Origin of the sequence: Streptomyces sp. NPDC058157 (assembly GCF_042884105.1) — a bacterium.
Classification (GTDB): Bacteria; Actinomycetota; Actinomycetes; order Streptomycetales; family Streptomycetaceae; genus Streptomyces.
In genome coordinates this window covers 1-47,400 of sequence record NZ_JBHVUQ010000049.1, presented here as the reverse complement: position 1 = coordinate 47,400, position 47,400 = coordinate 1, and the positions used below count along the sequence as shown (strand labels likewise).

Annotated in this window: 56 protein-coding genes and 5 pseudogenes; 30 read left to right on the top strand and 31 right to left on the bottom strand. The window is 70.5% G+C overall.

The annotated features are described in order from the left end of the window. Positions 1–89: 89 nt before the first annotated feature. Positions 90–1,465, top strand: a pseudogene (locus tag ACFVXK_RS15350) (ISL3 family transposase); the annotation flags it as partial. A gap of 11 nt (positions 1,466–1,476) precedes the next feature. Here ACFVXK_RS15350 and ACFVXK_RS15345 read toward each other — a convergent pair. Next, the gene (locus ACFVXK_RS15345; RefSeq protein ID WP_389612003.1) at positions 1,477–1,938 is read right to left on the bottom strand and encodes a hypothetical protein; all 462 of its coding nucleotides are present in this window, start codon (positions 1,936–1,938) and stop codon (positions 1,477–1,479) included. Positions 1,939–2,039: 101 nt separating this feature from the next. Here ACFVXK_RS15345 and ACFVXK_RS15340 point away from each other — a divergent pair, with 101 nt between their 5' ends. The 3 genes from ACFVXK_RS15340 to ACFVXK_RS15330 all read left to right on the top strand — a co-directional run bounded on the left by ACFVXK_RS15340 (position 2,040) and on the right by ACFVXK_RS15330 (position 3,936). Next, positions 2,040–2,816: a transposase gene (locus tag ACFVXK_RS15340; RefSeq protein ID WP_389612008.1), complete on the top strand. Its 777-nt coding sequence runs from the start codon at positions 2,040–2,042 to the stop codon at positions 2,814–2,816. Next, positions 2,809–3,615: an IS21-like element helper ATPase IstB gene (gene istB, locus ACFVXK_RS15335; protein WP_389612002.1), complete on the top strand. Its 807-nt coding sequence runs from the start codon at positions 2,809–2,811 to the stop codon at positions 3,613–3,615. The genes ACFVXK_RS15340 and istB overlap by 8 nt, the downstream gene beginning before the upstream one ends. A gap of 153 nt (positions 3,616–3,768) precedes the next feature. Further along, positions 3,769–3,936 (top strand): hypothetical protein, encoded by a 168-nt coding sequence (locus ACFVXK_RS15330; RefSeq protein ID WP_162684425.1) that lies wholly within the window; start codon positions 3,769–3,771, stop codon positions 3,934–3,936. A 44-nt stretch (positions 3,937–3,980) separates the two neighbouring features. Here the strand turns inward: ACFVXK_RS15330 and ACFVXK_RS15325 are convergent, their stop codons facing one another. Then, the gene (locus ACFVXK_RS15325) at positions 3,981–4,322 is read right to left on the bottom strand and encodes a hypothetical protein (RefSeq protein ID WP_389612001.1); all 342 of its coding nucleotides are present in this window, start codon (positions 4,320–4,322) and stop codon (positions 3,981–3,983) included. A 134-nt stretch (positions 4,323–4,456) separates the two neighbouring features. Here ACFVXK_RS15325 and ACFVXK_RS15320 point away from each other — a divergent pair. From ACFVXK_RS15320 to ACFVXK_RS15310, 3 genes and pseudogenes are all read left to right on the top strand, one after another. Continuing rightward, positions 4,457–4,603, top strand: a pseudogene (locus ACFVXK_RS15320) (DUF6354 family protein); the annotation flags it as partial. Positions 4,604–5,304: 701 nt separating this feature from the next. Then, positions 5,305–5,499 carry a hypothetical protein gene (locus ACFVXK_RS15315; RefSeq protein WP_389612000.1) on the top strand — a complete coding sequence of 65 codons (195 nt, stop codon included), beginning with the start codon at positions 5,305–5,307 and terminating at the stop codon, positions 5,497–5,499. A 352-nt stretch (positions 5,500–5,851) separates the two neighbouring features. Then, positions 5,852–6,006: pseudogene (locus ACFVXK_RS15310) on the top strand (AAA family ATPase); the annotation flags it as partial. A 35-nt stretch (positions 6,007–6,041) separates the two neighbouring features. Here ACFVXK_RS15310 and ACFVXK_RS15305 read toward each other — a convergent pair. The 5 genes from ACFVXK_RS15305 to ACFVXK_RS15285 all read right to left on the bottom strand — a co-directional run bounded on the left by ACFVXK_RS15305 (position 6,042) and on the right by ACFVXK_RS15285 (position 9,664). Further along, positions 6,042–6,509 carry a hypothetical protein gene (locus ACFVXK_RS15305; RefSeq protein WP_389611999.1) on the bottom strand — a complete coding sequence of 156 codons (468 nt, stop codon included), beginning with the start codon at positions 6,507–6,509 and terminating at the stop codon, positions 6,042–6,044. 206 nt (positions 6,510–6,715) lie between these two features. Beyond that, positions 6,716–7,570 carry a hypothetical protein gene (locus tag ACFVXK_RS15300; RefSeq protein WP_389611998.1) on the bottom strand — a complete coding sequence of 285 codons (855 nt, stop codon included), beginning with the start codon at positions 7,568–7,570 and terminating at the stop codon, positions 6,716–6,718. Between the two features lie 146 nt (positions 7,571–7,716). After that, positions 7,717–8,094: a hypothetical protein gene (locus ACFVXK_RS15295; protein WP_389611997.1), complete on the bottom strand. Its 378-nt coding sequence runs from the start codon at positions 8,092–8,094 to the stop codon at positions 7,717–7,719. Between the two features lie 359 nt (positions 8,095–8,453). Continuing rightward, positions 8,454–8,963, bottom strand: coding sequence for a hypothetical protein (locus ACFVXK_RS15290; protein ID WP_389611996.1), 510 nt, complete (start codon positions 8,961–8,963; stop codon positions 8,454–8,456). A 353-nt stretch (positions 8,964–9,316) separates the two neighbouring features. Continuing rightward, positions 9,317–9,664, bottom strand: a complete 348-nt coding sequence (locus tag ACFVXK_RS15285) for a hypothetical protein (RefSeq protein ID WP_389611995.1) — start codon at positions 9,662–9,664, stop codon at positions 9,317–9,319. A 60-nt stretch (positions 9,665–9,724) separates the two neighbouring features. Here ACFVXK_RS15285 and ACFVXK_RS15280 point away from each other — a divergent pair, with 60 nt between their 5' ends. From ACFVXK_RS15280 to ACFVXK_RS15255, 6 genes are all read left to right on the top strand, one after another. Next, positions 9,725–10,750, top strand: a complete 1,026-nt coding sequence (locus tag ACFVXK_RS15280; protein ID WP_389611994.1) for an alpha/beta hydrolase — start codon at positions 9,725–9,727, stop codon at positions 10,748–10,750. A gap of 321 nt (positions 10,751–11,071) precedes the next feature. Then, positions 11,072–11,137 (top strand): hypothetical protein, encoded by a 66-nt coding sequence (locus ACFVXK_RS15275; RefSeq protein WP_389612007.1) that lies wholly within the window; start codon positions 11,072–11,074, stop codon positions 11,135–11,137. 9 nt (positions 11,138–11,146) lie between these two features. Continuing rightward, on the top strand, positions 11,147–11,539 hold the full coding sequence (locus ACFVXK_RS15270; protein WP_389611993.1) for a hypothetical protein: 393 nt from the start codon (positions 11,147–11,149) through the stop codon (positions 11,537–11,539). Positions 11,540–12,023: 484 nt separating this feature from the next. Further along, positions 12,024–12,410 (top strand): DUF6207 family protein, encoded by a 387-nt coding sequence (locus ACFVXK_RS15265; RefSeq protein ID WP_389611992.1) that lies wholly within the window; start codon positions 12,024–12,026, stop codon positions 12,408–12,410. A gap of 33 nt (positions 12,411–12,443) precedes the next feature. Then, complete coding sequence (locus ACFVXK_RS15260) at positions 12,444–12,914, top strand: nuclear transport factor 2 family protein (protein ID WP_389611991.1); 471 nt, start codon at positions 12,444–12,446, stop codon at positions 12,912–12,914. A gap of 195 nt (positions 12,915–13,109) precedes the next feature. Beyond that, entirely contained in the window at positions 13,110–13,253 is a 144-nt protein-coding gene (locus ACFVXK_RS15255; protein WP_389611990.1) for a hypothetical protein, read from the top strand. Here the strand turns inward: ACFVXK_RS15255 and ACFVXK_RS15250 are convergent. Next, positions 13,246–14,007, bottom strand: a complete 762-nt coding sequence (locus tag ACFVXK_RS15250) for a hypothetical protein (RefSeq protein WP_389611989.1) — start codon at positions 14,005–14,007, stop codon at positions 13,246–13,248. The two genes, ACFVXK_RS15255 and ACFVXK_RS15250, sit on opposite strands and share 8 nt — an antisense overlap. A 558-nt stretch (positions 14,008–14,565) precedes the next feature. Here ACFVXK_RS15250 and ACFVXK_RS15245 point away from each other — a divergent pair. Next, positions 14,566–14,760 carry a hypothetical protein gene (locus ACFVXK_RS15245; protein WP_389611988.1) on the top strand — a complete coding sequence of 65 codons (195 nt, stop codon included), beginning with the start codon at positions 14,566–14,568 and terminating at the stop codon, positions 14,758–14,760. 425 nt (positions 14,761–15,185) lie between these two features. Here ACFVXK_RS15245 and ACFVXK_RS15240 read toward each other — a convergent pair. From ACFVXK_RS15240 to ACFVXK_RS15230, 3 genes and pseudogenes are all read right to left on the bottom strand, one after another. Continuing rightward, positions 15,186–15,306 (bottom strand): annotated as a pseudogene (locus ACFVXK_RS15240) (IS481 family transposase); the annotation flags it as partial. 111 nt (positions 15,307–15,417) lie between these two features. Then, positions 15,418–16,488 carry a hypothetical protein gene (locus ACFVXK_RS15235; RefSeq protein ID WP_389611987.1) on the bottom strand — a complete coding sequence of 357 codons (1,071 nt, stop codon included), beginning with the start codon at positions 16,486–16,488 and terminating at the stop codon, positions 15,418–15,420. A gap of 214 nt (positions 16,489–16,702) precedes the next feature. Further along, the gene (locus ACFVXK_RS15230) at positions 16,703–17,263 is read right to left on the bottom strand and encodes a DUF6817 domain-containing protein (protein ID WP_389611986.1); all 561 of its coding nucleotides are present in this window, start codon (positions 17,261–17,263) and stop codon (positions 16,703–16,705) included. A gap of 163 nt (positions 17,264–17,426) precedes the next feature. Between ACFVXK_RS15230 and ACFVXK_RS15225 the strand changes: the two genes are divergently transcribed. Beyond that, the gene (locus tag ACFVXK_RS15225) at positions 17,427–17,654 is read left to right on the top strand and encodes a hypothetical protein (protein WP_389611985.1); all 228 of its coding nucleotides are present in this window, start codon (positions 17,427–17,429) and stop codon (positions 17,652–17,654) included. Positions 17,655–17,705: 51 nt separating this feature from the next. Here ACFVXK_RS15225 and ACFVXK_RS15220 read toward each other — a convergent pair whose 3' ends face one another. From ACFVXK_RS15220 to ACFVXK_RS15210, 3 genes are all read right to left on the bottom strand, one after another. Then, on the bottom strand, positions 17,706–18,137 hold the full coding sequence (locus ACFVXK_RS15220) for an ester cyclase (protein ID WP_389611984.1): 432 nt from the start codon (positions 18,135–18,137) through the stop codon (positions 17,706–17,708). A 66-nt stretch (positions 18,138–18,203) separates the two neighbouring features. Beyond that, positions 18,204–18,863 carry an FAD-dependent oxidoreductase gene (locus ACFVXK_RS15215; RefSeq protein WP_389611983.1) on the bottom strand — a complete coding sequence of 220 codons (660 nt, stop codon included), beginning with the start codon at positions 18,861–18,863 and terminating at the stop codon, positions 18,204–18,206. After that, positions 18,860–19,261 carry an FAD-dependent oxidoreductase gene (locus ACFVXK_RS15210; protein WP_389611982.1) on the bottom strand — a complete coding sequence of 134 codons (402 nt, stop codon included), beginning with the start codon at positions 19,259–19,261 and terminating at the stop codon, positions 18,860–18,862. Before ACFVXK_RS15210 ends, ACFVXK_RS15215 begins: the two co-directional genes overlap by 4 nt. Before the next feature lie 96 nt (positions 19,262–19,357). Here ACFVXK_RS15210 and ACFVXK_RS15205 point away from each other — a divergent pair, with 96 nt between their 5' ends. Continuing rightward, entirely contained in the window at positions 19,358–19,780 is a 423-nt protein-coding gene (locus ACFVXK_RS15205; protein WP_389611981.1) for a hypothetical protein, read from the top strand. 106 nt (positions 19,781–19,886) lie between these two features. After that, positions 19,887–21,785 (top strand): SMI1/KNR4 family protein, encoded by a 1,899-nt coding sequence (locus tag ACFVXK_RS15200; protein ID WP_389611980.1) that lies wholly within the window; start codon positions 19,887–19,889, stop codon positions 21,783–21,785. Positions 21,786–22,196: 411 nt separating this feature from the next. On the opposite strand, the gene ACFVXK_RS15195 is transcribed toward ACFVXK_RS15200, so the two are convergent. The 5 genes and pseudogenes from ACFVXK_RS15195 to ACFVXK_RS15175 all read right to left on the bottom strand — a co-directional run bounded on the left by ACFVXK_RS15195 (position 22,197) and on the right by ACFVXK_RS15175 (position 25,062). Further along, on the bottom strand, positions 22,197–22,766 hold the full coding sequence (locus ACFVXK_RS15195) for a DM13 domain-containing protein (protein WP_389611979.1): 570 nt from the start codon (positions 22,764–22,766) through the stop codon (positions 22,197–22,199). 109 nt (positions 22,767–22,875) lie between these two features. Continuing rightward, positions 22,876–23,637, bottom strand: coding sequence for a metallophosphoesterase family protein (locus tag ACFVXK_RS15190; RefSeq protein WP_389611978.1), 762 nt, complete (start codon positions 23,635–23,637; stop codon positions 22,876–22,878). Between the two features lie 60 nt (positions 23,638–23,697). Further along, positions 23,698–24,477, bottom strand: coding sequence for a multicopper oxidase family protein (locus tag ACFVXK_RS15185; RefSeq protein ID WP_389611977.1), 780 nt, complete (start codon positions 24,475–24,477; stop codon positions 23,698–23,700). Continuing rightward, positions 24,459–24,808: pseudogene (locus tag ACFVXK_RS15180) on the bottom strand (multicopper oxidase domain-containing protein). The gene ACFVXK_RS15185 and the pseudogene ACFVXK_RS15180 overlap by 19 nt, the downstream one beginning before the upstream one ends. Continuing rightward, on the bottom strand, positions 24,691–25,062 hold the full coding sequence (locus ACFVXK_RS15175; protein WP_389611976.1) for a hypothetical protein: 372 nt from the start codon (positions 25,060–25,062) through the stop codon (positions 24,691–24,693). The pseudogene ACFVXK_RS15180 and the gene ACFVXK_RS15175 overlap by 118 nt, the downstream one beginning before the upstream one ends. Positions 25,063–25,287: 225 nt before the next feature. Between ACFVXK_RS15175 and ACFVXK_RS15170 the strand changes: the two genes are divergently transcribed. After that, positions 25,288–25,728 (top strand): DUF6086 family protein, encoded by a 441-nt coding sequence (locus tag ACFVXK_RS15170; RefSeq protein ID WP_389611975.1) that lies wholly within the window; start codon positions 25,288–25,290, stop codon positions 25,726–25,728. A 115-nt stretch (positions 25,729–25,843) separates the two neighbouring features. Here the strand turns inward: ACFVXK_RS15170 and ACFVXK_RS15165 are convergent, their stop codons facing one another. The 3 genes from ACFVXK_RS15165 to ACFVXK_RS15155 all read right to left on the bottom strand — a co-directional run bounded on the left by ACFVXK_RS15165 (position 25,844) and on the right by ACFVXK_RS15155 (position 28,069). Beyond that, complete coding sequence (locus tag ACFVXK_RS15165) at positions 25,844–26,416, bottom strand: YbaK/EbsC family protein (protein WP_389611974.1); 573 nt, start codon at positions 26,414–26,416, stop codon at positions 25,844–25,846. A 126-nt stretch (positions 26,417–26,542) separates the two neighbouring features. Beyond that, positions 26,543–27,397: an FtsX-like permease family protein gene (locus tag ACFVXK_RS15160; protein ID WP_389611973.1), complete on the bottom strand. Its 855-nt coding sequence runs from the start codon at positions 27,395–27,397 to the stop codon at positions 26,543–26,545. A gap of 141 nt (positions 27,398–27,538) precedes the next feature. After that, positions 27,539–28,069 (bottom strand): hypothetical protein, encoded by a 531-nt coding sequence (locus ACFVXK_RS15155; protein ID WP_389611972.1) that lies wholly within the window; start codon positions 28,067–28,069, stop codon positions 27,539–27,541. Positions 28,070–28,339: 270 nt separating this feature from the next. Here ACFVXK_RS15155 and ACFVXK_RS15150 point away from each other — a divergent pair, with 270 nt between their 5' ends. The 3 genes from ACFVXK_RS15150 to ACFVXK_RS15140 all read left to right on the top strand — a co-directional run bounded on the left by ACFVXK_RS15150 (position 28,340) and on the right by ACFVXK_RS15140 (position 30,680). Continuing rightward, positions 28,340–28,849 (top strand): hypothetical protein, encoded by a 510-nt coding sequence (locus ACFVXK_RS15150; RefSeq protein ID WP_389611971.1) that lies wholly within the window; start codon positions 28,340–28,342, stop codon positions 28,847–28,849. Further along, entirely contained in the window at positions 28,807–30,042 is a 1,236-nt protein-coding gene (locus ACFVXK_RS15145; RefSeq protein WP_389611970.1) for a hypothetical protein, read from the top strand. The genes ACFVXK_RS15150 and ACFVXK_RS15145 overlap by 43 nt, the downstream gene beginning before the upstream one ends. A gap of 98 nt (positions 30,043–30,140) precedes the next feature. Further along, positions 30,141–30,680 (top strand): NUDIX hydrolase, encoded by a 540-nt coding sequence (locus ACFVXK_RS15140; protein WP_389611969.1) that lies wholly within the window; start codon positions 30,141–30,143, stop codon positions 30,678–30,680. Between the two features lie 103 nt (positions 30,681–30,783). Here ACFVXK_RS15140 and ACFVXK_RS15135 read toward each other — a convergent pair whose 3' ends face one another. The 4 genes from ACFVXK_RS15135 to ACFVXK_RS15120 form a co-directional block, all read right to left on the bottom strand. Next, entirely contained in the window at positions 30,784–32,595 is a 1,812-nt protein-coding gene (locus ACFVXK_RS15135; protein ID WP_389611968.1) for a galactose oxidase-like domain-containing protein, read from the bottom strand. A gap of 103 nt (positions 32,596–32,698) precedes the next feature. Further along, positions 32,699–33,499, bottom strand: a complete 801-nt coding sequence (locus ACFVXK_RS15130) for a hypothetical protein (RefSeq protein WP_389611967.1) — start codon at positions 33,497–33,499, stop codon at positions 32,699–32,701. Positions 33,500–33,633: 134 nt separating this feature from the next. After that, complete coding sequence (locus ACFVXK_RS15125; RefSeq protein ID WP_389611966.1) at positions 33,634–34,968, bottom strand: peptidoglycan-binding protein; 1,335 nt, start codon at positions 34,966–34,968, stop codon at positions 33,634–33,636. A 99-nt stretch (positions 34,969–35,067) separates the two neighbouring features. Then, positions 35,068–35,859 carry a serine hydrolase domain-containing protein gene (locus ACFVXK_RS15120; protein ID WP_389612006.1) on the bottom strand — a complete coding sequence of 264 codons (792 nt, stop codon included), beginning with the start codon at positions 35,857–35,859 and terminating at the stop codon, positions 35,068–35,070. Between the two features lie 448 nt (positions 35,860–36,307). Between ACFVXK_RS15120 and ACFVXK_RS15115 the strand changes: the two genes are divergently transcribed. The 3 genes from ACFVXK_RS15115 (at position 36,308) to ACFVXK_RS15105 (ending at position 38,589) form a co-directional block, all read left to right on the top strand. Beyond that, entirely contained in the window at positions 36,308–36,715 is a 408-nt protein-coding gene (locus ACFVXK_RS15115) for a hypothetical protein (protein ID WP_389611965.1), read from the top strand. Positions 36,716–37,091: 376 nt separating this feature from the next. Beyond that, positions 37,092–37,715, top strand: coding sequence for a hypothetical protein (locus ACFVXK_RS15110; RefSeq protein ID WP_389611964.1), 624 nt, complete (start codon positions 37,092–37,094; stop codon positions 37,713–37,715). A gap of 94 nt (positions 37,716–37,809) precedes the next feature. Next, positions 37,810–38,589 carry an SDR family oxidoreductase gene (locus ACFVXK_RS15105; protein ID WP_389612005.1) on the top strand — a complete coding sequence of 260 codons (780 nt, stop codon included), beginning with the start codon at positions 37,810–37,812 and terminating at the stop codon, positions 38,587–38,589. Between the two features lie 82 nt (positions 38,590–38,671). Here ACFVXK_RS15105 and ACFVXK_RS15100 read toward each other — a convergent pair whose 3' ends face one another. Genes ACFVXK_RS15100 through ACFVXK_RS15090 form a run of 3 tightly spaced genes read right to left on the bottom strand, consistent with a single transcriptional unit; the run spans position 38,672 to position 40,869 of the window. Then, positions 38,672–39,238, bottom strand: coding sequence for a TetR/AcrR family transcriptional regulator (locus ACFVXK_RS15100; RefSeq protein WP_389611963.1), 567 nt, complete (start codon positions 39,236–39,238; stop codon positions 38,672–38,674). Between the two features lie 28 nt (positions 39,239–39,266). Next, entirely contained in the window at positions 39,267–40,670 is a 1,404-nt protein-coding gene (locus ACFVXK_RS15095; RefSeq protein ID WP_389611962.1) for an amidase, read from the bottom strand. After that, entirely contained in the window at positions 40,657–40,869 is a 213-nt protein-coding gene (locus tag ACFVXK_RS15090) for a hypothetical protein (RefSeq protein WP_389611961.1), read from the bottom strand. The genes ACFVXK_RS15095 and ACFVXK_RS15090 overlap by 14 nt, the downstream gene beginning before the upstream one ends. A gap of 245 nt (positions 40,870–41,114) precedes the next feature. Here ACFVXK_RS15090 and ACFVXK_RS15085 point away from each other — a divergent pair, with 245 nt between their 5' ends. Then, positions 41,115–42,041, top strand: coding sequence for an MBL fold metallo-hydrolase (locus ACFVXK_RS15085; protein WP_389611960.1), 927 nt, complete (start codon positions 41,115–41,117; stop codon positions 42,039–42,041). Between the two features lie 257 nt (positions 42,042–42,298). Further along, a complete protein-coding gene (locus tag ACFVXK_RS15080) occupies positions 42,299–43,027 on the top strand; it encodes an SDR family oxidoreductase (RefSeq protein WP_389611959.1) in 729 nt (242 codons plus the stop codon). Positions 43,028–43,337: 310 nt separating this feature from the next. On the opposite strand, the gene ACFVXK_RS15075 is transcribed toward ACFVXK_RS15080, so the two are convergent. Continuing rightward, positions 43,338–44,087, bottom strand: a complete 750-nt coding sequence (locus ACFVXK_RS15075; RefSeq protein WP_389611958.1) for a hypothetical protein — start codon at positions 44,085–44,087, stop codon at positions 43,338–43,340. A gap of 207 nt (positions 44,088–44,294) precedes the next feature. On the opposite strand from ACFVXK_RS15075, the gene ACFVXK_RS15070 reads away from it, so the two are divergent. Then, entirely contained in the window at positions 44,295–44,870 is a 576-nt protein-coding gene (locus tag ACFVXK_RS15070) for a hypothetical protein (protein WP_389611957.1), read from the top strand. A gap of 22 nt (positions 44,871–44,892) precedes the next feature. On the opposite strand, the gene ACFVXK_RS15065 is transcribed toward ACFVXK_RS15070, so the two are convergent. Then, the gene (locus ACFVXK_RS15065) at positions 44,893–45,360 is read right to left on the bottom strand and encodes a recombinase family protein (RefSeq protein WP_389612004.1); all 468 of its coding nucleotides are present in this window, start codon (positions 45,358–45,360) and stop codon (positions 44,893–44,895) included. Between the two features lie 488 nt (positions 45,361–45,848). On the opposite strand from ACFVXK_RS15065, the gene ACFVXK_RS15060 reads away from it, so the two are divergent. From ACFVXK_RS15060 to ACFVXK_RS15050, 3 genes are all read left to right on the top strand, one after another. Continuing rightward, entirely contained in the window at positions 45,849–46,331 is a 483-nt protein-coding gene (locus ACFVXK_RS15060; protein WP_389611956.1) for a hypothetical protein, read from the top strand. Between the two features lie 294 nt (positions 46,332–46,625). After that, positions 46,626–46,988, top strand: a complete 363-nt coding sequence (locus ACFVXK_RS15055; RefSeq protein WP_389611955.1) for a DUF1304 domain-containing protein — start codon at positions 46,626–46,628, stop codon at positions 46,986–46,988. A 5-nt stretch (positions 46,989–46,993) separates the two neighbouring features. Then, positions 46,994–47,400 (top strand): TetR/AcrR family transcriptional regulator (locus ACFVXK_RS15050; RefSeq protein ID WP_389611954.1); only part of this gene is annotated, 407 nt, incomplete at its 3' end.

Here is a 47,400-nt window from a genome sequence, read left to right as displayed (position 1 = left end):
GAACAGCACCCACAACTCATCCGGCACCAGCCGCTCAACAATCCCCGCCACAGCCGACAGCCTACCTGTCAGCCCAAATGAGATGAGGTCTAAGGGTCCGGCGGTTCACCTGCCAGGACGCCGCGTGCGGGCGACGCACATTCGTGGAACAGATACCAGGGCTGACCCGCAGACACGGTCAGCGCACTGAACGGCTGCGGTCGACGCTGGCCACGGTCGGTCTCGCACTCGCAGGCCGGGCTGGCGCCCGCCTCACTTGCGCCCTCGGGGGACCGGTCAGCCGCAGCACGGTCCTGCGGCTCGTCCACGCGCTACCCAAGCCGGAAGTACCGGCGCCGCGGGTGGTCGGCGTCGACGAGGACGCCACCCGCAAGGGCCGCGACTACGGCACCGTCCTCGTGGACGTCGAGACCCGTCGCCCGGTCGACCTGCTGCCCGATCGGGAATCATCGACCCTGGCCGCATGGCTGGCCCAACAACCCGGAATCGAGGTCGTCTGCCGCGACCGGGCCTCGTTCTTCGCCGAGGGCGCCACCGCCGGAGCACCCCAGGCCGTCCAGGTGGCCGACCGCTGGCATCTCCGGCACAACCTCGGCGAAGCCGCAGAGCGAAGCGTCGCCCAGCACCGCCGCTGCCTGCACGTTCTCGTCCCCGAAGTGCCCAAGGACGAGGTCGAACCCGGTCCGGAGGAGAAGCCGGTCAGCTCGCCCTGGCCGACCGGCCACCGCTTTGCCGACCGGACCCGGGCCCGTCACGCCACCATCCACGCCCTGCTGGAGGCCGGCCACAGCCGCCGTTCGGTCCAACGACAGCTCGGCATGACCTGGCGAACCGTCCAGCGCTTCGCCGACGCCGCCGCGCCTGAGGAGCTGTTCACCGGCCAGTGGCAGAACCGGACATCCGTCGTCGACGAGTACAAGACCTACCTCGACGAACGCTGGAACGAGGGCCACACCAACGCCTGGAAGCTCTGGGAGGAGATCGCCCCGCTCGGTTACAAAGGCAGCTACCAGCGCGCTCGCGCCTACATACGTAAGAAGCGCACCTCGCCACGGCCGGTGACTGCCCGCCGCCTTCGCCTCGGACCGTCGCCGGGTGGATCCTGCGTCGCCCGGAATCCCTCACCGAATCCGAACAGATCCAACTCAAGAAGGTACGGGCCGACTGCCCCGAACTCGACGCGCTCACCCGGCACGTCCACTCCTTCGCGACCATGCTTACCGAACGCCAAGGCCAGCACCTGCCGGGCTGGCTCGAAGCGGTCAGACAAGACGACCTGCCCAGCCTCCACACCCTCGCCAACGGAATCGACCGCGACCGTGACGCCGTCACCGCCGGCCTCACACTGCCCTGGAGCTCAGGCGTCGTCGAAGGCCATGTAAACCGGATGAAGATGCTCAAGCGCCAGATGTACGGACGCGCCGGCTTCGACCTGCTGCGTAAGCGAGTATTGCTTGCGGGCTGAGCCCCGCATCGTTACATGCTGATCCAGCAGTACAGCCGGTGACCGCGAGCGGCCGCCCTCTCTGCGAGAGCGGCGAGATCCTCCAGGAAGCCCGTGGGTCCACTCGGGTCCGACTGAGCGTTGCAGACACCCGACGCGCACCAAACGCGTGCCACTTCGACCAGCTGCTTCCGGTCGAAACGAGTGAGCGAGTCACGAAATGAATCAGTGAGGGACAGGCTGACAACCTCGCCGCCACCGACCATTCCGACCAAATGCCCATGCCGCGGATCAGCCTCGATGTCATCGGCAGATCGCCCAGTAACGAGCACCTCTGCTGGCAGCAGCTCAACCACCGGATCGACGCCCTTCACGACAAACGAGTCGTACCCCGTTCCCATCGGTTGTCCGTCCTCACGAACCACAGCCCGAACGGCGTCTTCATCATCAGCAGCGGCGTAGTAGCCAAAGAGAGCTCCCATGGAACCGATCATGGCACTCACCGCTGACAACGGGCCCGTAAGGCCGCCGAACCCAAACATCGATCACCACGCAGCGTCACCGACCACAAAACCTGAGCCAGAGCCGATTGAACGTGAACGAAGCCAGCCACCCACAGACCGGACGGATCCTGCCGACGTTCGCCGCCGTCGCGAAGTACTACGGAGCCGGCGTCGACATCTGCCCGCCGCGGCGGGGCAACCGCAAGGGCGTCGTCGAGAAGGCCAACCACTCAGCGGCTCAACGCTGGTGGCGAACCGTCCCGGACGGCAGCAGTATCGAGGCAGGTCAGAATGGCATCGACAAACTGGCCGTGCAGATGGACTTGCGTAAACGGAAGCTCGACGGAGCTTCGACCACGGTTGGCACGCTGGCCGAGGCCGAGCCGTTGCTGGAACTACCGACCCGCCCGTTCCCCGCCGAGCTGGAGCAGACCCGCGTCATGAGTCCGCAAGGGCTGGTCTCCTTCGCCGGCAATCACTACTCCGTGCCGCCCGGCCTGCCCGGCGCCCACGTCATGGTCCGGATCCGTCTCGGCGAGGACGACCTGCACGTGGTCACCGCCGGACGGGCGGTCATCGCCCACCACCGCCGGGCACCGGACGGAGCCGGGCAGACTGTCCGCGACGCCGGGCACGTCATCGCCCTCGAACGAGCCGTTCTTGCCGCGTTCTCCGACAAGGCGCCCTGCCGCACCAAGGTCCACCGGCCTCCATCGGCCGCGGCCCAGGCGGAAGCCGAGAAGCTTCGCGGCCGACCTGAAGCAGACGTCGCGAATCGGGTCGTGATCGACCTGTCCCACTACGCCGCCGTCGCCGACCGGCTGCGGCAGGCCCCCACCCACGAGGACCAGGAGCGGGAGAGTGAGTGACACCATGCCGATGAGCGAGGCCCGCCGCTACCAGCAGCTGCGAGGACACCTGTCCTATCTGAAACTCAACGATGCCGCCGAAGCCCTGCCCCGCGTTCTGGACCAGGCCCGAGCCGAGCGGATGACCCTCACCACCGCACTGGAAAAACTCCTCGAGATCGAAGTCGAGGCGACCGAGGCCCGCAAACTCTCCTCCCGGCTCAGGTTCGCCTGCCTGCCAGAACCATGGAACCTGAACGACTTCGACTTCGCCGCCCAGCCCGGCGTCGACGAGAAGCTCATCCGCGACCTGGCCACCCTTCGGTTCCTCGACAACGCCTCCAACGTCCTGCTGGTCGGCCCGCCCGGCGTCGGCAAGACCATGCTCGCCGTCGCTCTCGCCCGCTCCGCAGTCGACGCCGGCCACCGCGTCTACTTCACCACCGCCGCCGAACTCGCCGCCAAGTGCCACAAGGCCGCGCTCGAAGGCCGCTGGTCAAGCATCATGCGGTTCTTCGCCGGCCCCCGCCTGCTCGTGATCGACGAACTCGGCTACCTCCCGCTGCCGGGCGACGGCGCCTCCGCTCTCTTCCAGGTGATCAACCAGAGGTATCTGAAGCCGAGCACGATCCTCACGACCAACGTCGGTATCGCCGACTGGGCGGGCGCCTTCGGCGACGCCACCGTCGCCGCCGCGATGCTCGACCGGCTCCTGCACCGAGCCGCCGTGGTCGGCATCGACGGACCGTCCTACCGCCTCCGCTCTCCCCAGTCCCACTCCGACAACCTTCGCAAAGGGGTGCCCGGACGTGCTGGTTGAATTCCGGGAGTGCCCCATCTGCTGGACGTCATTCCAGGTCAACCCCAGTGCGGGGGCCCGGCACACCTACTGCACACCCCGCTGCAAAGCAGAGGCAAGCCGACGCCGACGCCGTGAACGCGACGAGCAGCCGATGCGGCTCAAGTCGAAACGATGACCTCGGCATCACCGGACCCGACACCCCTCGCGCCCACGGCCGTCCGGAACTGCCCGCACTGCGACAAGCCGGTCACCATCGTCGCCCTGCTGGCCACTCCCGAAGCAGCACGACCTACCATCCCGATGGCGAACCCGGACGTCATCCCGATGCGCCGCAGCTGAACGGACGCAGGTCACTGACCCCGCCGGCCCTCTGGACGGCGGGGTCAGTCTGCGTCAGCGAAGAAGGCGCTGATGTTGTTCCACATGAAAGCGTCCCGCCACTTCGGGCGTCCTTCGGCCCAGTCGCTCAAGGCGGCGATCACCTTCTCCTGAGAGATCGTCCGGGTCTGATAGTGCTCCGCCGCGGTCCCGTCGCGGAATTCAAGCTGGTAGGTGTTGTCGTCCCTCAGCCATACCTGGACATACCAATCGCCGTCCGCCTCATCGTCGACGCGCTCGACGATGACGAAGGCGTTGCCTCGGCCGAGGTTCGCCACCATCCGGCTCAACGCTGACGGCTTCGGGTTCCCCACCCGCCGACCATGTTCATCTCTCGCTTGCAGCATGCCCTGATCATCGCCCACGGGTCTGACACGGGTCGAAGAGCAACCAGTCGTACTCAGCCTCGCTCACCACTGTCCTCAGTTGGTTCACTTCGTGAACCAACTGAGGTGAAGAGCGGGTCTGAGGAAAATTCAAGATCCGCATCACCGCCGGGAAGACGACTCACGCCAGCCTGGTCCGTCTCACCTCCCGCGCCTTCGAGCTCGTAGAGGACACCCTCGACGACGACCCCCGCTACCTCGCCGTCCTGGCAGCCATCGCGGAAATCCACCACCCCGACACCACCCCCGTAGAAGGGCACCGCCCGATGCGCGACCCGCGGGCAGGCACAGCGGCGCGCCTCTGTGGCACCCGACTTGCGGGCGTGCCGGGACAGGGCCGTGGGTCTGCCGGGAAGGTCCCTGCAGGAGAGGAACAGGTTGACGATCGTCGGTGTGCGGCCGGGTACGGGACCGAGGCGGCGCGCCGCTCGCTGTCGCCGGGGAGCGGCCGATACCTGCTTTCCGGTGCCTTGCGGATGGGGCAGACTGCGTGCGAACGAGGGCGGGTGCGGCCGCCGCAGCGGCGAGCACGGCGGCAACAGGACAGTGCGGAAGACGATCCCGCCGCGGACGTCGGCGCCGCCGTCATCACCGGAGCCCGGCCCTCACCGCAGGGCAACGGTAATGGAGCAGGCCAACCATCAGGTCCCGGCGTGCGAGGGGGGAGTCGCCGACCCGGCGACCGGCGAGATCCGCATCCCCAGGACCGCTGCAGCACCCGCGTCCTCAACCCCGCCGCCACAGCGATCCCACTCCCCCAGGGTCGTCGCGCGCAGTTCATCGCGGACACGCGCGCCGAGGAGAACGCCTTCGTCGTCTGTCACCACACCTTCGGCGACGACATCCCGCCCGGCACGATGCAAGCCTGTGCCGGGGACTCGTCAACGCCTACGGCCTCCCCCCGCTCGTCCAGGAAGCCCTCGACGCGGGCTCCGGCCACCTCGTGGAAGTCCCCGAACCCCTGGCCACCGGCACAGACCTGCCCGAGGAAGCACAGCCCTGGCACCGGCAGCGGCTACGCATCGGACTCGTCCAGTGCGCGGACTGCGCCACCACCGTCCGCTGCACCAACCTCGAAACCCTGCCCGACCACCACTGCACCGAACGCCGACGAACCCTGAACGCCTCGGCCGGGTAGCGGCACACCGACCAGATCGACCACCGACCCCTCGCCTCCGAGGCCGCCGAACCGCGGTCTCTGCCGCTACCGCCGGCCGGCACCCGACCACATGAGCAGGCCCGCCACCGGCATTGGGGCGGCCACACAGCAGGACGGGCTGGATCAGCCGGGGTTCTGGCGGTCCAAGACGTCGCGGTCGGTGTAGGAGGCGGCACGCCCGCCCACCGAGGCCTCGGTGGGCGGGCTGCGGACTCAGCGCGGCGCGCAACCGCAGGCAAGAGGTCGGCGAGGCGCCGGTCATCACCGCCCGCGGATGTACTGCCCCATCGGGATGTCCGTGAGCGCAACCGCGCAGCGCCTGGCCGGGAGCAGCGGTGCCATGGCCTCCAACGAGTCGTTCTCCGGCTGGACCAAGACTTTTACCGCCCCTCGCCTCTGCGCGGCCATCGTCGGCCGCCTCGCCTTCGGCGGCGACATCATCGAGACGGCACCGACTCCTATGGCCTGGCGATGACCCGGGCCTGAGCCAAGCAAGAGGCGACCGCCGGAGCGGCGGGGGTTCAGATGTGGGCCCGGATCTGCTTCACCGGATGGCCCATGCGGTCCGCCAGCGCCGTCAGCTCGTCCTCGCTGAACCAAAGGCGTTCGGGGTTCCAGACGGCTATCTCGAAGCGGGCGAATCCGCACGGCCAGTCGTAATCCAGCACATCCAGAGTGGTTGTTCCGCCACAGCACGGGACCTCGATCGCGAGCGTGCTGAACCCGTCCTCGCAGCGGGCCTCAAGGAGGCCGCCCCACCACTCCTTGCCGATGGCTGCCCGGCACAAGGGGCAACCGATCCTCTCCAGGTTGCCCCCGCAGTCGACAGCGGTCACCACATGGTGCCACGTCACGTCGATCTCCATGTCCACGCCGTCGGCAACTCCGGGGGCCAGCTCCTCGACGAGCGCGATGACGTGATCAACCGCATCGCGATCCGGCTGCCACCACGGATCACTCGGAATGATCGACAGCACGTCCTCGCTCATTGTTTACCCACCTCGTCGAGCCACCACAACGTCGCGACGGGATGCTATCGATTGCACGTTCTGATGCCGCAACACCCTGGACCCGATGCCCGACACGGGTCCGTTGGGTGTTCCCAGAACTCCGGCAGACCACAGGGACTTGGGCGGAGCGCCGCCTGGGGCCACCGAGGCAGTACCGCCGTGTCTCAGTGTGTAATGCCCACCAGTCAGCGCCCGGCAGGGGTGGGGACGGAGAAGCGGATCCCGTAGCGCTTTTCCATGGTGGCGATCCGGTCGGGCAGGATGATGCGGATCTGCGCCAGCTCGTCCTTGTGCTCGGCAACGTACTGCTCCCGCGCCTTCGCGCGCAGTGGTTCACGCGCCGCCTCGACGGGCTTCATGCAGATCGCGTATATCGCTCCGAGCCGGCGGTCCTCCGCCTTCATGGCGTCGCGGTCGTCGAACTCCTGCATCCTCTTGTCGACCCCGCTGAAGAAGTCGTTCTCGTCCTTCGCCTGCACGCCCTTGTCCGCCAGGCAGCCCGTGAAGGTCTTGCGTGCGGACACGACGGTGTCCGCCGTCTCGAGTGGAGCGAGCACGCTCAGCCAGCGGGAGAACAACGGACCGTAGACGGACTGGAGCTCGGCGGCCGCCGTATCGCCCTTCTGGCCGCAGCCTTGCACCAGTGCGTTGTCCGGCGCCGCACCACCAGCAGCGGAGAGCTGCTGGCCGGGGACCGTGGCGGGGACGAAGCCGTTGTGCGCGATGGTCTCGAGGTCCGGAATCTCGTACAGCCGCACGAACATGGCCGGAGGGGCATCCGGCAGCCGCGCGTGTGCCGACGTGAAGCAGGCCCGTACGGTCTCCGACCGGATCAGGCTGGTGAAGCCTTCGAGGCCTTGGGTGAGCCGGGTGTCCGCACCGCCGGAGGGCAGCACCATGGGAATGACGTCCTGCGGCAGGCCGTACGAAACGGGCGTGGCGGGCTCGATGGCGGCCGCGGAGGCGTCAGGGCGGGTGGGGGCGCTGGTCGCTGGCGCCGAGCAGCCGGACGACAGGGTCAGGAGCGTGCCGACGAGCACCGCTCCAAGAGCGCCGAAGGAGCGGGGGCGGCGGGAGTGCCGGGCGGGGCGGGGCATGTCCGCCTACCTCCGATGACGAGGGTGGACCGGATTCGCGGGCCGTGCCCGCCGGACGGGGTTTCCCGCCAGGCAGGCACAGCGCGGGATCAGTGAACGATGGTGACCTGGTCGCCGGGGGTTCGGCTGATCACGGTGAACTGGGTGCCCGGGGTCAGGTCCGTGACCAGAGCGAAGTAGGAGTTGTTGATGTCGTGGTAGCCGTTGTCCATCTGGACATAGCCCCTGGACCCGCCTATCCAGCCCGTCGAGCTCGACTTGCGGTACATGCCCATGTACCCGGAGTACTTGGCGTCGGGGGCGTAGGCGGCCTGCGACCAGGACACGTTGAGGTCGTGGCAAGGCGAGTCGGCCTTGACCGCGACCATGGCACCGTTCGTCGTCGTTCCCGGGCTCCGCAGCCAGGTCGAGACGCACCCGGAGGCGGAAGCGGTGGGCGCCAGAGCGACCAGGGAGACGGCGGTCATACCCGCGACGGTCAGCGCGGAAAGCGACTTCTTCACAAGAAACCCGATCTATACGAGTACAGCAGGGCCCGGTCACACTGACGGGCCAAACGCTGGGCACCATAGCAACTCATCGCCCTGACCTGCACATTCGCACGATCGCGCCAGGGACCGGAAGAGTTGTACACCGATCAGCGGCAGAGCCGACCCACCAAGCTCGATGACTTGGACCTCACTCACTGGTGACCCGACGACAGCACCACGCCACGGCGGCCCTTCCAGGGGATCACCGCCGAGCTGCCCGACCGCCGACCGGGCTCCGGATTCCGCTCCGCTGCCCCTCAAACCCCAGGAGCCCCGCCGGTTGAGAGACCGAAGCATCAGCTGGGGATGTCAGCCGGTTCGGTGGGAATGCGGGGGTGGCCTGCGAGGCGGCGGGCTTCGGCCGTGACCTCGGCGTCGACCCGTTCCACGTCTCTGTCGCGGTCCTCGAGGAGGGCGTACTCGTCGTCGAGCTCGGCAAGCCGCTGCGTCAGGGGCAACTCGTGGCCGTAGCGCTGACGAATCCGAAAGGTGAGCTCCCAAGGTTTCATCTCGCCGGAGAGCATGCGTCGTGCGAGCGCTCGCGCGGCGGCCTCTTGGCCGGCCACGCCGGCCGCTGGATGGAGGTTGAGGCCAAGTTCGTCAAGCGCTGGGGGAAGCAGGTCGTGGACGTCGTAGTCCGCCTCGGCGCGGGTGCAGGCGGCGAGGATGCGAAGGCCGGGGGTGTCGAGTCCGGCGACGAGCGCGTCACAGGCGGCACTGACGACCTCGCTCGCACTGATTTCCCCCGCGCTCCAGAGGGCGGCATGGTCCTGTAGAGCGATTGCTGCTGCTTCGGTCGACGTCACTCGTCCATGATCGCCCTCAGGGCGCATGCCGGTCGAACAGGTTTCGTCCAGGTCACTGCTCAGCGGCCTGGTGGAGTAGGGCCCGCGCATCCTGGAGCCGCCGCGCAGACGGGTGGGGTAGGGGCTTCCGGTGGGCCGGTGTCCCCCGCGGCGCACCCCGGTGACCAGCGGCCCTCACTCAAACCCAACCCCGAAACGGACACCTACGCGCGTTGCGCACTCTCAAGAGAAGGGAAATTGCGGAACCACGGAGCGCTTTCGATCATCTTTCGAACGGAAGCGATCTATCCCCCGACGGGGCAGTCCCCCCATGGGGCAGCACACCAGCCGGAGAGCAACCACACATGTCGTACTCACCCGACAATCAGCATCAGCCGCCATACCAGCCGGAAGGACAGTATCCGCAGCATCCGCGGCCGCCCTACGGTGGGCAGCAGCAGGGCCAGCCGCAGTACGGACAGCAGCCCCGGGGCCAGCAGCAGGGCCGCCCGCAGGACCAGACGCAGCCGTACGGCCGGCAGCAGCCCCCGTACGGGCAGCAGCAGGGACCTCAGCAGTCCTACGGCCGGCAGGAGACCGGCCGCCCGCAGTACGACCAGCCGCGCTACGACCAGCAGGCGTACGACGACCAGGCCACTGTGTACCAGCAGCGCGCCCCCGAGCTGTCGGGGTACGACCGGACCGAGCCGCCGTACGAGCACGACGGTGAGCGCCCGCGGCGGAAGTCCAGGGTCCGCCGCTGGGTGATCGCGGGTGCCGCCGTGCTGGCTCTCGCGGGCGTCGCTTCGCTCGTGATGTACCACTTCGACATACCTCCCTTCACCGACAAGGGCAGCCCCGTGTCCTTCGGGCAGACGCCCGGGGGCGGCACGGTCAAACAGGCGCCGAACTCCAAGGCGCTGATGCCCACGGGCCCGCAGGCGGAGTTCAAGAACGAGTCGACCCTGTCGGACGGTACCCACCTCGCGGTCACCACGCTGACGGGTAAGAAGTCGGGCTTCAAGGGGCAGGTGTGGGTCTGGGCGCCGAAGGAGTACAACGACCCGAAGTTCGCCAAGAGCGGCTTCCCGGTCATGATCGCCCTGCCCGGCGGCGCCGGTTTCCCCAGGAACTACTGGATGGGCACCGACCTCAAACTCCAGGCCAGCATCAGCAAGTGGTACAGCGAGGGCAAGAGCAAGCCCTTCCTCCTCGCGATGCCGGTGCTCAACCCCGAGAACCACGACGATGACCCCAAGGACCCCCTGTTGGGCCGGTACTGGGACGGTAGCGACATCCCCGGCCAGCCCAAGATGGGCACCTGGCTGACCGACGACGTCCCGGACCTGATGCGGGAGAACTTCCGTACGATCAAGTCGCGTGACGGCTGGGCGTTCATGGGCTCCTCCACCGGCGGCTTCGCGAGCCTGAAGGCCGTGCTGAAGTACCCGGAGAAGTTCAAGGCCGCGATCGCCTCCGGCCCGGACATCGTCCCGGACTCCGGGCTGTGGAAGGGCCACGACCAGGAGAAGAACGAGAACAACCCGAACCTGCTCTCCAAGGCGCTCATCGAGAAGAAGGGCGCGCCGGACGTCTACATCGCCTTCCAGGTCGGTGACAGCGAGAACAACAAGGACACCCTGCCGAACGTGCAGAAATACATCGCCACCTACGGCAACAAGGGGCCGATCCACACCAGTCTGAGAATCATCCCGGGCGGCAAGCACAACGCCACGACCTACGTGCCGAACATGGGTGAAGGCCCTATCGAGTTCATCAGCAAGGTCATGGAAGGGCCGGTCGAATAGCCGGACATCCACCTTGACTCTGTCGGGGATCTTGGAGCTGTTCGGTGTGTGATGGCGTGATCGACGGGCATGCTCGGTTTGTTCCGGTGACCGATGCAGTCGTCGAGGTGCCTGTCGTCGCTCCGCCCCCGTGCCGGTGAGCAAGTCCCCTCTCTGGCCGTGCGGATCGCGCAGGCGAGCAACCCGGCCGGCACCACGGCGATGTGGGTGAGAGACCGGCTGGACGGTCTGCGGCGCGACGAGGACGTCGCCGACCGGTACCCGCGTGACGGATAGCCGGGCCTCTCGCCTGCCCAGCTGGCTGGCGTCTGTCTGCTTCAGTTGCTCCTCGGCCTGTCGGACCGGCATGCTGCCGAGGCGGTCCGCTGCCGTATCGATTTCACGTAGGCGATGGCCATGGAGCTGGACGACCCCGGCTTCCACCACAGCGTGCCGGCCGACTTCCGCGACCGCCTTACCGAAGGGGACCGTGCCGACCGCCTCCTCGGCCTCGCCCTGGCCCGCCTCAAGGAGGCCGGCCTGGTGCGTGAGCGCACCACCCAGCGCACCGATTCCACCCACATCCAGGCCGCGGTCCGCGACCTGACCCCTCTGGAGCTGACCACCGCGGCGGTCCGCGCCGCCCTGGAAGAGGTCGCCGGCACTGCCCCGCACCTGCTCGATGAACTGGTCGATGAGGACGGGGGACGGAGCTACGGCCGACCGGTCCGAGAGCCGGCCGTACCTCCGGTCCCCGCGTCCAGGGCCTGCGCCAGATCACGGTGCAGAACTACGACCGTGATGCGATGAGGCGCGCCTCCCGGGCCGACGCCTCGGCACTCCACGAAGTCGGGGTCGGTGAGGTCCACGTCCTCGGCGTTCTCCAGCCCGGCGGTCACGAGGAAATCCCTGATGCCGGCCGGTCGGTGCGCGGCCCCGATGGCGACGCCGGCGCAGCGCACCCGGCGCCGGCCCTGCTCGGCGGGCGGGTAGACGATCAGCTTCGCGACATGCGCCCAGCCTGTTCCCGTCGCTCCCCACTGGTGCCAGGCCGCGCGCGAACGCGTGGGGCAGCAGATCACGGCCGCCCGCGGACAGCCTGCCCCGGTGTCATCGGCCGCGGAGTACGTTCGGAGGTACAGGGTGCGGCCCTGGCCACCGGGGCCGCGACGGGGGGCGCGCCCCGACACGGCTTGCCGACCGGGCCAGGCCCGCGGCCTTAACCGGTTCCCTCGTGCGGGTGTACCCGGGGCCGCCGGCGAGCCGGTCCGGTCCCACCGCCGGCGCAGGGCTCATGAAACCGATCGACGCGCAGCACATCGCGGAGCCCGGCCTGGTGGTCCTGGACACCACCGGCAGGGACAAGACCCCCGTGCGAGCCGTCGTGGCCGCACTGGAAGATCACTGGGCCACATCAGGCATCGGCCCGGTGCGGCGGCATCCCGACGATCCCGGCGTCCGGGCCCGGAAGCCAGCGGCCCCATTGCAGGACCGCGAAGAACACAACGGGGGTGGGGCCTCTCGGCGCCCAGGTTCGGGGTTCACGGGGGCTTCGGCCCGCGTTGCGGATCGCTCGGCGGCGGGGGCCGGGGGCTCGCTGGTCGGTCGAGGGCTGCAGGGCATCGATCCACACGCCGCTCCGGTCGTGATCACTGGTCGTGCTCACGGGAAAGGATCTTGACCTCAAGTGTGCTTGAGGGAGCAGTCTTCCTCCATGAACACCGAACAGATACAGCAGCAGTTGCAGGCCTTGACCGACCGCGCCGAGATCACCGACCTGATGGACCGCTACCTGCGTTCCCTGGACGTCGGCGTCTTCGACGAAGAGTGGGCTCGCGCCTTCCACACCGAAGACGTCACGGCGGAAATGCCCATCGGTACCGTTCATGGCCGCGACGCCTTGCTGGCAGACGTCCGACGGGCGATGGCGCTGTTCGAACGAACGGTGCACCTGGGCAGCAACGCCGTCATCGAGATCGACGGTGCTCGGGCCAAGGCCAAGGGTGCCCAGTTGAGCACCCACGTACTGGCGGACGGCTCGGGCAGCGTCTTCATCTCGGCCGGTCACGCCGACACCGAGCTGGTCAAGACGGCCGAAGGCTGGCGGATTTCAGCCTCAGCCCTCCGGGTGGCATGGACCCAGGGCCCTCGCCCACAACTGCCGACCACAGCCGCAGCGGCCTAGCCTCCGGCCGGCCGGGCCGGACCGGCCTACGCCCGGAAGGTCGCAGGGACGCGGTTGCGGCCCCGGCGTGGTGTTCGTACGCGGGCGGTGCTCCTGCGGGTCGAAGGACCGCAGGAGCACCTGGGCGGCTGCGTCCCCGGGGGCCGGCCTCGACCACAGGTTCCACATCGGCGGAGTTACCAAGACCTTCGTCGCGTGTCGACGGTCACGCATTTCCCCACGATCTACATGACCGGCGTCACGCAATTCTCCACCCGCACGATCACGCGCCCCATGGGGCTGGCGGTTGCGATGCCCACCGGCAGGGCCCGAGCCCGCCTCTCCCTGCTGTTCACATGAACAGCAGGTCGACCGGCGGCCATGGGTAGCCCAGTCGCTCGGCATCATGCGAACCTCCCCAGACCTCGGCGAGGGCACGGGGATCGCCTGCGGTCAGCTGCGCTTCAAGGCGCTCGGCCTGTATCGATGGGTCGTCCTCGGAGATCTGGAGGGTCGTTCCGAACTGGATCCAGGGCAGATCCGTATCGGGCCCGTTAGGGGGGTGCATCAGGATGACGTGGATTCGGTCGGGTTGCTTGCGGGAGGCCCAGACGTCTTGCAACTCGCACTCCCACCGGAGGAGCCAGTCCTCGCGTCCCCTCAGCCCCGCCTCAAGCAGCCGCGCAACTGCTCCTGCCGGCCACTCCCAGCCGCGGTCTTCTCCGGCTCGCATGACCTCGGCCTCGTACTGAGCTGCGTTGAACCGAAGCTCCTGCAGGGCGACGTCCTCGTTGGCCAGGTCGCGCCAGCCCGCCCAGACAACATGATCCCCGTCACGCGTGACCGTCATGTACAGGGCACCGCAGCACTCCTCCGCGCCGCACCCGGACCAAGCGAGACGGGCCTCGTGGGGTGTCGCGGTGGCATGCAACGGCCCATCCTGGTCCAACAGATACCGGGGTCCTACTCCCAGGTACCGGGAGCCTCCCACGCCGCCAGGGAGCACATCGGCCAGAAGATCCCGGCCATTGACGATCGGGCGGACCTCCACGCCGCCCTCGTCGGGCGGAGGGCACACGATGCTCAGGCTGAGAAGGTCCGGTTGCATGGTCATCGGCCAATGGTCGTGGAGCCAGCCACAGCTGTCATGTGAATTCGCGTGGCCCTACCCGGTCGGTAGTCCGGGCTGCTGTCAGGCACGCTGGCCTCCGGCCACCTCCGGAACATCGGGATGACAGCCTGGGGAATTGCGTGATCGTAGCCCTGGGGAATCACGTGACCGTCCACGGACAGGAAGCTATCGGACAGGAGAGGTCCAGCTCCCACGCGGTGCCCGGCCCGATCCCCGAGCGACCTTCAGAGGACCCCGAAACCCCACAGCCGTCACGGATCATATGCCCACCCCGCATAGCCCAGGCCAGGCCCCCGTCCCCACGCGGGCGCCGCTCCGGTCTCCAGCCACGCCCATGAACCGAACCGCGGGGAACGCTAGCCACCCGTGTGGCCGCTTGCCACAGCGCACACGACGGCGCATGAAGGCACCAGCCGGTCGCGTCCCGACAGACCCGCAACGCTCCAACGCCTTCCCAAGCCCTGGTGGACACGTCATCGGGGCCCCCGCTGAGATATCGAATCACTCCCGCTGGCCGAGGTCGTCGTCGATGATGTCCGTGTGACCAACCGCATCAGCGCCCTGATCTCGGCCTTCGGTGTCCTTGCCAGCATGCTGCTGCTCACCCTTGCCCTTCGTGAGCACCGCGCTGGGGCGTCAGTTCTCTGGCTCGTGGCTGGAGTTGTGATCTTCCTTGGCGCCTCGTACGCGCTCGTGCGGGACGTTCGGCAACTCCGCTCGGGGCCGACGGCCTGACGAGCAGCGTCCTTCCAACCAACACCGTCGATCGTTGTTCGTTCCCCGAAGCACCACCAAAGCGGCCCACCCACGCCACCTCGCACCCCACACCACAACCCGACCCATGGCACCACCCGCCCCCGCACCACCACCCACCCGACCCCGCAAGCACACAAGGCGACGACCTCCCGGGTGAACGCGAGCCCCCGCGGCCGGGCCCGGGGAAGGCAGGTGAGCGCCGGCCGTGACAGCGCGCAGTTCGGTGCAGCAGGGTGCGCGGATGACCTTCCTGCCCGCGATCGACGCCAAGCTGAACGTGTGGACCAAGGCCGCCGTTCTGACCGCGTTGTACACGCTGCGCAACCTCGTGAAGGGCTGGTGGCGAACGCGCCTCGGCAAGAGCCGCGGACTGTCGAGGGCATACCGGCGCATGGCGCCACGGGTCCGCCACGACTACGTTCGTAGCGGCGGATCAGCTCGCCGGTGGGGCGGTCGAGGAAGGCCAGGCGGTTGAGGCCGTGGCGGGAGCAGGATCCGGCGGGCCGTCGAGGTCCGCAGGTGCAGGGCCGACGGCCGCCGCATGGAACGTGCCCGGCTCTACGGCGGAGCATCCTCGCAGGCGCGGGGTCAACCTGCCTACCTACGGCCGGCTGATGGCCGACAGCCGGCGGCGGATCAGCCCGTCTGGGCCGTCCGGGCGCGCTGGGAGAGTAGCCGTGTGAGGGATTCGAGGTCACCGCTGTCGTAGCGTCGGCTCTCGTTGTCCTTGCCGCTGACGATGGTGAGGACCGTCCCGGTACGGACCATCGTGTAGTGGGTGGTGTGGATGACGGAGGCCGCACCCTCGCTCGTGGACTGTGAGAACGCCGTGATCTCGTCGCCGACGCTCGGCATCGTCAGCTTCCTCACGCCTGCCGCCTGCGCTTTCCGGTTCTTGCGTTCGAAGGCCGACCGGGCTTCGGATTCGCCCGGATAGGAGAACACCAGGAATTCGGTGTCCATGCTGTAGCGGCCCTGGTACTCGGCGCCGCCCTCGAACGTCGAACCGTCGTCTTGCGACGAGACATCCGCCTTGGGTGCCTTCACCTCCGTCCAGCCGCTCGGCAGGCTCGCCGCATCCGGCAGGACGGCCTTCACGGCCTCCGCATCGGACAGCGGCACCGCCTTCCCCCCGCCCTCGTTCCGATCCTGACCAGGGGTCCCGTCGGCCTGCCTCCCAGCCCCCGGGCCGCCCGCTGAATCGCCGGGCGCCCCGGATCCGGGGGAGCTGTCACCGTCGAACAGTCGTGCCCCTCCGTAGACGCCGAGGACCACCAGAGCAAGGAGAGCCGCCGCAAGCGCGACGAGCGCGGCCCGCCCGGACGGGGTGTTGCTGAAGGTGACGGGGCCCAGGGCGATGGTGCTCTTGCGCACACTGGCTCCCCCGTCGATGACGACACTGCCGACGTAGTTCCGCGGCGGTGCCGCCGGCGGAGGTCCGGCCAGGGCTTGTACGAGCCGGGCGGCGAAATCCGGGTCCTCAGCGCCCGCGGCCGATATCGCGGCCGCCAGCTGTGTCCGAGCCTCCGCGTCCTCCGGCTGCGCGTCCACGGCCGCGAGGGCCGCCTGCCCGGACGGGCTCGTCCCGAGCCGCTGTCTCACCAGGACGGAAACGGCTTGCCCGACATTCGCTCCCGCCGCGCCGGCCGCGCCGCTCGCGAACTCCGTCACCACCCGCACGACCGCCGCGACCACGTCCGTTTCCATGGCACCCCCGTACCCCGCGTACATGCCATACGGCCGGATGAGCCACTGGCAGTCAACCGATCCCGAAGGCATCAGATTCAAGCCCTGGGCCCGCCCACCACACCGACGTAACAGGTCAAAATTAAAGGAAAACGGGCCAAGATCCACTGCCGCCGGGAGCGTTCATCCCCGCAGGCTCGGGATCAACGCCACTTCCGCCGGGGGCGGGTCGGCCTCAGCCGAGGACCGCGGTGACCTCGCGGCGGGCCGGCTCCGACAGGAGGGGCGTCCAGCGTGTGAACAGCTCGCGCAGGCCCTCCCCGTTGCGTTCGCGGAAGGACTCGTTCACCTTGGCCAGGTCCAGCTCGTTGGCCACGGTGAGCTCGGCGAAGTCACGGCGCTGCTGGAGGGACGGTGTGAACTGCTCGCCGGTGAACCGGTCCCGGAAGGTCACCGGCTCCCCGTCGGGCGCGGCGAGGCCGGGGTAGGAGGCCTTGCGGTCGCAGCTGGCGTAGAAGTAGACCAGTTCCTCCGCCTCGACGCCGATCGCCTCGGCCAGGCGGGCGCGCTCGGACAGGTCGAGGAGTACCAGCGGCAGGCCGTCGGTGCCGTAGAAGGCGTGGCACAGTGCCGCGGTCTGCAGTGCAGGGCGCGCGCCCCACGCGGCGAGCATCGCCTCCACGCGCAGCAGGTGGGTCAGGAGCGTGCCTCCGGAGTGTTTGGTCGTCTCCGCTCCCACCTCCTTGAGCAGGGCTATCGCCGGAGAGTCGGAGTGCTGATCGTCGCTGTGCATCATGAGCCCATCATGGCGGGGTTCCCGTGCCGGCGTACGCCGGGACCGGCATGCGGACGGTTCTGGAAGGCGGTCACGTCCGCCGGTGCGACTGCATCCTTCGGCCTACCGGGTCCTCGGTCCTGCGGAGGACGCTCTCACGCCACCGCCGCGAGAGGGTGGATCCGTGCGGACGACCATCGGATACACGCTCGAGAGCATCGGGTACGTCATAGGGGCCCAGGGCCTCGTCAGCTTCGCCTCGCAGGCGTTCTTCGGCACGGAGTGGGGGTGGATGCACAAGGTCGTCGACCTTCCGTCCACCGCCTACCTCGGCGTCGCCGCCGTGGGGTTGGCGCTCGTCGTAGGCGGGGTGCGGACGCGGAGGGCGGCCGGGCGCCAGGAGGTCGCCTGAGCGGGTACGCCGTGTCACGGAACACGCCTCCGTTTTCCGGCGCTCCGGGGATCACGGGATCAGGCCGAGCTGTCGTAGCTGCGCGAAGACGTCGACGACCCCCCAGACCTCGGTGATGCGGCCGCCGCTGAAGCGGAAGATGAAGATCTCGCCGTACGTGACCGGCTTGCCGGTGGGCGGGAGGCCCCTGTAGTCACCCCGGTGGGTTCCGGTGACCGTGTTCCTGAAGACGACCTTGTCGCCTTCGGCGATCACGTCCTCGACCGCGACGTGGAGGTCGGGGAACGCGCGCAGGAGGACCACCCACACCTGTTTGAGCGCCTGTGCCCCCGTCGCGCCGGTCGGCACCGGAGCGTGGAACAGCACGTCGGGCGTGAAGACCTCGTCGATCGTCTTCGAGATGAGCTCCGCGTCGCCCGTGTTCACGGCGGCGTGGAAGCGGCCGAACGCCGCCTTGTTGATTTCTGCCTGGGCTGCTGACATGTGCGGGCTTCTCCTCGGTTGGTGAAAGGGCCGTTGCCCACGGGGTCCGGACCCCGGACTCGTCGTTCAGGCGCCGGTGCCCGTGCGGGCGCCGTACTTCCCGCCGCGGGACGCCAGCTCCTTGATCACCACCGCGGTGCGCCCGGTGACGTAGGCCCGCCGGAGGCTGTCGTCGGGGCGGGTGAACTGGCCCACCGCGTTCTTCCGTCCGAAGGTGACGGCCCGGGCGACGTAACGCGGGGAGTACGGCTTGGGCCTGCGGCCTTCGATCAGGCGGGCCAGGGCGTCGGCCGCGTGGGCGGCCTGCGGCCCGGCGAGTGCGCAGGCGAAGCGGGCGCCGGGTACGGCCGCGCAGTCGCCCACGACGAAGATCCGTTCGTCGTCGACGCTGCGGAGGTATTCGTCCACGAGCGCACGGCCTTCCGGGTCCACGCGCAGACCGCTGCGGGCCGCGAGGCCGGGAACGCCCGACACGATCGCCCACAGGGTCAGGTCGGACGCGAACGCCGCTCCCGAGCGGAGGTGTACGACGCCGTCGGTGACCTCGGTGACGCCGTCGTCCACGATGTCGACGTCAAGCCCCGCCAGTGCGGACCGGATCCGCTCGTGCGCCCGGCCGGAGAAGCCCCCGGCGACCGTGGATCCGACGACGCGCACCCGGAGGTCCGGCCTGGCCTCGGCCACCTCGGCCGCCGTCTCGATGCCCGTCGCGCCGCCCCCGATCACCGTGACCCTGCTGCGCGGGGCAGCGCGGCGAGCGCCGTGCGGGCCCGTTCGGCTCCTTCCCAGGTTTCCACCGGGACCGTGCCCGGCATCGGCCGGACGGTGCTGCCCACGGCGAGGAACGCGTGGTCGAAGTCGATGCCCGTACCGTCGTCGAGGGTGAGGGCGCCGTCGCCGATCCTGTCGGCGGTGGCGATGCGCGAGGTGATCCCGTCCCGGAGCATCGAGGTGAGGGGGGTCGCGGCAGTGGCGGTCCCCGCGAGCTGCTGGTGCAGCCGTACGCGCTCCACGAAGTCGGGGCGCGGGTTGACCACCGTGATCTCGGCGCTCCTCACCTTCTTCGCGATCCGGTTCGCCGCGAACGTGCCCGCGTAACCGGCGCCCACCACTACGACCTTCATGTCGGCCTCCCGCCTTGGTGACTGGTCGGACATGAAATGCCGGCGGGCCGGGTCCTGTGACAGGTCTTCGGTGTGGCGGGTGTCACAGGGCGTGCGGTGTCACACGACACCTGGCTGCGCTGGGCGGGCGCCGAACTCGACGTGGTGCGGGAGCCGCGCGCGAACCTGGTCCGGATCGCCGCCCGTCAGGCCTTCGGGCGGCTGCGCGCGTCGCAGAGGGCGTCGAGCCGGGCGAGAGCACGGGGACACGTGGCGGCGCGCCGGCCGCGCGGACCCGTTTCCGCCGCCGAGAACCGCGTCGCATTCGTGGCCTTCCAGCGAGCGCTGGTGACGGATGGCCTGCTGAATCTGCTCGACCTCCTCGTCCCGGACGTCGTCGCCCTGCGCGGCGGCGGGGCGATCGACATCGACGTGGCCGTGGCCCTGCGGATCGGCGGCGGCCGCATCACCGGGCTCTGTTCCGTGCGCTGTCCGGAGAAGCTGACGCGCATGGAACGGGGGACGGCCGTGGGGCGCTGAGCTGCGGGGGCGGCGGCCGTACGGCGTGTTCCGCTGCCGGTGCCGCCGCGCGGGCGGAGGGTCGTGGGCGGGCCGTGTTGTCAGTGGCGGGTGACAGCATCCGGGCATGAGTGACGAAGCGTTCAACTGGCATGCGTTCCTGGGACGGTGGCAGGAGGAGTGGGTTCCGCCGAGGGACCCGGACGACGGCCCGGACCAGGACGGTCCGCCGGGCTCCTTCCGGCTGGGCGGGCCCGCGGCGGACGAGGCGGCGATCCGGGCGGCCGAGGTGCGGTTGGGGCGTCGACTGCCGGCCTCGTACCGGGCGTTCCTGGCGGTGAGTGACGGGTGGTACGTGGAGCAGATGGCCGGGGTGTACCAGCTCGGCGGCACCACGGACATCGACTGGTTCCGGGATCCGTTCGACATGACCCCCCTGTACGCGGACGGCCTGGGCGAGAACCCGCGTGAGGAGGAGGTGCTGCTGGCCGGGATGTGGCGGCGCGCGTTGCGGTTGGAGACGGAGTCCGACATGTCGTACGCCCTGCTCGACCCGGGTGACCGGGACGAGGACGGCGAGTGGGCGCTCTACCTCTACCAGGGGTGGGGTGGTGAGCCGCCGCGCCGCTACCCGTCGTTCCGCGCCTACATGGAGGCCATGTACCACGGCTTCCACGCCACCCGGGCCGGTGACCCCGGGTTCGTGAACGCGACCACGCGCGCCCAGGACGCCCGGGTCGAGGAGGCCCGGCTGCTGGCCCTGCGGGGACGCCACGAGGAAGCGGCGCCGCTGCTGGAGGAGGCGTTCTCCTTCGGACGGCCGCACAGCGGCGTTCTGTTGCAGCAGGTGCGGCAGTTGTCGGGCCGGCGCGTTTCCGGGGACTACGGCCTCCTCCCGGCCGATCCGCGCCACGGGCCCGAGGTCCTGCCGGTGCAGGCCATGGCGGCGGCGCGCGACGGCCAGGGGCCGGACGGGGACGACTACTGGCTCGGGATGATGGCCGCGCGGGGCGTCGACCGCGAGGCGGCCCGGGCGGTGCTGGGCGCGGTGCGGGACGGCACCCACCGCTACGCGCCTCCCGGCCTGTGGGGGCGGGCCGTCGCGGAAGCCCGGGAGGCGGCCCGCTGGGGAGCGACCGACGCGGCGTGGCGGGTCCTGCGGGAGGCCCTCCCGCTGTGGGAGGCGCCCGGGCCCTCGCTGATCGCCCCCATCGGGCTGCTCGCCGATCCGGTCCTGGGTCCGCTGCTCACCCCGGAGCGGGGGCGGGAGCTCCTCGCGACACCGCGTTCGGGGGAAACCGGGCCCGTCCCGGAGCCCGTCGCCGACCTCGACCCGCCGGGGCTCGGCTGGCTGGCGGGGCCCGGGGACGGCCGCGGGCCGGCCGCCGGGTACCGGTGCGTGTGGGTGGAGGGCCTCGACCCCGCCGGTCTGCCCGCCCTGATCGGTGAGGAGGGAGCCGGACTCGGGGTGCTCACGGACCGGCTCGGGTCCTGGCGGAGGCAGGGGCGGTGGGAGCGCGAGGGCGTGGAACCGTGGGAGGACCGGGCCGCCGTCGCCGTCGGCCGCACCGCCGAAGGGTGGGCCTTTGCCTTCGACGGCGACGCCCACCACCTGGGCGACCGGTTCGTGTCCCCGGCCGTCGCCGCCTCCGCGCACGGCCGCGCGGTGGTCGTGTGGCGCGAGCCGGAACGCCACTCCCCCGACGACCAGCCCCCCGCCTTCCACCTGTCGGTGGCCGAACGGGGCGAGGAGGTCTACGCGTTCACCGTGCGCGGTGGTGAGGTCCAGCGCTCCGGGACGATACCCGAGGCCCTGGACCCCGCCCGGCTGTTCCGGGCGGACGACACGCCCTTGGACGGGGTACCGCGCGCGCTGGAGGCCCTCCACGCCGAGCTGGGCCTGTCACTCCCCCGCTTCGCCCTGACCCAGGGCGCGCTCCCCACCCTCACCACCCGCTCCTGGACCCGTGCGCCCCGCGAGGGCGAGAGCTTCGCCTACATCCGCTTCGTCCGGCACCGGGGCTGAAGGGCCGCGGGCGCTCGGGGACTTGGGCGCACCGCCTTCGCGCGTGGACGTGCGTATGCCGCCGCCGTCCCGGAGGCGGTGACGCCTCCGCCTCGGGCCGCGGGCCGGCGGGGGCGCCGTCTGCCGTCGCGGCGGAAGGGCGGCGGCGAGGCGCGAGGCTCGTTCCAGCGGAGGCGACGCGGGGGACGGCGCGTCGATGGAGGTGCTGCGGGCCATCGTGGAAACCGCGCCGGGCTTCACCGGGTGACAGGATGACCAGTGGATCCTGCCTGCGGGACGGTACCGCCTTCCTCGGCCGCGCCGGGGCCCGAGAACTTCAGGCCCGCTCGGATGCCGTGGAGTGTCTGCGCTCGGAGGCTGCGCGCCGGCCCTCGGCGGCCGGGCCGTCCCGGTGTCCGGGCCGGTGGTGGATCATGCGGTGGTGAGGGTGGCCGCGCCGAAGGAGACGTCGAAGCGGTCGCACCAGATGGTGACGCTGCGGTAGTCGGCCAGGTTCAGGTCGGCGGGGATCGCGTAGTTCTGGTCGCCCTTGTTGCCCTTGAGCCTGCCCAGGCTGACGTGCTTGCCGTCGTCGAAGACCGACCAGCCGGCCACCCCTTCCTTCACCTGGGCATCCGTGAGCCAGACGCGCAGGTCCGGGCCGTTGCTGGTGTCGAGGTCCTCCAGCCGCAGCGTGCGGGAGCCGTCGGGGAGCCGGATCAGTTCCACGGTACCCGTCGTGGTGTGCTCGTGGCTGATCAGCGTGCCCCGGGCCAGGACCTGGGGGCCGGCCTGAGCGCCCGGGGGCACCGCCGAGGACGCGGACCCGGGTTCGGCGGCCTGTCGGGATGTCATGGGGAGGGCCTCCCGGATGGTCGCGTCCTGCCACAGCCTCCACGGCTGGAACCAGTACGTGCCGACGCCCAGTACCAGCGTGGCCACGACCACCAGCCCGGCCCACAGCCGTCCTCGTCGCTTCGTCTCCGTCACCGTCTCCGCCACCGAAGTGCCCTTCCTCGCCCATCTGTCGACCGTCCGCCGCCCGCCATTCAACGCGTCCGCGGCCGACGTCACCAGCTCAGACCTGGTGACGAAAGTCTTACGGGCGGCGTCAACGCCCGGGCCGGCGCCCGTCGCGCGGAGCGAACATCTCGAACGCGGCCTCCTCGGTGGTCCGCGCGTTCAGGCAGTGGTCGGCCCATTCCGCCGCCTGATCGAAAGTGGAGTCATCGGCGATCCGGGCGGCGGCCGCGTCGATGTCGAAGGAGGTGGAACGCAGTTGGACGCCCGGCCCCAGGAGCGCCCAGTGCGCGCCGGCCCGGCCGAAGGGCATCCCCACACTTCCCGGGTTGACGACCAGCCTGCCGGCGACCTGGCGGGCGAAGGGCATGTGGGTGTGTCCGCACACCACGGTGCCGACCGCCTCGTCCACGCCGCCGAAGACCTCGCCCCACCGCTCGGGGCTGGAGTCGACGAGCACCACCTCCTCGTCGTCACGAGGGGTGGCGTGGCAGAACAGGACGTCGCCCAAGCCGCGGACCTGACGGGTGAGCGTGGTAGGCAAGGCCTCCAACAGGTCGACCTGGTCGTCTCGGAGCCGCTCCGCGGCCGACGGGCCGATCGGGTCCGGTATCGACGTACGCAGTCCCCTGCGGTATTCGACCAGCTCACGATCGGCGTTGCCGCGGATCCAGGCGGCCCGCTCGCCGAGGCCGGCCAGGAGATCGAGCACCCCCACCGGCTGCGGGCCGCACGCGATGTCCCCGGTGAGCACGATCAGATCGGCGTCTCGGACATCGGGTTCGGCCAGGACTGCCTCCAGCGCGGGCAACACACCGTGGATGTCGGAGAGGACGGCTACTCGGTTCAACATGACGACCAATATCCAATACGCCGTCAGCCCTGCGGCAGGAGGTGCGGGACCGGGCCGCGGTCAGCCGTGGGCGTGGCCGGTGTCGGCGGTGGGCAGGGTGCGTACGACGTCCTCCTCCGTGCGGGGTTGCACGATCACGAACTGGCCCATCATGCCGCGGTCCTCGTGGCGCAGGATGTGGCAGTGGTACATGTAGGGCGTCGTCGGGTCCGTGAAGTGGCCGAACTGGACGGCGAGTCTCGTCTTCGATGTGGCCGGCAGGAAGACGGTGTCCTTCTGCGACCGGTACCAGGCGGGCGGTTGGCGGCCGCCGATGCCGATCACGCGCAGGGCCACTTCGTGGATGTGGAAGTTGTGGGCGTGGTCGCGTGCTTCCACCTCCCAGATCTCGTGGGCTCCGGCCGGTACGACCTCGTCGATGCGGTCCATGGCGTAGTCGCGGCCGTTGATCTCGTCGTCCCCGTCGAGTTGGAACCGGCGTACCCGTGCTCCGGCGGGCACCTCGATCGGAGGTGTGGTCGCGAGTCGGTCCGGGACCGGGGGCGAGGCGCTGAGCCGGTCGGCGGCGATGATCTTCAGCAGGTCGAAGTCCCCCTTGCCGATGGCGTCCCGGCCGAGGGTGCGTCCGTCGGCGAACCCGAAGTGCAGGAGGCGGGAGTTGGAGGCGTTGAGGATGCGTAGCCGTGCGCGTTGTGAGCTGATCCGCAGGTGGGGGTCGAGGGTTCCGTTGACGAGGATGCGGTTGCCGAGGAAGAAGACGGAGTCGTCGAGTCGCTGTTCCGACAGCGTGCCGTCGGCATTGACGACCTTGTCCTGGACGATCAGCGGGAAATCGTCCACGCCGTAGGCCTTGGGCAGGGCGAGGCCTTGTGCCTGTGGGTCGTCGAGGAGGAACAGCCCGGCCAGTCCCCGGTAGACGTGCTGGACCGTGAAGCCGTGGGGGTGGGGGTGTCCCAGGTGGTGGCCGCGGGCTGGTCGACGGTCCAGTGGGGGCTCCAGGTCGCCCCGGGCTCGATGATCCGCTGGGGGCCGCCGTCCATGAGGCCGGCACCCTCATGCCGTGCCAGTGGACGGTGGTCTTATCGCCGACCTGGTTGACGACGTCGACCCGTACTCGGTCGCCGCGCGGGCCCGCAGCGTCGGGCCCAGGTAGGACCCGTTGAACCCCCAGGTCGGGGCCGGCTTGCCGGGCAGGAACTCGGTGCGGCCCCGCTGCGCGGTCAGGGTGAAGGTCTTCACGCCGGCCGCGTCCAGGGTGGGTTCCAGCAGCGGCGGAATGCGCAGCGGGTTGGCGAAGCCCGCGCTGTCCGCCCTGTGGCGGGTGGCTGACGGTGTCTCGGCGGATCCGCTGCCGGAGTCACAGCCGGAGGTGCCTGCGGCGGTGGCGGCGGTGGCGGCCAGCAGAAGGAATCGACGACGCCTCACGCGCCGACGATATGGCGTGGGTCGGACTTCCACCCTCCCAGCATCTCGGCCAGTCCCGCCGATACGCCCCGGATGGCCGACGGCCGCGGAGGAGTCGTGTCCTCGCAGCGGCTCGGCCGCCACCGTCGGCTCTGCCGGCGTCGGGCCGAGGAGTAGTCCCTACGACCACGATGATCAGGCTGGATAGTCTGGTCCGCCGTCATGACCGGCTGGAGGATGCCGCAGATGAGCCAGTACTTCGACCTCGGCGACGAGACGCTGTGGAATCCGTCCAATGGAGCTTCTCGCATGTTCCGGCGCCAGGTGGCGGTCTTCGAGGCGGAGCTGGGACTCCCCTCGGGCATCGGGTCGATGGAGAACGACGAGTGCCAGATCCGCCCCGATGCCCTTGAGGCCTTCGTCGACGCCCTCTTGGCGCAGCACGGAAAATCGAACCACGCCGTCTGGCTCGCGCTCTCCGAAGGCTTCACCGCCACGGTGCTGGTTCTCGCGGAACGCGCCGGGATCACTGTGGACTGGGCGCGGCACGGAGCCGCCCCGCAAGCCCGGCCCGGCGACGTGCAGGCCTCCGCCCTCGCCGGGGCGCCCACCCCGGCGGAAGGCGGCGCCTGGGGCATGGGGCTGCGCGAGAAGGCACGAGAGCTGGGGCGGCGCATGCCCCGCTGACCACCGCCGCCGGCCCGCCCGGCTGAGGAAACGAGGTCCTGGACCCAAGGCGGCCCGTCGTCTGGCCGACGGGCCCGCAATCCTCCGGCACGGCCCGGCTGGAACTCCCCCCGGGTCAGGGGGTGACGAGGGCGAGGTCCTGGAGGACTTCGGTGGACGGGAGCTGTGTGAACGTCGCGCCCGGCACGATGAGCTTGCCGCGTCGGCGACCGCTGCCGATGAGGACGTAGGGCATCTCGGTGACCGCCGCGTCCACCAGCAGGGGCCAGGCCAGAGGCAGACCCAGCGGGGTGATGCCCCCGTACTCCATGCCGGTCGCCTCCACCGCCGTCTCCATCGGCGCGAACGACACCTTCCGCGCACCCAGACGGCGGCGCACGGTCCCGTTCACGTCGACCCGGCCGTACGAAGGGACCAGGCAGGCGGCGAGGGTGGTCCCGCCGCCCCGCTTCGCGGCGACGACCACGCAGTTGGCCGACGCCTCGAGCAGCTCCTGCCCGTAGTGGGCGACGAACCGGGCGGTATCGGCGATGGCCGGGTCGGTGTCCACGTAAAGGAACTCCTCGGCCGGGACGTCCCCGGACCAGGCGCCGATCGCCTCGGCCACGGGCCGGACGAGCTCCTCGAGGCAGGAGGGGGCCGGTACGGCGTTGAGGAACCTGTCGAAGATCCCGGGAAGATCACGCATCCCCGCACGCTAACACCCCTCGCCTCACGGCCCGTCCGCCGTCCGGCCAGCGGACGGAACGACTCGCCGCGGGACCACGTTCCTCCGTGAACTGGAGCAGCTCCTTCCTCGTGCGGCCCTGAACCGTCACGGCCCGTGCCAGCGGGCGATGACCGCATACAACGCGCTGAGCGCCCGGTTGCCGCGTAGCCCGGCGGGTCGAGACAAGCGGCGATACTCCCGGATGCCTGCGGCCTCGGTCGCCGGTCGGCGGGGCGCGCGCCAGGTCGCCGCCGACGCGGTGACCACGGTGACGAGGGCGCAGAGTGCGACGGTCCTCCCGATGCGGGTCCACGGGATCACCGTCGGCGCGGCGGTCACGACCCGGTTCAGCGAGGCGTGCTGGGGCACCGCGACGAGGACGGTCGCCACGGCGGCGAGGACGGTGCCGGCGACCACCGCCACGGCCGACTCGGCCGCGGCCACCTTCACGATCTGGCCGCGCACCGTGCCGGCCAGACCGAGCAGGGCGAACTCCCGTCGCCGCCTGGCCATCGCCATGACAAGGGTGTTGGCGACCGCGATCAGGGCGTAGGCCGGCGTGATCCCCAGGATGACCAGCGCGGCGTCGTCCGTCTGCTGCGCCGCGTGCGCGCGCTGGGCCTCCAGGTAGGCGTGGTAGGTCACGAGGTGTGCGCCGGAGCCGGCTAGCGCCTGGTTCACCGCGGCCGTCTGCCGCTCGTCGAGCGGCAGGCCCGCGCCCGCCCGGGAGTCGGGGTGGACGCGGCTGGGCAGCAGGGCGCCGGTCAGCGACGCTGAGAGGTAGGTGTCGTCGCCGTTCAGGCCGCGCGCGACGACCGCCGCGATGACGGTCGGAACGCGCGCGCCGGTCGGCAGCAGCGTGACCACCCTGCCGCCGACCGGCAGGCCGTTGGACTGGGCGGCGTGCTCGTCCACGACCAGGAAGTTCTCGGGCGGCGAGGTGAGCGACCCGGAGCGCACGGGCGGCGTGACGGTCGTGCCCAGTGGCGCCGCGGGCACCGCGTTCGCGCAGCGCCGTCATCAGCATGCGGAAGTCGCGTGGGCTCAGCCCGGTGAACGGGTTTGCCGAGAGCCGGGTTGTCGCGGCCACCGTGCTGCGGCTCAGGCAGGTCGGCGCCGCCGGTAGTAGGCCCAGGCCAGAGCCAGCACGATCGGCCCCCACAGCATCGCCGGGCTGATGCACAGCCGGGCCAGGGCCATCCACCATCCGTTGCTGTACCCCAACTCGGGGAGGACGCCTGCCCATGCGAGTGGGTAGAGATCGAACATCGCCACCAGGGCCAGGCCGCCCAGGACCGCCGGGATCACCGTGGCGAGCGGCGCCACCCGCCGGCCGCCGACGAACGGCACCCAGCGCGGCACCACCTCACCCCAGCCGGCCACCAGCCCAGTGGTCAGCAGAGCCAGCGCCTCGGTGAGCACACTGAGCCCGACGACGTAGAACGGGGTCCACCAGGGAGCGACGGGTGCCGCCGGGTCGATCATTCCCATCCGGAAGTCGGCGGCGAACGGCAGCCGCCACAGGCAGTGCGGCAGCACGACGAACGGGAGAGCCTTGGCGAGCCGGAGGGCCCAGACGGGGACGGGGCGCTCGGTGTCACCGAGCGGGGGGACGTGACGTGTGATCGGCATGACCCCCACGATCGCCGAGCCTCAACGACGTTGCGTCGGCTACACGCACGATCAGCATCCCCCACGGGAGCCACCCCTCGATCGTCCTGAAGGCTGACCCCCGGCAGAACCCGGGCAGCCATCTCGGACGTCAATTACAGGACAACCCTTGGGCCGCGGGCGGCATCCACGCCTCCCGGGCCGATGCTGAACGTGCGCGAACCCTCGCCTTGATTCTGTGGTGGCCTTCAGGTGATTTTGCGCGTTTCATTCCACTCGGGCATCGTCTTGATGATCTTGCAGATTATCGCCCTCGCCTTCAGGGCGACGGGCGGCGATACGAATGAGGTATTCGTGCGCTTCAAGAAAGCGTTCGTTTCTGTCACGGCAATCGCAGTGCCACTGCTCCTCACCGGCCCCGCCTTCTCGGCACAGAACGACCGGGCCGTGGAAAGGCCGGTGCTCGGAGACGCGAACGGCCAGCATGAAATACACGAGGGAATCGTCTACTTCAACTCCAACTACGCCGGAGGGATGTACGACCACAGCGAGGACATAAACTACGTCGGCCGCTCATTCATGTCCTGGACCGATGAACAGGCCAGGAAGCACACCAATGGGGCCGGACAGACGGTGAAGAACAACGCCGCATCCGTCGCCAACTACGATCCGAAGCGAGTTCTGCGCATCCATTTCAATTCAGGATGCAAGGGGCGCAGCCAGAACGTCGGCGGCTACAAGAACTACAACCTGGAGAAGTGGCTGAAGAACAACAACGCTTCGCAGTGTTGGGGTGGCTGACCTGGTCAGTTCGGTCCCTTCCCGTCGCACTCAGCACTCCAGGATTGGTCGATAAGATGTTCAAGATTTCCAACCGGCGGCATGCCAAGAATACCTTCATCACCGGCGCTGCCGGCCTCACGCTGGCGGGTGCCGTCGCCTGCGTGCTTTCGCTGGATGACTCACCCGTGGGTGCGCAGGCTGCCGGCGCCCCGGTGGAGATGCTCAGCGGCGACGACATCGGCAGGGTGCTCGCCTCCTTCCTGCCCAAGGGGGCCGATCTGAAGGTGGTCGGAATCCAGGGGACCCACGACGCCAAGCAGGGTGGCGAGCGGGCGGCGGTGCAGGCCCCCACCGCGCGGATCGTCGTCGATGAGGGGACCGGCCCCGGCCTGGTCGGCATCGGCTTCGGCCACGGGGACGTGACGGCCCGCAACATCGGGTGCCCGCTGCAGGGCGGCAACCCCGATGAGCAGTGCGAGCGCACCGAACTTCCCGATGGCGGTGTCCTGGTGGTCTCGCAGGGGTACGAGCGGCCCTCCGAGCGCCAGGGGCCGCGGATGATCCAGGCGGACATGTACACCAAGGAAGGCCGGCAGGTCAGCGTGTACACGCTGAATGCCGCCGAGGAGAAGTCGGGTACGGTCACACGGTCCCGGACTCCGCTGACTGCGCAGCAGCTCAAGGAGATCGCGACCAGTCCGAAGTGGGACGCCGTGCTCGCCGGACTCCCCGCCTCCGACGCCGCGAAGTCCGCCGCGCGCCCGGCCGGTGAACCTCTGGCCGCGGACATCGAGAAGGTGGTGCGGGGCCTGCTCCCCGCGGGAGTCTCGGTCGCGGAGACCAGTGGGCAGGACGGATTCCTCGAAGCCCTCCTCCATGACGGCAAGGGCGACACGCACTTCCAGATCAATGTGCAGCGGCTCGGGGGCCGGCAGAGCGGCGGGGTCTACGCGGAGCTCTACGACGGCGCCGAGAGGACGCCGGACGGTACGAGGGTCAAGGTCACCGAGGAGCCTGCCGAGAAGGGCGGGAAGAACGCCGTCGAGTGGACCGTCGACACCGTCCGGGCCGACGGACTCCGCGTGGTCGTCACCGTCACGAACAGCACCGGCCCCTACCAGGACGCCAACCGGAGCACACCGGCACTCACCGTCGACCAGCTGAAGCGTCTGGCTCTGGACAAGGCGTGGGACGGAATCACCGGCCGCTGACGCCGCTCCGGCACGGACCTTCAGGGTGCCCCCGGGTCCGGCAGCTCCCGGCGGAAGACGGCCGCATGAGGGCAGGGAGCTGCCGGATACTGGTCGGCATGACGAACACCCCTGCCGTGCCCCCTCCGTTCTCACGGATCAAGATCCGGGTCGGAGCGCTGGTGTTCTGCGGTGCTGAGGTCGCTCTCATCCGCCGCGACCGCACCGGCTCCCGCCACTACTCGCTGCCCGGAGGCAACGTCGAAGACGGCGAGGACCTCACGGTCGCCCTCGCCCGGGAGCTCGCCGAAGAGCTCGCCCTCGACACGGCCGCGGCCGAGGGCAGAGACCTGGTGTGGGTCCTCGACCAGCGCGTGACCCGCCCCGGCGCCACCCCGTCCCCGCGCAAACTCCACCTGGTCTACCGCTTCCACGTCAGCCCCGCCGTGCGCGCCACCCTCGCCGAGCGGGAGCTGGACGAACTTCCCGACGGGAGCCACGAGGCCGGGGTGATCGAGTGGATCGACCACCGCAGGACGGCCGCGCTGTCGGTCTACCCACCCGTCGGGCCGGCGCTCGCCGCGCTCACCGACCCCCGCGGCACGGCGAGCGGGGTGGCCCTGGAGGCCATGACCGACTCGAACTACACCTGGGTATGACGGGCCCGGGAGCCCGGCAACCGAGGAGAGTTCAGGATGCGACGGCCCTCGTTCGTTCGGCCCCTGTTGGCGGCCTCGGGCGGTGGGTGGGCTCGGTCGGGGGTCAGCGTAGGGCGATGAAGCGTGCCGTGCTGGGTACGCCGTTCTCGTCCAGCAGGAAGATCATGTAGTACCCGGGCGGGGCGTCCGCGGGGGTGGGTGGGGCTTCCAGGGTCAGGCGGCGGCCGTCGCGTTTGGTGATCTTGAGTTCGACGTGGCGCTGGCTGAAGTTGACGGCGTGGGTGGCGGTCGTCGGGGCGACGAGGACGGCTTTCTTGACCTGGTCCGGGGTGAGGGTGGTGACGGGGAAGCGGGAACCGTGGGCGAGCGGGCCGGCGGGGACACTGTCCAGGCGTGGGCGCGGTGTGCCCTGGTGGAGGTAGGCCGGTTCGAAGATCTCGATGCTGCCGTTCATGTCGTCGTCGATACGGGGGTCATTGGCGAGCTGCTGGAGTTCGTCGCCGGTGACCATGACGCGGCCGTCGGGGAGCAGGACGGCGTTCGAGTGGTAGCCGCGCGGCAGTCGCTGGACGGGGCCCAGGCGCCAGGTGCCGGAGGCGTCGCGGGTATCGGTCTGGCGGTACTTGAGGTCGGCGCTGGGGTTGTAGGGGCCGTTGCCGTAGTCGCGGATGGAGTAGGCGCCGTTGACGGTCAGGAGGCTCGTGTCGGGCAGGAGGAGGGTGGTGTCCTGGGTGCGGCCGAAGGCGCGTGGCTGCTGCTTGTCCCAGGTGCCGTTGGCGAGCCGGTAGGTGTTGGGGTCGTCGCGGTCGCCGCCGAGGACGAGGACGGAGTCCGGGCCGCGGAAGCCGGGGGCGGGCAGGGGGACGGCGGAGCCGTAGCCGCGGTGGATCCCGTCGGGCCGGGCGGGCAGGTCGGTACGGGTTTCGGCTTCCGGGTCGAAGGCCCACTGGCGGGTGGAGTTGCGGCCGAGGCCGTAGACCTTGCCGTCGCGGAGGGTGAACAGGTGCGGGTAGTCGCTGTCGGCGCCGAACGGGGCGTCCGTGCGCAGGGTGTCCGTCGACAGGTCCCGGGGGACGGCGGTGCGGTCGAAGGGGACGGGGTGTCCGAGGGCGGGGAAGCGTTCGATGCGGGAGGTGGAGGTGCCCCAGCCCTGCTCGGAGTGGCCGGACATGATGAGCAGCCGGCCGCTGGGGGCGGTGACGACCGAGGGGTACCAGCGGCCCACCGCCATGTCCTTGTTGACGGCCCAGGTCTCGGTCCAGGGGTCGAAGACGAGTGAGAGGCGGGCGCCGGCGCCGCCGCCGTAGCCCAGGTTGCCGCCGAAGACGCCGAGCATGCCGTTGGGCAGGAAGGCGTGTCCGGAGCAGAAGAACGGCGCCGGCCGCTTCTCCCCCGTCCCGTCGGGGACCGCGACCACGGGCGGGGTGACCTTGGTGAAGGCGTCCGCCCCGGTGCCCTTGGCGGGGTTCCAGAGGAAGGCCCGTCCGGCGTTGGCCTTGCCGGTGGTGGCGGTGGGCGCCGGCTCCTCGGTGGGGTCGGTCTCCATCCGTTCGAAGGAGAAGAGGAGGACCTTCCCGGTGGGGAGCATCGCGATGTGGGCGGCGAAGTCCGGGGAGGGGAAGTACTCGGCGAACTGTCCGTAGGCCTTCGGGTGGAAGTGGGCGTTCGCCTTGTCCTGGGACGCCGTCAGCTCCCTGAGGCTCTCGATCCGGGCCAGCTGCGAGTACCCGCCGAGCTGCCGCAGGCTCTCCCGGAGCCGGGCGTGCTCGTCGGCGTGCCCGCTGCCCAGTACGGCCGCCTCGTCCGGGTGCGACGAGCCGTCGTGGGCGGCGGCCGGCTGCACGCCGGTGGCGAGGAGGGCTGCGGCGAGGGCCGACAGCGCCGCCCGTCTGACGGCCTGCTGTGTGCGTGACATCGGACGGCACTCCTCACCGGAACACGAACCGGGCGCGGGACGGGGACTCCGCCCGCCGCCTCAAGATCTACTGCCTCGGCACGTACACCGCACCCCGGCGGCCTCAGACGGGAGTGGTCCGCCGGCCCGCCGGGTCGCAGGGCAGGACGGATGCGGGCCGTTCGGCGCGCAGGTCGTGGAGGGTCCCGTCCTCGATCTGCCGGATGGCGGTGGGCGAGATGTGGATGAACCCGGCGAACGGCCGGTCGATCGTGTAGATCATGACGAGGGCGCTGGTGAGCAGCGCGGTGATCACGAAGAGGGCGGTGAGCTGCGCTGCGTTGTTGCGGTGCGGGATGGACACGCCGAGTCCGATGACGGTGATGGTCAGCGTGCTCAGCAGGAACCACATGATGGCGGGCGGGATGGTGGGGCTGGCCTGGGCGAGCCGCTGCTGGCGCTGCGCGGAGCGGCTCTCGTCGGCGGAGACGAGCATGCCGAAGGAGGGTTCGGAGCGCAGCTCCAGGAACGTCTGGCGGAAGTCCTTGCTCCAGATGTCGGGCTCGGGCGAGCCCTGGCCGTCCTCCATGGCCGGCCATTCCCTCATCCGGACGGCGCGGGCGTAGCAGACGACACCGGCCTGGAGGCGCAGCCGGGGTGCTTCGGGCACGTAGGCGGCCACCTCGGCGAGGTGGTCCAGGGCGTGCGCCTCCGCGCGGGCCGCGTCGTCCGCCTTGCTGTACGAGGCGGACGAGGTGGCCAGGACGAAGGCCAGGAGCAGGACGGTGAGCGTCTGCATCGGCCCGATCAGATCGCGGACACCCATGCCCTCGTCGTCGGCACTGACCAGTCTGGGCCTCAGGAACCGGTTGGCCGCGAGCGAGGCGAGGAGCGCGACCGCGGCGACCACGATGAGGATGCTCACCCGCCGGACTCTTCCACGCCGGTCCGGGCGCGGGGCCGACACGGCCGCGCGACGGCTCGTGTCGTTCGCCTGGATGCAGGAGCGGGCACGGTCGCCCTGGAAGCCCGCCCGGGTGCGGCGCGCTGCGGGAGGGGTCAGCCGAACAGTCGGCGCCAGGTGTGCTCCCCCGGGTAGCCGTCGGCGTCGGTGCCGGTCCAGCCCTGGGCGCGCTGGAATTCGGCGACGTTGCGGCGGTCCGCTTCGCCCCAGGAGGTGCTCGGGCCGATCGCGTAGTGCCGGCCGAAGCCCTTGCGTACCAGTTGGCGCCCGAGCGTCAGGACGTGCTCGTTGACCTGGCCGGGGCGGAAGTGCCCGGCGCCGGGGAACGCCGGGCGTCCCTCGTCGTCCTGTCCGGGCCGGCTGTCGTCCGGCGGAGGGGGAATGTCCTTGCCCTTGCCGTGGACCAGGTAGTCCCAGGTGGTCCTGCCGGGGATGCCGTCGGCATCCGCGCCCGTCCAGCCCTGGGCCCGCTGGAACGCCTGAGTGGCCTTGCGGTCCGCCTCCGACCAGCGGGGGCCGGGGCCCGAGGTGTAGTACGCGCCCGCGCCGCGCTTGGCCAGCATCCGGCCGAGCTCGGTGACGTGCCGGTTGTCCGCCCCGGGGCCGAACTTGTCCGCGCCGGGGAACGCCTCGGTGTCCTGACCCGGTGGGGCTGGTTGCGAGGTGAGGTTCTTGTAGCGGTAGGCCACGTAGCCGGAGGAGTTCCTCCAGTAGGCGTAGGGCGTCGTGCGCGTGATGGCGTGCGGTCTGGTCTGCTCGTAGGCGACGTACCGGGTCCGCTCCCCGTTCGCCCAGCCGCCGAAGATGACGACGTGGGAACCGGCGACCGGGTTCGCGGCGTTGTGGAAGAGGAGGATGTCCCCCGGCTGGAGCTCGCTCTTGCCGATCCGCGTGCCGTGCGCGGCCAGGCTGCCCGTCCACTGGTTGTCCTTCAGCCCCCAGGCCATGGACACGAGCCCCGAGCAGTCCTGGCGGTAGCCGTCGGACCAGTAGCGGTTCATGTCGTACGGCACCTGGGCGTCCACCCAGGTCTTGGCGCGGGCGATGATCTGCTCGCGGGAGAGCCGCATGTCCTGCGCGGCGTGCAGGGTCTGCGCGCCGAACAGCGGGCCGGGCGCTCCCTGCTCGTTGCCCGCGTCCGGATGGGTGGTGGGGTCGTCCGACGGGGGCGCGGTAACCGGCGGCGTCGGCGGGGGTGGTGCCGGGTGCGTGGAGTCCGCCGCGAAGGCTCCGCCGGCACCGCTCGCGAGGGTGCAACCCGCCACGGCCGTCACCAGGGCGGCCCGGACGGCCTTCCGTCCCTGGGCGTCAGGGTGACGCGTAGGACGGGCCGCGGTCGTGCACCCGGCGCAGCCGCAGTCCGCGGGAGCGGGTATGTCCTCGAAGGCGGGAGCGGCGTACGGTGCCGCTTCGCGACGGCCCGGTCGCACCGCCGCCCGTCGTGTCTCCGGCCGGGAAGGTCCGGCCGGGAGCACCGGGGAAACATGACGCACAGGTCTTCTCCATTCGTTGGTCGTTATTCGTTGGTCCTACGGTTCGCGTCCGGCGAGGAGGGCGTTCCCGAGCCTTTCCGCGCCGCGCAGCGGGCCGCCCAGGCGGTGGACGAGCACCCAGTGGCCGTCGGCGCGGGCCCCGGCGAAGAGGCGGACTCCGTGGGTGGTGCCGTTGTGCCAGATGACGTCGCCGCTCCTCAGCCAGGTGGGGGCCGGCTCCCCGAGCACCCCGTCGACGAGCAGGCCGGCGACCAGCCGGGCCGTGGCGGTGGGGGTGGCCCACAGGCCGCCGGCGGGGAGGACGGCGCCCGACAGGGTCCACGGGCGGCGCGGGCGGCCCAGGACGTCGGCGCCGGTCAGGCAGCGGTCCTGCGGCGGGTGCGCGGTCATCTCCTCGATGCCGAGCGGGTCGAGGACGAGCGCGCGTACGAGTTCCTCGTAGCGGCTGCCCGCTGCGGCGCACAGGGCCTCTCCGAGGACCGCGTATCCCAGGTTGGAGTACTGGTGTGCGCGGCCCGGCGCGGTGGTCTGCAGGGTGGCGAGGTCGGCCAGTACGGAGCCCAACGCGGCCGCGTCGAAGGCGCGGTAGGGGTCGCCGCCGCCGGTGCGCGGGGGCAGGCGGGGCAGTCCGGAGGTGTGCTCGGCGAGGTGGCGGAGGGTGATTCCGCAGGCGGGTACCCGCGGGAGCCATCGTTCCAGGGGATCGTCGAGGCCGAGGACTCCGGTCCGGGCCAGCCGCATCAGGGCGGTTCCGGTGACCACCTTGGTCAGCGATCCGAGTTGGACGTAGCGGGAGGCGTCGTGGCCGCGGGTGACGGTCGGGGTCAGTGGGCCGGCCGCCGTGAAGGTGGGGATGGGGAAGATGGTGCGTTCTCCGTTCGGGGCGGCGTGACCCTCAGACTAGGAAACGGTCCTACGGTCCGCGCCGCCCGAAGGTCCTGAGGCCCCCGGTACAAGGTCCTGAAGTCCCCTGGGGGAAACGGCGGTTCCTCGCGTGGTCGGCACCGTCCCCGCCTCAGGCACCCGAGTCGTGGATGGCTCGGCCTGGCCGCCGCGAATACCGGGAGCGTGAGGCCGCCCGCCGACGGGCTCGTCGGTGCCCGCCCGTACGGTCTCCCCGCGTGCGGTTCCCCGGACCGGTGCTGGCACCGTAGGAGTCATGGGCGCAGAAGGAACGACACCGGAACAGGAACCCTCCGTGCGGAGGGGGCTCGTATTCCTCGGGGAGGTGGCATGCCGCTATCGGACGGACGGGATACGCCCGGAGGACCTGCCGATGATCGCGGCTGAAGCGCTCGCGGCCGGACTGGACACCCCCGCGTTGTGCGAACTCGCCGGTTGGTCCCGCAACGCGGATCCGCGCGACATCCGCGACGCGTTCGAGCGGGCGCTCGCCGAGTCCGGGATCGGCTTGCCGGACCGGGGCCTGGCACGGCGCCACGCTCTGCGCCGGATCGCGGCGGAACTCCTCGACGGGCAGACAGCTCCCGCCGACCTGGCGCGGGACGACTGGTGGGAGACGGAGGCCCAGACGGCGGAGGAGGAAGCTTTCCTGGCTCTGCTCCCGCCTTGCGATTGCTGCATCGCGTACACGTTGGGCCTCGACCAGCAGGCGTGGGCGGCCCAACTGCGGGCCGCCGCGCTCACCCTGACTTCGTCTCCGCCGATCGGCCCCGGGTGCTGACTCTGTCCGTCGTGCCATAGGCCGGGATCTGGAGCCGGGCCGCGTAATCGGCGGCCGTGGGCGGGCTGTCCCCCCGGTCGGCCGCGCCCTCCGCCTCGATTAATTCGGCCTCTCCCCTGGTCCGGCTGCAGTCGGCCGCGATCCTGATGACGCGATCCACCACAGGCATCAGCACGACCAGGACCGTGATCACGATGTCCACCGCTCCCCCTCCAGTCTGCCCGGCGGCTGTTCCGCCGAGGCCTTCACCTGAGTAGGGGGACGGGACTCCGATCCGCATGACGCGAGCGACGAAGAAGCTCTCCTTGTGGGCGGGAGCCCTCCGCTCGATGATGGCGGGCACGGGAAGCCAAGGGCGAGCAACTCGGGGGGCGTCATGCTGGCGGAGGAGTTCGGGTACCAGGTCTCACCGCGGCCTGCGGCGTCGCAGACCCCTGGCGTGCTGCCCGCGCTGGAGCGCACCTTCCGGGACATGCACCGCAGCACCCTGCGCCTGATCGCCTGGATCATCGGCGCCCTGGTCCTCTTCATCGCCGTCGTCCTGCGGGAGCCGCTGCTCGCCCTGGCGCCCCTGGGCAGCGCGGCCGTCGGCCTGGGACTGGCCGTGCCCCTGACAAGACGCCGGCGCCGGGCGGGCGAGGAGCAGCTTCGCACCCGTCCGTGGCAGGTCTGGCCCGCACGCGTACAGGAGTCGGGCGACAAGGAGTGGCCGCACCTGATGGTGCTGCTGGCCCCCGACCGCACGGCCGCCGCGACGTTCCGGTGCCAACTGCCCCGGGACGTCTGGATCGGCATGACCGACGGGCGGGGGGTGGTCTGGTTCTGCGGCGACCTGCGCTTCGGTGGAGTGGCGGCCCTGCCCGGCGCCGCGCGGGCCTGGCCCGTCGCGGCCGTGGCGCAGCCGCAGGCTCCGTCGGCGCCGGCCCGGCAGGGCAGCGCGCTGGAGGAGGAGCTGGTCCGCGAGGCGGCCCGGGCGGTGGCCTGGAACTTGTTCGGATAGCGGTCCATCGGAGGCGGGGCCGGTAGGGAGGGCCGGTGATGCGGCTCGGCCGGGGACGCTCAAGTGTGTGCCGGTCGTGGTCGATGACTTCACCATGGATCTCGGACTGGAAGGCCGCGTGGCCGTGGTGACGGGCGCGAGCCGCGGTATCGGCCTCGCGATCGTGCGGGCCCTGGCGGCCGAGGGCGCCCTGGTGGTGGCCGGTGCACGTCACTCCTCTGCCGAGCTCGACGCACTGGTCGAGCTCGGCGGGGTCCGTCTCGTGCGGGTGGATCTGGCCGAGGTTGAGGGAGCCCGGCAACTCGTCGCGGCGGCCGGGGACCGCATCGACGTCCTCGTGAACAACCTGGGCTCGGCATCCGCCCGGCCGGGTGGATTTCTCGGTGTCACCGATGAGCAGTGGCAACAGGCGATCAACCTCAACCTGTTCACAGCGGTGCGCGTCACTCGGGAGGTGCTGCCGCTGATGCTGGACAGGGGCAGGGGGTCGATCGTCAATATCTGCTCGGTCAACTCCGTGCTCCCCGACCCGATGGTGATCGACTACTCCGTCGGCAAGGCGGCACTGGCCAACTTCTCCAAGGGCGTGTCCAAGGAGGTGGGCGGCCGCGGGGTCCGCGTGAACACGGTCAGCCCCGGTCCGGTGGAGACCGACCTGTGGCTGGCTGGTGACGGCGTCGCCGCCACCGTGTCCCGGGCGACCGGCATGACGCCGCAGGAGGTGGCGGCCCAGGCCGCCGGTGCCACGGTCACCGGGCGGTTCTCGAAGCCCGCCGAGGTCGCGGACGTGGTGCTGATGCTGGCGAGCGACCGGACGAGCAATGTCACCGGATCCGACATCACCATCGACGGCGGATTGCTGACGACGTGGTAGCCGGTCAGCTCCCGTGCTCGGTTCCGGGGACGGCTGAGCCGAGGTCGGGAGATGCCCTTGCGGCGTGTCCTGGGGACGTGGGTCAGTGGTCGCTCGGCGCGAGGAGGTCGGCGAGGAGGTGGTGGACGTATGTGGTGTCGAGCCCATCGGGGCGGAAGAGGATGCGGTACATCGTGGGGGCGACGACACGGTCGAGGATCGTCTCGGCGTCGGGTGCGACTTCCTGGCGGTCGGCCGCGCGGCCGAGGATGACCTCGATCTGCTCGGCCGCGTAGGCCGAGCACTGGCCGGCGTTGCTGCCGTCCGGGTCGCCGAGCAGGGCGTCGCGGATGTAGGCGCGGCCCGTGGGCGCGGCCATCTCCTCCAGGAACTGTTCGGCCCACGCCTCGAGGTCGGACCTGAGGCTGCCCTTGTCCTCCGGCGCCGTCTCGGGCCGTAGCCGCTCGACCGCCACGTCCGACATCAGCTCTTGGAGGTCGCCCCAGCGGCGGTAGATCGTGGACGGGGTGACTCCGGCCCGCGCCGCCACGAGCGGGACCGTGAGGGCTTCGCGGCCCACCTCGGCTTCGAGTTCGCGCACCGCGGCGTGCACCGATGCCTGCACCCTGGCGCTGCGCCCTCCGGGGCGCACCATGGTCTTTCGGCTCATGGAACCAGCTTAAAGCAAATATGATGCTTCAAGCGGTCGTCTGGGTTGTGGCCAGGGGGCGTGCGGGCCGGGTCTGCTCGTAGGCGTGGCCGACGCGCAGGAGCACCCGCTCCCCGAGGGGGTGGCCGAGCAGTTGCATGCCGATCGGCAGGCCTGCCGAGTCATGGCCGACCGGGACGGACAGCGAGGGCACCCCGGTGATGTTGGCGGGGGCCGAGAGGCGTACGTAGGCGTCGGACACTCCCTCGACGGTGCCGTCCGACCAGGTGATCGTTTCCTCGTGCGCCTTCACCGCGGTGGCCGGGACGGTCGGGGCGGCTATCACGTCCACGTCTTCCAGCATGCGGGCCCAGGCCTGCTGCATCAGGGTGCGCGAGCGCTGGGCGCGCAGGTAGTCCCCGGCCGGCATCAGCTCGCCGGCTTCCAGCAGGATGCGTACGTCGTCCCCGTACAGCTCGGGGACGGCGCGCAGGGTGCGCTCGTGGTAAGCGGTGGCCTCGGGCACCATCAGGCCCCACTGGGTGGCCTGGACGTAGCGCGTCATCGGGATTTCCACCTCGACGAGCTGCGCTCCGAGGTCCTCGAGCTCGGCCGTCGCGAGGCGGACGGCGGCCTCCACCTCGGGCTGGACGTGGTCGAAGTAGTAGGTGCGCGGCACGCCGATGCGCAGGCCCGTCAGCTCCGTGGCGCCACCGGGCCGGTAGTGGGGGTGGGGTGCGGCCAGGGAGGCGGGGTCGCGTGGATCGTGGCCGACCAGGGAGGAGAGGACCAGGGCGGCGTCCTCCACGGTGCGGGTGATCGGGCCGACGTGGTCCAGCGACCAGGAGAGGGACGTCACGCCGTGGCGGGGGACGAGGCCGTAGGTCGGCTTGAGGCCGACGACCCCGTTGAGCGCGGAGGGCACCCGGATCGATCCGCCGGTGTCGGTGCCGAGGGCGAAGGTCGCCGCTCCCGCGGCGACGGAGACGGCGGAACCACCACTGGAGCCGCCGGCGACCCGGCCCCGGTCCCAGGCGTTGCGGGTCTGCGGGGTGGTCAGGCCGTAGGCGAACTCGTGGGTGTGCGTCTTGCCGAGCAGGACCGCGCCTGCGGCGGCCAGGCGGGCGGCGACCGTGCTGTCGGCCTCGGCCCGGTGGTGGCCGGTACGGACCCGGGAGCTTGCCGTGGTGGGTGCACCGGCGACGTCGATGAGGTCCTTCAGCCCCATGGGGACGCCGTGCAGCGGGCCTCGCAGACGGCCGGCCGCGACCTCCCGCTCGGCCTCTCGGGCCGCCCTGCGGGCTTCGTCGGCCCCGACGGAAACGTATGCCTGAAGCTGCGGCTCCACCTGCTCGAGGCGGTCGAGAACGGAGTCCACCAGCTCGACCGGGGACAGCTCGCGCGCCCGGATCGCTTCGGCGGCTGCGGCGATGGACAGTTCATACGGCTGCATCGTTCTTCTCCTCTTCGGCTCGGTAGGCGATGGCGGGCGGGGTGTCCGCGAAGTCCAGCTCCCGCAGGACGGAGACGACGGACTGGATGTGGTTGGCGGTGGCGGCGACGGCGGCGAGCCGGTCGGCGGGCAGCGGGAGCCCGGCGCGGTCGGCCCAGCGGGCCGCCTCCGAGGGTGTGAGTTCGGCGGCAGTTGACATGGGCGTTCTCTCCTGATCGGACGGGAACGGGAGGGGAGCGATGGAGCGGTCCTGGGCGCCCGGCCCAGGGCCGCCGCCCATCAAAAGCTAATGGTTGGCTTTAAGTGACGATAGGCCGTAAGATCACTTAAAGCAAACGGATTGCGTTTAGAGGGAGGGGTGCCATGTCCAACGCCACGTCAGATGCGGCATTCACGACCCCCATCACCGCTGGACCCACTGAAGGACCAAAGGAAAGACGGAACATGCAGGCTTCACCGACCGACCGGACCACCGCCCTCCCCTCCTGGACCGTGGGCGCCGTCGCCGTCCACCGCATCGACGAGATTCCCCTGCCGCCCGCGACCGGGGCATGGCTGCTGCCGGACGCCACCCCGGAGGTGGTCAGGCACCAGGACTGGCTGCACCCGGACTTCGCCGACCACGACGGCACCCTGCGCATCGACAGCCACAGCTTCGCCTTCACCGTCGACGGGCTGCGCGTCCTCGTCGACACCGGCATCGGCAACGGCAAGGAGCGGGCCAACCCGGCGTGGCACGACCTGCGGACCGACTTCCTCGACCGCCTCACCGACGCCGGATTCCCCCCGGATTCGGTAGACCTGGTCATCCTCACCCACCTGCACGCCGACCACGTCGGCTGGAACACGCGACAGGCCGACGGCGAGTGGGTCCCCACCTTCCCCCGTGCGCGCTACCTCACCTCACGCGCCGAGCGCGAGTTCTGGGCCACGTACGACATGGAGCCGGCCCGCAGGCAGATGTTCCTCGACTCCGTGGTCCCGGTCGAGGAGGCGGAACTGCTCGACCTCGTCGACGTCCCGGTCGAGGGAGTCGAGATCGCTCCAGGGCTGCGCCTGCTGGCCACGCCCGGTCACACCCCGGGGCACGTCGCGGTCGAGCTGACCAGCCACGGCGAAGCGGCCCTGATCACCGGCGACTGCGTCCACCACCCGGTCCAGTTCGCCCACCCCGCCATCGGCGCCTGCGTAGACATCGACCCGGCACAGTCCGAGGCCACGCGCCGCAGCCTGCTCGACTCCCTCGCGGGCACCGACACCCTGGTCCTCGGCACACACTTCGCACCGCCCACCGCCGGCCTGGTGGTCACCCACGAGAACACCTACCGCCTCGCACCCGTCCCTGCCACGGCGCACACCGTCCCGCACTGACCACATGCCCCATCCGACCCGCCCGCCGGCCCGGGCCGCCCCTGATTCCCGGCGGCCCTGCACCTCGCGGGCTCGGGGCCGGGTCCGGGTCGGGGTCGGCCCCGCTCGCAGCGGGGAGGGTGCGGGCTTGCTCACCCGTGGGCCGATCGCGTGGTGCGACGGCAGGCCGGCGGTGTGGACTCAGGCGCCTACACATTGCCGGGACGATAAGGGCACATGTGCCATATTGCTGACGTACTCCTGACGAAAGGCATGTCATGAAGTTCGCAGTCATCGGCGGTACCGGGCTGATCGGGTCCCAGGTGGTCAAGAACCTGAACGCTGCCGGGCACGAGGCCGTACCGCACTCGCAGTCCACCGGAGTCGACGTCATCAGCGGCCAGGGGCTGGACGAGGCGGTGGCAGGAGCCGACGTCGTCGTCAACCTGACGAACTCCCCGACCTTCGACGACGCCTCCCTGGCCTTCTTCCAGACCTCGATGGACCACCTCTTGGCCGCGGCACAAAAGGGTGGCGTCGGCCACTTCGTCATCCTCTCCATCGTCGGCGCGGACCAGGTGCCGGAGCTGGACTACTACCGCGCCAAGGTCCTCCAGGAGGACATCCTCGCGGCCGGGCCGATCCCCTACTCGATCGTCCGGGCGACGCAGTTCATGGACTTCATGGAAGCCGTCCTGTCCTGGACCGCCGACGGCGACACCGTTCGGTTGCCCGCCACGCCGATCCAGCCGATCGCCTCCAAGGACGTGGCCGACGCGGTGGCGGAAGTCGCTTCGGGCGTCCCGCTGGCCGGCATCCGCAACATCGCCGGCCCCGAGATCTTCCCCCTGGACGATCTGGGCCGGCTCACCCTGTCCCGCAAGGGCGACAACCGTACCGTCGTCACCGACCCCACCGCCGGCATGTTCGCCGTCGTCAAGGGTGACGTCCTCACCGACAAGGACGCGCACCTCGCCCCCACCCGCTACACCGACTGGCTCGCCTGACGCGTGCGCGTCCTCTGGGCGCGCAAACGGGCGGGCCTGAGGGCGGCTCACGCTCACCCTCCTCGGCCGCTGGTCGGCGGGCCACGCACTCGGCTGACCCCGTGGCCCGTGTGGATCTCCGTCACGACCCTCGTCGTCGGCCCGGCCTGGCCCCGGCCAGCGGGCGGCTCACGCGGGCGCTGCCGCGCCGCGGCTCCTCCCCCGCAGACGGGACGGCCACATGTGCGCACTGCCGGCCGAGACGGCCCGCTTGTCGGGCGCAGAGTAGATGTCAGTGAGGCGCAGGGCTTCGTCAGTGGCGCGCCGTAGGTCAATTGGTCCAGCGGGCTGCGATGGCGTGATCGACGTGGAAGAGGGCGTCGCACTCCGCGCAGTGCGCACTGCCGAAGACGTAGGTCAGTTTGCTCGCGACTTCATGCTGACCGTCGGCGAGAGCACGTGCGTGCAGCCGCTTGGCTATCCCTTCCATGGAGGACGGGTCTGCGGGCTGCAGCTCCCTACGGTGCCCAGCGGCCTCGTTCATGTAGAAGCCGTCGGTCGTTGAGAAGTAGCCGTACTCGCCGAACACCACGAAGTTCTCGGCCTCACACTCAGGGCAGGGAACCTCGAACTCCTCGCCGCTGAGACCGTGCAGTTCCTCCCCCCACACCTCGACTCCCTCCAAGGCCAGCAGGGCTTCCAGCAGTTCCACGTAGCGGCCTGGGCTGTCGGTCAGCGACGGCTGGTGCAGTGCCTGCTCCACCAGTTCGATCAGCTTGGCAATCTCGGCAGCGTAGGCAACTTGTGGATCAGGCGTCTCGTAGGGCCGGTCGGTGCTGGCGACGATGGAAGCGGCCAAGAGCAAGGGCATGGATCGGTCTGCAGCCGTCAACTGGCGCGCCTTCTCGGCGAGCGCGGGCAGGGCGGCGTAGCTCGCGGGGTAGACCGTTCCTTGGTGGCACAGGCGGGACCAGAGCTCGTTCCACGCGGGATTTTCCGGGTCGGGTCCGGCTGCCTTCAGGAGGCCGGGCACGTCTTCGGCGGTGCCGTAGGCATGGGTGAGCTGAGACCAGTCCGTCATAGGGCTGATCAAAGCAGACGCTTCCAGCATCGAAGACTGCGCCCTGGTGCCGGGCGACCCGAGAGAGCCGGCGGTCGGCGGCGTGGCGTGTGGCAGCTCTGGAGCTTCTCTGGATCTTCGTGCTGTGGTGAACGCGGTGCTGGACGTACAGTGACGCGTGGGGCCCTGCGGTGAGGGCCGCGTGGGGGAACAGGCAGGCTCTGCATGATGCGGAAACCGGACCGGGCCGCCTGGTGGGAGCAGCTGCCCGCGGGGATCCGCGACCAGATCGACGGGTACGTCCTTCAGGACGCCATGCTCGCGGCGATCCGTGTCGTCGTCGATGTCGGCCTGGCCCGTGATGATGTGGGGGTCGGTACTGCTCAGCTCATCGTCGGCGACCGCTACGCCCACTACGGCAACAGGATCGCCCGTGCCCCGCACAGTCCGCTAGACCTGGAGTCCTTGGCCTACCGTGCTGGTGGCGCCGCTGGCCGCATCGTGGCGATCGAGGCGATCTGGGACGGTGACACCGTCCACGGCTGGTTTGTGAGACTGCTGGCCATCACCGCCGAACCTGCGGAAGAGCATGTGCTGGCCACCGTCTACGCGAGCACAGCCAAGCGGTACCTAGGCGAGGACGAGGGCGGCAGCCCGCGTCATCCGGCGGGGATTGCCGCCGGAAGGGCTGGTAGCGGTCTGGCCGCCCACCTTTCGGTTCCCTTCCATTTCGCGAGTCCGGACACTCCGGACGACGAGGCTCCGCGCTGGCAGACGACCACGTGGAGCGAGCCCGGCCTATAGCGGCTGTTCGGTCGGCTTCGGTTTACGGGCTCTCTCGGGTGGCGGCAGCTGCGTCGTACGCGGCCAGGGTCCGGTAGAGGGTGGAGCGGCCGACGCCGAGGTACCGGGCGATCGAGGCGACGGATTCCTTGGCGTCGCGGCGCCGCAGGGCGACGGCGAGCATGTCGCCGTCGACGGCTGGCGGGCGGCCGCCGTGGTTGCCCTTCTCAGCGGCGGTATCCAGGCCGGTCAGGGTCCGTTCGTGGATGAACTCCCGCTCGACTTCCGCCATCGCGGCGAACACCACGAAGAGGACCTTGCCCGCGCCCTGCGGGTCGTGCATCCCGGCGAGCGGGCCGGAGAGGATCTCCAGGCGGTGGTCGCGTTCGGCGAGGTCCTGTGCGGAGGTGATGAGCTCGATCATGTTGCGGCCGAGGCGGTCGAGCATGGTGACCGTGAGGGTGTCGGCCGGGCGGAGGTCGGCCAGGGCGGTGTTGTACTCGGGGCGGATTCTCTCGGGTGCCGATCTTTTCGACGTAGATGCGTACGCAGCCGGCCTTCTTCAGGAGACGCACCTGTCCGGCGAGGTCCTGGCCCCTGCTGGAGACGCGGGCGTAGCCGATGCGGTCGCCCCCTGGCGAGGAGTTCGGGGTCGAGGTCGGGTGCGGGGCCGGGCTGCCAGGTGCGGCCGGGCCCGCGTGCGGCGGGGATGCGGATCGCGGGCCCGGACTTCAGCGCGGGGATCTTGCCGTAGCGGCCGGTGTGGTAGTCGACGGCGACGACGCCGGAGTTCGCCCGGCACACCGACCCGGGCGGCGCCCCGCACCGCGGGCACGGCTCGCGCTCGATCATCTCGGCGCAGGCGATCTCGTCCAGGTCGCTGTCCACGTGTCCCCTCCCGCCCGTCCACTCGATGCGGATCGTCCCGAATACCCGTCCCGCTTCTCCAATGCGCCCGCGGGTTCCGGGACGCCTTTCGGGACGCCTCCGCCGACCCTGATGCCGCGAACGGAGACCGCCCCGGCATCGACCGTTCCCGGGACGCGCGGACGAACGACTGTCGTACGGATCTACGGCCACGGGCTCGGCTCCGCCCTCGACCACGCGCGCGCCCACCCCGACACCGGCGGCGTGCTCGCCCTACGGCACGTCCCACCCAACGCGTACACCGTCACCCCGCGCCTCGACGTCCTCGCCCCTCACCAGGTCGACGCTCTCACCGGGCGGAAGAACCCGCACCCCGAGATCCGCGGCCCCATCCAGCCCGCCGAGGCCGAAGTCCTCCTCCGGGTCTGGGTAGACGGTGCGATCGACACCAACGACGCCGCCCAGCGCCACGCCCTCGAAGAGCTCGCCGCCGCTGACATGGTCACCCGCGGCGACATCATCGACCGCTTCCACGACAACGTGCTCTACAGCCTGCGAATGCTTCCCGAGCCGCCAGTGCCGACTGACACGGACTCTGCGCCCCCACTGTCATAACCCTGCGCATCCCACTGACATCCACCCTGCGCACGACACCGCTGCCGCAGCTGTTGCCGGCCCTCGGCGCCCAGGGACTGTCCGCACCCGGCTACGTCGTCTCCCGCCGCCTTCGTCACGGAAGCGTCTGCCGGGGGCCGCTTCGGCCGTCCGGTTCGCCGCGCCCTCACCGTGACCGGGCTCGCCGCCGACTCCGGCCCGGTCGGCGGATCCCTTCGGCGCCGATGCTTCATGGACAGCTGTCCATGTATTCTGGACATCTGTCCAGGACTACTCGGGAGAGGGGCTACACCCATGGAGACGACCGCGACCGTACTGGTGGGCCTGGTGGCCGCACTGCACGCGTACTTCCTGGTGCTGGAGATGTTCCTGTGGGAGCGGGCACCCGGCCGTACGCTCTCGGGGTTCGACGCGGAGCTGGCCCGTGCCACCGCGCCCCTCGCGGCGAACCAGGGCCTCTACAACGGCTTCCTGGCCGCCGGCCTGATCTGGGGGCTGTTCGCCTCCGACCCGACCGGGTTCCAGGTCCGGGTGTTCTTCCTCGGCTGCGTGCTGGTCGCCGGGGTGTACGGGGGGCTCACCGCCAACCGGCGCATCCTGCTCGCCCAGGCGCTGCCCGGCGCGTTGGCGCTCGGCGCCGTCCTGCTGGCAGGGTAGGCGGCATGCCGGAAGACCCCCGTACGGAAAGGACCCGGGCCAAGCTGCGGACGGCCCTGCTGGAGGAGTGCGCGAGCCGCCCGCTGGATGCGGTCAGCGTCGCCGCCCTGGTCCGCCGGGCCGGGGTCGGCCGGGCCACGTTCTACCTCCACTACGCGGACCTGGAGGCACTGTCCGTCGACGCCTGCGCCGAGATCGTCCGCGAGGCGGTGGACGCCCTGCACGCCTGGCGCGGGGTCCCCGACCCCGCGCTCCCGCCGCCGGCCCTGACCGCCTTCTTCGATGCGCTCCCCCAGCACGGCGGGCTCTACCGGGAGTTGCTGCGCCCGGGCGGCGGCGGACCGCTCGGCCTCGTCCTGCACAAGGACCTGCGCGCCCGCAGCCGGGCCGAACGCGCCCTGGCGGGCGCCCC

What these genes read in the sequence shown, in the direction of transcription:
- ACFVXK_RS15070 (WP_389611957.1), top strand. Translation starts at nt 44,295, where the DNA reads ATGCGGAAACCGGACCGGGCCGCCTGGTGGGAGCAGCTGCCCGCGGGG.
- ACFVXK_RS15270 (WP_389611993.1), top strand. Translation starts at nt 11,147, where the DNA reads ATGGAGCTGGACGACCCCGGCTTCCACCACAGCGTGCCGGCCGACTTC.
- ACFVXK_RS15325 (WP_389612001.1), bottom strand. Translation starts at nt 4,322, where the DNA reads ATGCTGCAAGCGAGAGATGAACATGGTCGGCGGGTGGGGAACCCGAAG.
- ACFVXK_RS15170 (WP_389611975.1), top strand. Translation starts at nt 25,288, where the DNA reads ATGAGCCAGTACTTCGACCTCGGCGACGAGACGCTGTGGAATCCGTCC.
- ACFVXK_RS15330 (WP_162684425.1), top strand. Translation starts at nt 3,769, where the DNA reads ATGACCTCGGCATCACCGGACCCGACACCCCTCGCGCCCACGGCCGTC.
- ACFVXK_RS15155 (WP_389611972.1), bottom strand. Translation starts at nt 28,069, where the DNA reads ATGCCGATCACACGTCACGTCCCCCCGCTCGGTGACACCGAGCGCCCC.
- ACFVXK_RS15110 (WP_389611964.1), top strand. Translation starts at nt 37,092, where the DNA reads ATGCTGGCGGAGGAGTTCGGGTACCAGGTCTCACCGCGGCCTGCGGCG.
- ACFVXK_RS15260 (WP_389611991.1), top strand. Translation starts at nt 12,444, where the DNA reads ATGAACACCGAACAGATACAGCAGCAGTTGCAGGCCTTGACCGACCGC.
- ACFVXK_RS15235 (WP_389611987.1), bottom strand. Translation starts at nt 16,488, where the DNA reads ATGGAAACGGACGTGGTCGCGGCGGTCGTGCGGGTGGTGACGGAGTTC.
- ACFVXK_RS15190 (WP_389611978.1), bottom strand. Translation starts at nt 23,637, where the DNA reads ATGTTGAACCGAGTAGCCGTCCTCTCCGACATCCACGGTGTGTTGCCC.
- ACFVXK_RS15200 (WP_389611980.1), top strand. Translation starts at nt 19,887, where the DNA reads ATGAGTGACGAAGCGTTCAACTGGCATGCGTTCCTGGGACGGTGGCAG.
- ACFVXK_RS15250 (WP_389611989.1), bottom strand. Translation starts at nt 14,007, where the DNA reads ATGACCATGCAACCGGACCTTCTCAGCCTGAGCATCGTGTGCCCTCCG.
- ACFVXK_RS15105 (WP_389612005.1), top strand. Translation starts at nt 37,810, where the DNA reads ATGGATCTCGGACTGGAAGGCCGCGTGGCCGTGGTGACGGGCGCGAGC.
- ACFVXK_RS15305 (WP_389611999.1), bottom strand. Translation starts at nt 6,509, where the DNA reads ATGAGCGAGGACGTGCTGTCGATCATTCCGAGTGATCCGTGGTGGCAG.
- ACFVXK_RS15090 (WP_389611961.1), bottom strand. Translation starts at nt 40,869, where the DNA reads ATGTCAACTGCCGCCGAACTCACACCCTCGGAGGCGGCCCGCTGGGCC.
- ACFVXK_RS15085 (WP_389611960.1), top strand. Translation starts at nt 41,115, where the DNA reads ATGCAGGCTTCACCGACCGACCGGACCACCGCCCTCCCCTCCTGGACC.
- ACFVXK_RS15265 (WP_389611992.1), top strand. Translation starts at nt 12,024, where the DNA reads ATGAAACCGATCGACGCGCAGCACATCGCGGAGCCCGGCCTGGTGGTC.
- ACFVXK_RS15220 (WP_389611984.1), bottom strand. Translation starts at nt 18,137, where the DNA reads ATGTCAGCAGCCCAGGCAGAAATCAACAAGGCGGCGTTCGGCCGCTTC.
- ACFVXK_RS15135 (WP_389611968.1), bottom strand. Translation starts at nt 32,595, where the DNA reads ATGTCACGCACACAGCAGGCCGTCAGACGGGCGGCGCTGTCGGCCCTC.
- ACFVXK_RS15295 (WP_389611997.1), bottom strand. Translation starts at nt 8,094, where the DNA reads ATGACCGCCGTCTCCCTGGTCGCTCTGGCGCCCACCGCTTCCGCCTCC.
- ACFVXK_RS15150 (WP_389611971.1), top strand. Translation starts at nt 28,340, where the DNA reads ATGATCTTGCAGATTATCGCCCTCGCCTTCAGGGCGACGGGCGGCGAT.
- ACFVXK_RS15230 (WP_389611986.1), bottom strand. Translation starts at nt 17,263, where the DNA reads ATGATGCACAGCGACGATCAGCACTCCGACTCTCCGGCGATAGCCCTG.
- ACFVXK_RS15345 (WP_389612003.1), bottom strand. Translation starts at nt 1,938, where the DNA reads ATGATCGGTTCCATGGGAGCTCTCTTTGGCTACTACGCCGCTGCTGAT.
- ACFVXK_RS15075 (WP_389611958.1), bottom strand. Translation starts at nt 44,087, where the DNA reads ATGACGGACTGGTCTCAGCTCACCCATGCCTACGGCACCGCCGAAGAC.
- ACFVXK_RS15210 (WP_389611982.1), bottom strand. Translation starts at nt 19,261, where the DNA reads ATGAAGGTCGTAGTGGTGGGCGCCGGTTACGCGGGCACGTTCGCGGCG.
- ACFVXK_RS15165 (WP_389611974.1), bottom strand. Translation starts at nt 26,416, where the DNA reads ATGCGTGATCTTCCCGGGATCTTCGACAGGTTCCTCAACGCCGTACCG.
- ACFVXK_RS15060 (WP_389611956.1), top strand. Translation starts at nt 45,849, where the DNA reads ATGCCGCGAACGGAGACCGCCCCGGCATCGACCGTTCCCGGGACGCGC.
- ACFVXK_RS15100 (WP_389611963.1), bottom strand. Translation starts at nt 39,238, where the DNA reads ATGAGCCGAAAGACCATGGTGCGCCCCGGAGGGCGCAGCGCCAGGGTG.
- ACFVXK_RS15055 (WP_389611955.1), top strand. Translation starts at nt 46,626, where the DNA reads ATGGAGACGACCGCGACCGTACTGGTGGGCCTGGTGGCCGCACTGCAC.
- ACFVXK_RS15095 (WP_389611962.1), bottom strand. Translation starts at nt 40,670, where the DNA reads ATGCAGCCGTATGAACTGTCCATCGCCGCAGCCGCCGAAGCGATCCGG.
- ACFVXK_RS15080 (WP_389611959.1), top strand. Translation starts at nt 42,299, where the DNA reads ATGAAGTTCGCAGTCATCGGCGGTACCGGGCTGATCGGGTCCCAGGTG.
- ACFVXK_RS15140 (WP_389611969.1), top strand. Translation starts at nt 30,141, where the DNA reads ATGACGAACACCCCTGCCGTGCCCCCTCCGTTCTCACGGATCAAGATC.
- ACFVXK_RS15115 (WP_389611965.1), top strand. Translation starts at nt 36,308, where the DNA reads ATGATCGCGGCTGAAGCGCTCGCGGCCGGACTGGACACCCCCGCGTTG.